The organism is Rheinheimera mesophila (genome assembly GCF_000986865.1).
GTDB lineage: Bacteria > Pseudomonadota > Gammaproteobacteria > Enterobacterales > Alteromonadaceae > Pararheinheimera > Pararheinheimera mesophila.
This window is the reverse complement of sequence record NZ_LAVS01000086.1, coordinates 77,487-135,157: the sequence shown is the minus strand read 5'-3', so window position 1 is coordinate 135,157 and position 57,671 is coordinate 77,487. Positions and strand designations below refer to the sequence as shown.

At 48.2% G+C, this 57,671-nt stretch carries 54 protein-coding genes and 5 tRNA genes (1 of these 59 only partly in view); 22 read left to right on the top strand and 37 right to left on the bottom strand.

Annotated elements, in window-relative coordinates; genetic code table 11:
- Positions 1-677: the 3' portion of a 4,5-DOPA-extradiol-dioxygenase gene (gene ygiD / locus SD53_RS13335; RefSeq protein ID WP_046520679.1), read on the top strand. 103 nt of this gene lie to the left of the window's left edge; the window shows 677 of its 780 coding nt (coding positions 104-780); its start codon lies beyond the left edge, outside the window; the stop codon is at positions 675-677.
- On the opposite strand, the gene SD53_RS13330 is transcribed toward ygiD, so the two are convergent.
- The 7 genes from SD53_RS13330 to SD53_RS13300 form a co-directional block, all read right to left on the bottom strand.
- A complete protein-coding gene (locus SD53_RS13330) occupies positions 674-907 on the bottom strand; it encodes a hypothetical protein (RefSeq protein WP_046520678.1) in 234 nt (77 codons plus the stop codon). The two genes, ygiD and SD53_RS13330, sit on opposite strands and share 4 nt — an antisense overlap.
- A complete protein-coding gene (locus SD53_RS13325; RefSeq protein WP_046520677.1) occupies positions 892-1,527 on the bottom strand; it encodes a hypothetical protein in 636 nt (211 codons plus the stop codon). Before SD53_RS13325 ends, SD53_RS13330 begins: the two co-directional genes overlap by 16 nt.
- Positions 1,528-1,590: 63 nt before the next feature.
- Positions 1,591-2,109, bottom strand: a complete 519-nt coding sequence (locus SD53_RS13320; protein ID WP_052749378.1) for a GNAT family N-acetyltransferase — start codon at positions 2,107-2,109, stop codon at positions 1,591-1,593.
- A gap of 4 nt (positions 2,110-2,113) precedes the next feature.
- Complete coding sequence (locus tag SD53_RS13315) at positions 2,114-4,321, bottom strand: YgiQ family radical SAM protein (RefSeq protein ID WP_046520819.1); 2,208 nt, start codon at positions 4,319-4,321, stop codon at positions 2,114-2,116.
- Positions 4,322-4,509: 188 nt separating this feature from the next.
- Positions 4,510-5,073 (bottom strand): TMEM165/GDT1 family protein, encoded by a 564-nt coding sequence (locus SD53_RS13310; protein WP_046520676.1) that lies wholly within the window; start codon positions 5,071-5,073, stop codon positions 4,510-4,512.
- 258 nt (positions 5,074-5,331) lie between these two features.
- Positions 5,332-6,168, bottom strand: a complete 837-nt coding sequence (gene fghA / locus SD53_RS13305) for an S-formylglutathione hydrolase (RefSeq protein WP_046520675.1) — start codon at positions 6,166-6,168, stop codon at positions 5,332-5,334.
- 63 nt (positions 6,169-6,231) lie between these two features.
- Positions 6,232-7,341 carry an S-(hydroxymethyl)glutathione dehydrogenase/class III alcohol dehydrogenase gene (locus SD53_RS13300; RefSeq protein ID WP_436197677.1) on the bottom strand — a complete coding sequence of 370 codons (1,110 nt, stop codon included), beginning with the start codon at positions 7,339-7,341 and terminating at the stop codon, positions 6,232-6,234.
- Positions 7,342-7,447: 106 nt separating this feature from the next.
- On the opposite strand from SD53_RS13300, the gene SD53_RS13295 reads away from it, so the two are divergent.
- Entirely contained in the window at positions 7,448-8,350 is a 903-nt protein-coding gene (locus tag SD53_RS13295; protein ID WP_046520673.1) for a LysR family transcriptional regulator, read from the top strand.
- Here SD53_RS13295 and SD53_RS13290 read toward each other — a convergent pair.
- Positions 8,328-9,245, bottom strand: coding sequence for a sensor histidine kinase (locus SD53_RS13290; RefSeq protein WP_052749377.1), 918 nt, complete (start codon positions 9,243-9,245; stop codon positions 8,328-8,330). The two genes, SD53_RS13295 and SD53_RS13290, sit on opposite strands and share 23 nt — an antisense overlap.
- 153 nt (positions 9,246-9,398) lie before the next feature.
- Here SD53_RS13290 and SD53_RS13285 point away from each other — a divergent pair, with 153 nt between their 5' ends.
- A complete protein-coding gene (locus SD53_RS13285; RefSeq protein WP_046520672.1) occupies positions 9,399-10,496 on the top strand; it encodes an MBL fold metallo-hydrolase in 1,098 nt (365 codons plus the stop codon).
- 10 nt (positions 10,497-10,506) lie between these two features.
- Here SD53_RS13285 and SD53_RS13280 read toward each other — a convergent pair whose 3' ends face one another.
- The 3 genes from SD53_RS13280 to SD53_RS13275 are packed head-to-tail and all read right to left on the bottom strand — an operon-like array spanning position 10,507 to position 12,456.
- Complete coding sequence (locus SD53_RS13280; RefSeq protein ID WP_046520671.1) at positions 10,507-10,785, bottom strand: superinfection immunity protein; 279 nt, start codon at positions 10,783-10,785, stop codon at positions 10,507-10,509.
- A 3-nt stretch (positions 10,786-10,788) separates the two neighbouring features.
- Positions 10,789-10,932, bottom strand: coding sequence for a hypothetical protein (locus SD53_RS18675; RefSeq protein ID WP_157850021.1), 144 nt, complete (start codon positions 10,930-10,932; stop codon positions 10,789-10,791).
- A 51-nt stretch (positions 10,933-10,983) separates the two neighbouring features.
- A complete protein-coding gene (locus SD53_RS13275) occupies positions 10,984-12,456 on the bottom strand; it encodes an amidohydrolase family protein (protein WP_052749376.1) in 1,473 nt (490 codons plus the stop codon).
- Between the two features lie 196 nt (positions 12,457-12,652).
- Between SD53_RS13275 and SD53_RS13270 the strand changes: the two genes are divergently transcribed.
- From SD53_RS13270 to SD53_RS13255, 4 genes are all read left to right on the top strand, one after another.
- Positions 12,653-13,177, top strand: a complete 525-nt coding sequence (locus SD53_RS13270) for an RNA polymerase sigma factor (protein WP_241481802.1) — start codon at positions 12,653-12,655, stop codon at positions 13,175-13,177.
- Positions 13,167-13,766 (top strand): hypothetical protein, encoded by a 600-nt coding sequence (locus SD53_RS13265; protein WP_046520669.1) that lies wholly within the window; start codon positions 13,167-13,169, stop codon positions 13,764-13,766. The genes SD53_RS13270 and SD53_RS13265 overlap by 11 nt, the downstream gene beginning before the upstream one ends.
- Before the next feature lie 93 nt (positions 13,767-13,859).
- Positions 13,860-14,261, top strand: a complete 402-nt coding sequence (locus SD53_RS13260; RefSeq protein WP_046520668.1) for a hypothetical protein — start codon at positions 13,860-13,862, stop codon at positions 14,259-14,261.
- 222 nt (positions 14,262-14,483) lie between these two features.
- A complete protein-coding gene (locus SD53_RS13255) occupies positions 14,484-15,743 on the top strand; it encodes a multidrug effflux MFS transporter (RefSeq protein WP_046520816.1) in 1,260 nt (419 codons plus the stop codon).
- 93 nt (positions 15,744-15,836) lie between these two features.
- Here SD53_RS13255 and SD53_RS13250 read toward each other — a convergent pair whose 3' ends face one another.
- On the bottom strand, positions 15,837-16,670 hold the full coding sequence (locus tag SD53_RS13250) for an AraC family transcriptional regulator (protein WP_046520667.1): 834 nt from the start codon (positions 16,668-16,670) through the stop codon (positions 15,837-15,839).
- Positions 16,671-16,891: 221 nt separating this feature from the next.
- Here SD53_RS13250 and SD53_RS13245 point away from each other — a divergent pair, with 221 nt between their 5' ends.
- The 6 genes from SD53_RS13245 (at position 16,892) to SD53_RS13220 (ending at position 22,824) form a co-directional block, all read left to right on the top strand.
- The gene (locus SD53_RS13245; RefSeq protein WP_046520666.1) at positions 16,892-17,683 is read left to right on the top strand and encodes an alpha/beta fold hydrolase; all 792 of its coding nucleotides are present in this window, start codon (positions 16,892-16,894) and stop codon (positions 17,681-17,683) included.
- Positions 17,684-18,104: 421 nt separating this feature from the next.
- The gene (locus SD53_RS13240) at positions 18,105-19,637 is read left to right on the top strand and encodes a Re/Si-specific NAD(P)(+) transhydrogenase subunit alpha (RefSeq protein ID WP_046520665.1); all 1,533 of its coding nucleotides are present in this window, start codon (positions 18,105-18,107) and stop codon (positions 19,635-19,637) included.
- A 5-nt stretch (positions 19,638-19,642) separates the two neighbouring features.
- On the top strand, positions 19,643-21,019 hold the full coding sequence (pntB, locus tag SD53_RS13235; RefSeq protein WP_046520664.1) for a Re/Si-specific NAD(P)(+) transhydrogenase subunit beta: 1,377 nt from the start codon (positions 19,643-19,645) through the stop codon (positions 21,017-21,019).
- Between the two features lie 87 nt (positions 21,020-21,106).
- Positions 21,107-21,286, top strand: a complete 180-nt coding sequence (locus SD53_RS13230) for a DUF6435 family protein (protein ID WP_046520663.1) — start codon at positions 21,107-21,109, stop codon at positions 21,284-21,286.
- A gap of 166 nt (positions 21,287-21,452) precedes the next feature.
- Positions 21,453-21,710, top strand: a complete 258-nt coding sequence (locus SD53_RS13225; RefSeq protein ID WP_046520662.1) for a type II toxin-antitoxin system ParD family antitoxin — start codon at positions 21,453-21,455, stop codon at positions 21,708-21,710.
- A 448-nt stretch (positions 21,711-22,158) separates the two neighbouring features.
- Positions 22,159-22,824, top strand: a complete 666-nt coding sequence (locus SD53_RS13220; RefSeq protein WP_241481801.1) for an outer membrane beta-barrel protein — start codon at positions 22,159-22,161, stop codon at positions 22,822-22,824.
- Between the two features lie 746 nt (positions 22,825-23,570).
- On the opposite strand, the gene SD53_RS13215 is transcribed toward SD53_RS13220, so the two are convergent.
- From SD53_RS13215 to SD53_RS13205, 3 genes are all read right to left on the bottom strand, one after another.
- Positions 23,571-26,636 (bottom strand): efflux RND transporter permease subunit, encoded by a 3,066-nt coding sequence (locus SD53_RS13215; protein WP_046520660.1) that lies wholly within the window; start codon positions 26,634-26,636, stop codon positions 23,571-23,573.
- 4 nt (positions 26,637-26,640) lie between these two features.
- Positions 26,641-29,880 (bottom strand): efflux RND transporter permease subunit, encoded by a 3,240-nt coding sequence (locus SD53_RS13210; protein WP_046520659.1) that lies wholly within the window; start codon positions 29,878-29,880, stop codon positions 26,641-26,643.
- Between the two features lie 69 nt (positions 29,881-29,949).
- Positions 29,950-31,017 (bottom strand): efflux RND transporter periplasmic adaptor subunit, encoded by a 1,068-nt coding sequence (locus SD53_RS13205; protein ID WP_046520658.1) that lies wholly within the window; start codon positions 31,015-31,017, stop codon positions 29,950-29,952.
- A 274-nt stretch (positions 31,018-31,291) separates the two neighbouring features.
- Here SD53_RS13205 and SD53_RS13200 point away from each other — a divergent pair, with 274 nt between their 5' ends.
- Positions 31,292-32,755 carry an OmpP1/FadL family transporter gene (locus SD53_RS13200; protein WP_046520657.1) on the top strand — a complete coding sequence of 488 codons (1,464 nt, stop codon included), beginning with the start codon at positions 31,292-31,294 and terminating at the stop codon, positions 32,753-32,755.
- A gap of 157 nt (positions 32,756-32,912) precedes the next feature.
- Here SD53_RS13200 and SD53_RS13195 read toward each other — a convergent pair whose 3' ends face one another.
- The 4 genes from SD53_RS13195 to SD53_RS13180 form a co-directional block, all read right to left on the bottom strand.
- Entirely contained in the window at positions 32,913-34,244 is a 1,332-nt protein-coding gene (locus tag SD53_RS13195; RefSeq protein ID WP_052749375.1) for a DUF4397 domain-containing protein, read from the bottom strand.
- 202 nt (positions 34,245-34,446) lie between these two features.
- Positions 34,447-35,406 carry a DUF4097 family beta strand repeat-containing protein gene (locus SD53_RS13190; protein ID WP_241481800.1) on the bottom strand — a complete coding sequence of 320 codons (960 nt, stop codon included), beginning with the start codon at positions 35,404-35,406 and terminating at the stop codon, positions 34,447-34,449.
- Between the two features lie 11 nt (positions 35,407-35,417).
- Positions 35,418-35,945, bottom strand: coding sequence for a hypothetical protein (locus SD53_RS18085; protein WP_052749374.1), 528 nt, complete (start codon positions 35,943-35,945; stop codon positions 35,418-35,420).
- Positions 35,935-36,432 carry an RNA polymerase sigma factor gene (locus SD53_RS13180; RefSeq protein WP_241481799.1) on the bottom strand — a complete coding sequence of 166 codons (498 nt, stop codon included), beginning with the start codon at positions 36,430-36,432 and terminating at the stop codon, positions 35,935-35,937. Before SD53_RS13180 ends, SD53_RS18085 begins: the two co-directional genes overlap by 11 nt.
- A gap of 258 nt (positions 36,433-36,690) precedes the next feature.
- Between SD53_RS13180 and SD53_RS13175 the strand changes: the two genes are divergently transcribed.
- From SD53_RS13175 to SD53_RS13155, 5 genes are all read left to right on the top strand, one after another.
- Positions 36,691-38,427 (top strand): esterase/lipase family protein, encoded by a 1,737-nt coding sequence (locus SD53_RS13175; RefSeq protein ID WP_052749373.1) that lies wholly within the window; start codon positions 36,691-36,693, stop codon positions 38,425-38,427.
- 38 nt (positions 38,428-38,465) lie between these two features.
- Positions 38,466-39,770, top strand: coding sequence for a molecular chaperone (gene yegD, locus SD53_RS13170; RefSeq protein ID WP_046520655.1), 1,305 nt, complete (start codon positions 38,466-38,468; stop codon positions 39,768-39,770).
- A 129-nt stretch (positions 39,771-39,899) separates the two neighbouring features.
- Complete coding sequence (locus SD53_RS13165) at positions 39,900-41,315, top strand: DEAD/DEAH box helicase (protein WP_046520654.1); 1,416 nt, start codon at positions 39,900-39,902, stop codon at positions 41,313-41,315.
- Between the two features lie 24 nt (positions 41,316-41,339).
- On the top strand, positions 41,340-42,026 hold the full coding sequence (locus SD53_RS13160; protein WP_046520653.1) for a pseudouridine synthase: 687 nt from the start codon (positions 41,340-41,342) through the stop codon (positions 42,024-42,026).
- 68 nt (positions 42,027-42,094) lie between these two features.
- Positions 42,095-42,508 (top strand): DUF4488 domain-containing protein, encoded by a 414-nt coding sequence (locus tag SD53_RS13155; protein ID WP_046520652.1) that lies wholly within the window; start codon positions 42,095-42,097, stop codon positions 42,506-42,508.
- Here SD53_RS13155 and SD53_RS13150 read toward each other — a convergent pair.
- The 3 genes from SD53_RS13150 to paeA all read right to left on the bottom strand — a co-directional run bounded on the left by SD53_RS13150 (position 42,505) and on the right by paeA (position 46,941).
- Positions 42,505-44,085 carry an ATP-binding cassette domain-containing protein gene (locus SD53_RS13150; RefSeq protein WP_046520651.1) on the bottom strand — a complete coding sequence of 527 codons (1,581 nt, stop codon included), beginning with the start codon at positions 44,083-44,085 and terminating at the stop codon, positions 42,505-42,507. The two genes, SD53_RS13155 and SD53_RS13150, sit on opposite strands and share 4 nt — an antisense overlap.
- Positions 44,086-44,261: 176 nt before the next feature.
- The gene (locus tag SD53_RS13145) at positions 44,262-45,455 is read right to left on the bottom strand and encodes an MFS transporter (RefSeq protein ID WP_046520650.1); all 1,194 of its coding nucleotides are present in this window, start codon (positions 45,453-45,455) and stop codon (positions 44,262-44,264) included.
- A gap of 172 nt (positions 45,456-45,627) precedes the next feature.
- The gene (gene paeA / locus SD53_RS13140; protein WP_046520811.1) at positions 45,628-46,941 is read right to left on the bottom strand and encodes a polyamine export protein PaeA; all 1,314 of its coding nucleotides are present in this window, start codon (positions 46,939-46,941) and stop codon (positions 45,628-45,630) included.
- Positions 46,942-47,090: 149 nt separating this feature from the next.
- Here paeA and SD53_RS13135 point away from each other — a divergent pair, with 149 nt between their 5' ends.
- The 3 genes from SD53_RS13135 to SD53_RS13125 all read left to right on the top strand — a co-directional run bounded on the left by SD53_RS13135 (position 47,091) and on the right by SD53_RS13125 (position 49,003).
- A complete protein-coding gene (locus SD53_RS13135) occupies positions 47,091-47,876 on the top strand; it encodes a CLCA_X family protein (protein WP_046520649.1) in 786 nt (261 codons plus the stop codon).
- Between the two features lie 84 nt (positions 47,877-47,960).
- Positions 47,961-48,218, top strand: a complete 258-nt coding sequence (locus tag SD53_RS13130) for a hypothetical protein (protein WP_046520648.1) — start codon at positions 47,961-47,963, stop codon at positions 48,216-48,218.
- Between the two features lie 92 nt (positions 48,219-48,310).
- The gene (locus SD53_RS13125) at positions 48,311-49,003 is read left to right on the top strand and encodes a 2OG-Fe(II) oxygenase (RefSeq protein ID WP_046520647.1); all 693 of its coding nucleotides are present in this window, start codon (positions 48,311-48,313) and stop codon (positions 49,001-49,003) included.
- Between the two features lie 48 nt (positions 49,004-49,051).
- Here SD53_RS13125 and mazF read toward each other — a convergent pair whose 3' ends face one another.
- The 15 genes from mazF to ybgC all read right to left on the bottom strand — a co-directional run bounded on the left by mazF (position 49,052) and on the right by ybgC (position 57,491).
- Positions 49,052-49,387: an endoribonuclease MazF gene (mazF, locus tag SD53_RS13120; RefSeq protein ID WP_046520646.1), complete on the bottom strand. Its 336-nt coding sequence runs from the start codon at positions 49,385-49,387 to the stop codon at positions 49,052-49,054.
- Positions 49,384-49,614 carry an AbrB/MazE/SpoVT family DNA-binding domain-containing protein gene (locus tag SD53_RS13115; RefSeq protein WP_046520645.1) on the bottom strand — a complete coding sequence of 77 codons (231 nt, stop codon included), beginning with the start codon at positions 49,612-49,614 and terminating at the stop codon, positions 49,384-49,386. The genes mazF and SD53_RS13115 overlap by 4 nt, the downstream gene beginning before the upstream one ends.
- Positions 49,615-50,262: 648 nt before the next feature.
- Positions 50,263-50,352: transfer RNA gene (locus SD53_RS13110), tRNA-Ser, on the bottom strand.
- A gap of 105 nt (positions 50,353-50,457) precedes the next feature.
- Positions 50,458-51,516, bottom strand: a complete 1,059-nt coding sequence (gene nadA / locus SD53_RS13105) for a quinolinate synthase NadA (protein WP_046520644.1) — start codon at positions 51,514-51,516, stop codon at positions 50,458-50,460.
- Between the two features lie 76 nt (positions 51,517-51,592).
- A tRNA-Lys gene (locus tag SD53_RS13100) sits at positions 51,593-51,668 on the bottom strand.
- A 21-nt stretch (positions 51,669-51,689) separates the two neighbouring features.
- Positions 51,690-51,765 (bottom strand) — tRNA-Lys (locus SD53_RS13095).
- A 16-nt stretch (positions 51,766-51,781) separates the two neighbouring features.
- Positions 51,782-51,857: transfer RNA gene (locus tag SD53_RS13090), tRNA-Lys, on the bottom strand.
- A gap of 26 nt (positions 51,858-51,883) precedes the next feature.
- Positions 51,884-51,959, bottom strand: a tRNA-Lys gene (locus tag SD53_RS13085).
- A 325-nt stretch (positions 51,960-52,284) separates the two neighbouring features.
- Positions 52,285-53,145, bottom strand: a complete 861-nt coding sequence (ybgF, locus tag SD53_RS13080) for a tol-pal system protein YbgF (protein WP_046520643.1) — start codon at positions 53,143-53,145, stop codon at positions 52,285-52,287.
- A 21-nt stretch (positions 53,146-53,166) separates the two neighbouring features.
- Positions 53,167-53,673, bottom strand: a complete 507-nt coding sequence (pal, locus tag SD53_RS13075) for a peptidoglycan-associated lipoprotein Pal (protein WP_046520642.1) — start codon at positions 53,671-53,673, stop codon at positions 53,167-53,169.
- A 42-nt stretch (positions 53,674-53,715) separates the two neighbouring features.
- Positions 53,716-55,065, bottom strand: coding sequence for a Tol-Pal system beta propeller repeat protein TolB (tolB, locus tag SD53_RS13070; protein ID WP_046520641.1), 1,350 nt, complete (start codon positions 55,063-55,065; stop codon positions 53,716-53,718).
- A gap of 4 nt (positions 55,066-55,069) precedes the next feature.
- Positions 55,070-55,975 carry a cell envelope integrity protein TolA gene (gene tolA, locus SD53_RS13065; RefSeq protein WP_046520640.1) on the bottom strand — a complete coding sequence of 302 codons (906 nt, stop codon included), beginning with the start codon at positions 55,973-55,975 and terminating at the stop codon, positions 55,070-55,072.
- A 1-nt stretch (position 55,976) separates the two neighbouring features.
- Positions 55,977-56,408 carry a protein TolR gene (gene tolR, locus SD53_RS13060; protein ID WP_046520639.1) on the bottom strand — a complete coding sequence of 144 codons (432 nt, stop codon included), beginning with the start codon at positions 56,406-56,408 and terminating at the stop codon, positions 55,977-55,979.
- Positions 56,408-57,091 carry a protein TolQ gene (tolQ, locus tag SD53_RS13055; RefSeq protein ID WP_046520638.1) on the bottom strand — a complete coding sequence of 228 codons (684 nt, stop codon included), beginning with the start codon at positions 57,089-57,091 and terminating at the stop codon, positions 56,408-56,410. Before tolQ ends, tolR begins: the two co-directional genes overlap by 1 nt.
- On the bottom strand, positions 57,066-57,491 hold the full coding sequence (gene ybgC, locus SD53_RS13050) for a tol-pal system-associated acyl-CoA thioesterase (RefSeq protein WP_046520637.1): 426 nt from the start codon (positions 57,489-57,491) through the stop codon (positions 57,066-57,068). Before ybgC ends, tolQ begins: the two co-directional genes overlap by 26 nt.
- Between the last annotated feature and the right edge of the window lie 180 nt (positions 57,492-57,671).

Here is a 57,671-nt window from a genome sequence, read left to right as displayed (position 1 = left end):
CCCCAAAAGCCATCCTTATGGTATCAGCACACTGGTACACTAAAGGTACAGCGGTGACAGCCATGGCTGCCCCCAAAACTATTCATGACTTTTATGGTTTTCCACAAGAGTTACATCAGGTGCAGTACCCTGCTCCTGGCAGCCCACAACTGGCCGCAGAAATAAAAAACCTGTTAAGCCCACATCAGGTGGAACTGGATTTAACCTGGGGCCTGGACCATGGCGCCTGGTCTGTGTTGATCCACATGTTTCCTAAGGCGGATATTCCGGTCGTACAACTGAGTCTGGATCAGCATTTAAGCCCGGCTGAGCATCTGCAACTGGCAAAAAAACTGGCCCCACTGCGTCAGCAAGGTGTGATGATTCTGGGCTCAGGCAACGTGGTGCATAACCTGCGGATGCTGGACTGGCAAAGCACTCAGCCGCCATTATGGGCCGAACAGTTTAACCATCAAATCAAAGAGTTATTGCTGAGTAAAAAGGTTGAAGAGATAGCTCAGTATCAGAGCTTCGGGGAAGCGGCCAGACTGGCAGTGCCTCACCCGGATCATTTTTTACCTTTACTTTATGTGCTTGGCAGTATGCTGGATGGGGACCACATCAGTCTGTTTAACGATAACATTTTGTATGGTGCTTTAAGTATGCTTTGTGTGAAGTTGAGCCAGGGCGGCGCTTAATTAAGATAACGGGTCTTTTGCTGCTGTACTTCACTGATCGCCTGAGATAATTCAGCTCCTGACAGGCGATGCTGTTGCATCAGTTGTTGCATCGCATCTGAAAGTTCGGCGCTGCTGTGTTCTGTGGCTGGAATTTTCGCCTGACGGTAATAAGTGCTGCCAAAATCAACCAGAGCACAAAGCAGATACACCAGCAGGAACACTGCCGGATATTTTATTTTGTGTACCATGTTTTCAGCTCCTGTTCCCATTGCTGCCGTTCTTCCGGCCACAAATCTGCCGTGGTCGCTTCGTCAAACTTATATCTTTTATTGGCTTTGAGCTTTAATAACACCGCGCCTGGTAAAGTTTCCAAATCATCGTATTCCAGCTCACCCGCTTTTAATACTTTGGCGTAATCGAGGATCCTGGCGGTAAATTCTTTGGTCAAAGGTGTAGGCGCCATCAGTTTTACACGGCACAAGGTATTGCGACACTCGCTATCGAGAATACGCAGCTCGTTATTCGTGGTCGTGACCGCTAAATGAGCTAATAAATACTCAGTAGCCTCAGCCCAGCCCTCATCACGATCCTGATCGTCCCAAGCCGCATGTTGTGCCAACAACTTTTGCTCTTCAGCCATCAGGGCGCGGATCCCCAAATAGGCATGGAGGATTTGAGCCGCTTCCGGGTGTTTGGTCTCAAAATCATTCACTTGCTTTAACTGAGATTGAGTTATTGGCTCTGGCAGCAATGCAAAAGCCAACCAGGGTTTTGCCTGATAAGCCAAAACAGCGGCAACAGCCAGCAGCAGACAGAGCGCCCACTGTGCAGCAACAGATTGTAAATTGAGCGAAAACTTTAACGCCATACCAACTCCAAACAAAAGGCGGCAAAGTTTAACAGAGCCTGAATCAGTACTAAAGCAGCTTGTTTAAATGGTACGGGAAAATAGTAATAAATCGCTCTCGTCTATGAAGGACAAGGCTGTGGTGCCTTCCAGCGCGAAGCCAAGACGCAAAGCGACCTGCTTTGAGCCTTCGTTTTCTGGATGAATAACCGCAACCAGTCTATTCAGACCTAGATTTTTTGCGAACTCTATCACGGCAAGACCTGCTTCAGTGGCCAGCCCCTTACGCCAGAACTCTGGCAAAAAACGGTACCCCAGCTCGGTTTCCTGAATTTCATCCAGATACTTAATGCCGCTAAAACCTATCACCTGCCCGGTTTCTTTCCAGACGCAAGCAAAACGGCCGTAGCCATACATCTGATAATCCCGCAGCGGATGTTGCTGTAAATAATCCAGCGTATCCTGTTTCGACTGGGCGGGCTTATTGCCGACATAACGAATAACGTCAGGCACTGTCATGAGCTGATACATGGCATCGACATCATCCAGCGTAAAGGCACGTAAAATTAAACGCGGCGTTTCAAGCACAGCATCCATCGCCATGCTGTTACCCTTTGGCCTTTTTGCTAAAAGAGGGTTTACCGGATGAGCGTTTAATTTTTTCCACCGCTTTTGCCGCCGGGTTGACCCCGGTATGACGGGTTAATGCCACCTGACCTGGTTTTTTACCCGGTACTTTCATACCACGCAGGACTAGATCTTCTTTGCCTTCTTCCGGCACCAAACACCCTTTACCGCGACCAATCAGGTGTTTTAAGCCCATTTTGACCAAAGCTTCGCGGATCATCGGCCAACCTTTCGGGTCATGATAACGCAGCAAAGCTTTGTGCAAGCGGCGCTGACGCTCGCCTTTGGGCACTGGCACCACTTCGGTATTGCCTTTGATATTCTTCAGCGAGTTCATCTCGGTGTGGTAGATGGTGGTCGCGTTCGCCATAGGGCTTGGGTAGAAGTTCTGCACCTGATCCAGTTTAAAGTCACGCTCTTTTAGCCAGAGCGCTAAATTCACCATATCGCGGTCTGTAGTGCCCGGATGCGCCGAAATAAAATACGGGATCAGGTACTGCTCTTTGCCCGCTTCACGGCTGAAACGGTCGAACATTTCTTTAAACTTGTCATACGCGCCCATGCCAGGTTTCATCATTTTCGACAAAGGACCAGTTTCGGTATGCTCAGGCGCGATTTTTAAATAACCACCGACATGGTGCTGCACTAACTCTTTGACGTAGTTTGGATCTTCCACCGCTAAGTCGTAACGCACACCTGAGGCGACCAGAATTTTTTTCACGCCCTCTACTTTTCGGGCGGCGCGGTACAACTCCACCGTCGGGCTTTGATCGGTATCCATATGCTCACAAATGGTCGGATAAACACAAGAAGGCCGACGGCAGGTTTGCTCTGCTTTTGGATTTTTACAGCGCAAGCGATACATATTGGCGGTTGGACCGCCCAAATCCGAGATCACGCCAGTAAAACCCGGCACTTTGTCACGAATTTCTTTAATTTCTTTTAAAATCGATTCCTGCGAACGACTTTGAATAACGCGGCCTTCATGCTCGGTAATAGAACAGAACGAACAGCCACCAAAACAACCTCGCATAATATTGACCGAGGTTTTGATCATCTCGTAAGCAGGAATTTTCGCCTTGCCATACACTGGGTGCGGTACACGCTGATAAGGCAAGCCAAACACCCCATCCATCTCTTCTGTCGTTAACGGAAAAGCAGGCGGATTGACCCACAGATAGCGATCACCATGGCGCTGGAAGATAGCGCGGGCACAGCCAGGATTGGTTTCCTGATGCAAAATACGCGACGCATGGGCATACAAAGCTTTGTTGACACTGACCTGTTCAAAAGCTGGCAACTTCACATAGGTTTTTTCCCAGGGCTTTTGCCGTGGCGGCTGCACCATGATAGGTTTGGCCTCCACTTCAGGTGCTTTGCTGAGGTCTATGCCTTGCTGGGCAAATTCAGAATAGGTGCTGCATCCAACATCGTCTGCACCATAGGGGTTAGGTACAGGATCAATTTTGCCCACTTTATCAATGGCGGTAGAGTCTACGCCACGCCAGCCGGGTAACGGCTCTTTGCGGATCACCGCAGTGCCACGGATATCGTGCAAGCTGGTGATCTCTTCACCATTGGCAATGCGATGTGCCACTTCCACCAGCGGCCGTTCAGCGTTGCCGTAAATTAATAATTCGGCTTTGGCATCAAAAATAATGGAACGACGGACTTTTTCCTGCCAGTAGTCATAATGGGCGATACGGCGCAAACTGGCCTCAATACCACCGATGATCACCGGCACGTCTTTATAGGCTTCTTTACAGCGCTGCGAATAGACAATCACAGCGCGGTCAGGCCTTTTACCACCTTCGTTGCCTGGCGTGTAGGCATCATCGTGACGTAACTTCTTATCCGCTGTGTAGCGGTTAATCATCGAGTCCATATTGCCGGCAGAGACGCCAAAAAACAGATTAGGTTTGCCAAGTGCCATAAAGGCATCTTTGGACGACCAGTCCGGTTGGGCAATAATACCCACCCGAAAGCCCTGGCTTTCCAGCATACGTCCCACCACGGCCATACCAAAACTGGGGTGATCAACATAAGCGTCGCCGACCACCAGAATAATATCGCAGCTATCCCAGCCCAGTTGTTTCATCTCGGCGCGGCTCATCGGCAAAAACGGTGCAGTACCAAAGGACTCAGCCCAGTATTTGGGATAAGAAAATAGTCCCCGCTCGGCGGCCATGCGGTCCACTGCTGCGGATTTTCTTAAAGGGGCCTGGTTCGTTTGCATCTGTTGTTTCACTCGGTGTTGCCTGCCAAAAATGGCCGCGCATTATACTTGACTCAGCAGGATAATACTAACATTAAGGCAGAGTTGGATTGTTCACAAATCAAACAACCCAAAATTCCCACTGCGTTTCTGACTCAGGGCTAATACATCAAAATAGTGACCACACCCAGCAACATAAAGATGGCACAAGCGACACGGCGCGCCCAGTCTAAGGAGATACGCTCCAGCAACCAGCTACCGGCATAGACCACAGGCACATTAGCAGCCAGCATGCCGAAGGTAGTGCCTAAAATCACTTGCCAGGTTTGGGGGTAAGTAGCCGCCAAAAGCACGGTGGCGACCTGAGTTTTATCACCTATTTCTGCCAGGAAAAACAAAATACAGCTAGCAAAAAAAGCACCGTATTTTAAAACGCTGACTTCTTCGCTGTCGTCTTTATCCGGGATCAGCAACCACAGCGCCACCGCAATAAAAGAGCCGCCTAACAACCAGGCATGCCAACCTTGTGGAATAAACTGCGCCACCCAGGCACCAAACCAGGCCGAGGCGGCATGATTAAGTAGGGTAGCCAGCAGAATACCGGCAATAATAGCGCCACGGGAGCGAAAACGAGCAGCGAGAAATAACGACAAAAGCTGAGTTTTATCACCAATTTCAGCCACAGTAACAGAAGCGAAGGAGGCTACGAAGGCATCAAAATACATAGATTGCACCTGGCGGGATCATTAAACATAAGACAACAGACCAACTCCCGCCTGGGGTTAGTCCGTTGTCTTAGGTCTCATTAATACCTGATCAAGCTTGATCAACGGGACGCTGTTGCCATGTACAGTGAGGTACAAGTATGTTGACAACAACACAAAACCTGGCGGTTTTGTAAATTACTCCCCTAAGCGCAGCGCCATTTTAGCCGCGCTTAGGGGCCCCCGGCAAGCAAAAGTTGGGCGGCGACCACATTCTGCCTAGCCTTTTAAATGCCTTGCATGAAAACGCAGATGTTCTTCAATAAAGCTGCTGATAAAAAAGTAGCTGTGATCGTACCCTGGCTGCAGGCGAATTTGTGCGCCGCTTTGGCTACGTTGATTGGCTTCGATTAAGGCTTCAGTACGAAGCTGTGAAGGGTAAAACTGGTCAGCCTCTCCCTGGTCCACCAGCATAGGCAAACTACTTTGGCGCTGCGCCAGTAAAAAACTCGCGTCGTACTGCAACCACTGGTTTTGCTCGCTGCCAAGATAGGCCGTAAAGGCCTTTTTACCCCAGTCGCATTCGGTCGGCTGACAAATAGGTGAAAACGCCGATACCGAGCGATAAGCCCCCTGTTCACGCAAGGCAATCACTAAAGCGCCATGGCCGCCCATCGAATGGCCGCTGATGGATTTGGCTGCTGTAACGGGCAAATGCGCTTGCACTACAGCAGGCAGTTCACGGCTGATATAGTCGTACATCTGGTAATGCGCCGCCCAGGGCTCTTGTGTGGCATTGAGATAAAAACTAGCACCCTGGCCTAAATCATAAGCTGCATCATCTGCCACGCCCTCGCCTCGTGGGCTGGTGTCCGGGATCACTAAAGCTATGCCCAATTCAGCGGCAACACGTTGTGCGCCAGCTTTGACAGAAAAGTTTTCGTCTGTGCAGGTTAAACCGGACAACCAGTACAACACCGGCACTTTTTGTTTTTCAGCCGCTGGCGGCAAATACACAGAAAATTGCATCACCCCTTTGACTGACTCTGAGTGATGCTGATACTTGATCTGGCGGCCAGCAAAGAGTTTATGTTCGGATAACTGAATCAGCGTCATTGCCTATTCCTTCTGCAGAGAAAGCCCGACAAAGCGGGCTTTTATAATAATTAACACTTAAAATTAGAAGTGAATGACGGTGCGGATGGACTTGCCTTCATGCATCAAATCAAAAGCATCATTGATTTGCTCCAGTGGCATGGTATGCGTAATAAAGGTATCAAGTTCAAACTCACCCTTTAAATAACGCTCTACGTAATCTGGCAGCTCAGTGCGGCCTTTGACGCCACCAAAAGCAGTACCCCGCCATACCCGGCCTGTCACCAACTGGAACGGACGGGTAGAAATTTCGGCACCGGCAGGTGCCACACCAATAATCACCGACTCACCCCAGCCTTTATGACAGCACTCTAACGCCGAACGCATCACGTTAACGTTACCAATGCACTCAAAGGAGAAATCCACACCGCCGTCTGTCATTTCCACAATCACATCCTGAATCGGCTTGTCGAAATTCTTCGGGTTAATCACATCAGTCGCACCGAGCTGACGGGCGATATCAAACTTAGACTCGTTAATATCTATCGCAATAATGCGGCTGGCTTTGGCCATCACAGCACCAATCACCGCAGATAAACCTATACCACCTAAACCGAAAATAGCGACCGTATCACCTTCTTTTACTTTGGCGGTATTCATTACAGCGCCCATGCCTGTGGTGACACCACAACCCAGTAAACACACTTTCTCTAAAGGCGCGGCCTTATTAATTTTCGCTAACGAAATCTCTGGCAATACTGTGTATTCAGAAAAGGTGGAGGTGCCCATATAGTGGTAAATCGGCTGACCATCTTTGGAAAAACGAGTGGTGCCATCCGGCATTAAGCCCTGCCCCTGGGTCGCGCGAATAGCCTGACACAGGTTGGTTTTACCGGATAAACAGAATTTACATTTGCCGCATTCCGGTGTGTATAACGGGATCACATGATCGCCTACCGCCACGCTGGTCACACCCTCGCCCACAGCCTCAACCACACCACCACCTTCGTGGCCCAAAATACAAGGGAATTTGCCTTCAGAATCCTGTCCGGACAAAGTGTACGCATCGGTATGGCAGACCCCTGTCGCCACAATACGCACCAGCACTTCACCTTTTTGCGGTGGCATTAAATCCACCTCTTCAATTTTTAATGGTTGACCCGGCCCCCAGGCCACAGCAGCACGTGTTTTGATCATTTGCATCTGAATTCTCCAGTTTGAGTTGTCACTGAGTATAACTCATTGTAATTTTTTCTTAATCGATGATAATCCCCACAAATAACAAATGAGTTTTGCATAAATGAAAGAATGGCAAGGCATCAGCGAATTTGTGGCTGTCGCAGAACTGGGCAGTTTTTCTAAAGCAGCCAAAGTTTTAGGTATTTCAGTCGCTCAGGTCAGCCGCACTGTGCTGCAATTAGAGCAGCGACTAAACTGCAACTTGGTACTTCGCACTACCCGTCAGGTGCGTTTAACCGAACAAGGCACTTTGTATTACCAACAGTGCCGCGCTTTGGTCAACGGCCTGCAACAAGCCAATCAACTGTTAACCAGTATGCAGCACGAGCCTTCAGGTGCGATCAAAATTACTGCTCCTGTTTATTATGGCGAGCAATTTATTGCGCCTTTGCTGCATGAGTTTTTATTACGCTACCCCAAAGTGCAACTGGATTTGCAACTGACCAACGATCAACTGGATTTAGTACAAGGCGGTTTTGATTGCGCTATCCGCTTAGGTCAACTGACAGATTCCAGCCTGCAGGCCAAAGCTTTAGGTAAACGCACTTTGTATTTATGCGCCAGCCCCGACTATCTGCAAAAGTTTGGCACGCCTGCCACAGTAGCCGAGCTACACCAACACCGCTGTTTAGTGGGCTCTGTCGATTTCTGGCGTTTTGAGCAACAAGGCAAAAAGCTGCAATTTAAACCCCAGCCTTATTTACGCTGCAATAGCGGCGTGGCGCTGACTGACGCAGTACTCAAAGGTTTAGGAATTACCCAACTGCCGGATTATTACCTGCAACCTTATTTGGAGGACGGCCGTTTAGTGGCCCTGCTAGCAGAGCAACAACCGTCCGATGAAGGGATCTGGGCCTTGTATCCACTCAACCGGCATTTACCGGTCAAAGTCCGCTTACTGCTGGATTGGTTGCAGCAGGGTTTGGAAAACAGTCCAAAGGCTATTGCCCAAAACGTATGCTAAAACAACTACCGCCTGGCTCAGCGGGTTTGTATTCCAATTGAGCGTCCTGCGCCTGCAACAAAGCGCGCGATAAAGGCAAGCCTATACCCGAGCCTGTAGCCTTGGTGGTGAAAAACGGAATAAAAATTTGCTCTGCGACATCCGCCGGTATACCAGGTCCGCTGTCGTTGATCTCCAGTTGCCATTGCTGTTGTGTTGTGCGCTCAAGCCTCACGCTAAGCTGTTTCTGAGCACCGTGCTGCATAGCATCCAATGCATTTTGCAGCAGGTTAATCAGCACTTGTTCCGTCAGGGCTTCATCCAGCCATAACAGGGCCTGAGTGGGCAAGTCAGTTTTTAGCTCAACTCCGGACTTACAGAGAGCGTCACGCTGCAAGGCCAGACAATTTTTGACAATTGCCACCAGATTGGTCTGTTGTAAATTCGCTTGTACCGGCTGACTTAGCTGTTTAAAGGACAGGATAAAATCACTCAAGTGCTGGCCACGTCTGTAGATGGTCGTCAGTGCTTCGCTAAGATCAACATGGTCATCCTGACTTAGCACAGTGCCTGCCACAGGCAAAATCTGCTGGCAGCTTTGTGCCAAAGACGCCATAGGGGTCACCGAATTGGCAATTTCGTGCGTCAACACTCTGGTGAGTTGCTGATAAGCCTGCACTTCTTGCTGCAGCAGTGCCTGATTAATACTTTGCAGCGTCACCAGTTTACGTAACTGCCCCTGAATTCGGCTGCAGACAATGCTCAGCGCCAGCCGGTCTGTGAAGCCTTGCTGCTGCCACTGCAACTGGCCCTGATAATGCGTAGTGGTGCTATGCAGTATCAGGGCCAGTTGCGCTAAGTTCGCCCCGTCAAACTTGCCTTGTTGCAGTTGTTGCTGCTGGGCTGACGTAAGCATACGCAGCGCTGCCGGGTTTGCTTGCGGCAGCCGTTACTTTCGCGATTTGCTGGTGCACAGTAGCCGCTTTAGCCTGGCAGGTTGCAGGGCGCAAACCTGCTATGGTATTAAGACAACAATAACGAGTAAACCATTGGTTAATAAGGGCTATTAATGAGACCAAAGCGAGTTCCAAAAGCTATGTTGCTCATCGGTGTGCTGCTGCTTTGCGCCTGCAGCACACCAAATAAGGTTCAGCGTCAGGTCAGCAAAGAGGCAGTACTGCCACAGATCACTCAAGGTGAACATCAGGGTGCCTATCGTAATCTGTATCGCACGCCTTTAGGGCAGCGGCAGTATCCGGCGCACTGTGAGGCAAACTGCTATCCGGCACATAAGGCCGTTGAGTGTAAAACTCCGGGTCAGGATTGCCGCTACACTGCAGCTCAGCAAGCACCTGAGTTAACTACTGGTTTTGCTGTGCAATGGCTGGGTCATGCCAGCTTTGTGATCAATACACCGGATGGCCAGCAACTGCTGTTGGACCCTGTATTTGGCCAGTTTGACTGGCCGGTCCGTTGGGTACAATGGTTTGCCGGCATCATCAAAAGGCCTTACACCCCGACGATCAGCAGTACCACTTTGGCAGAAACAGATGCCGTGTTGTACTCCCATTTGCATTACGACCATTTCAGCCAGCAGAGCATTGAACAAATAGGCAATAAGCCAACTTATTACCTGCCTCTGGGGATGGCGGATTATATGCCAAAGGGTGGATACCACATTATTGAACAGGCCTGGTATAGCCAGAGCCAACAAGGTGAGCTCAGCATCCATCTGGTGCCTGCCCATCATTTTAATAACCGCAGATTGTTCAATGATGACAATAAAGCCCTCTGGGGCGGCTGGTTGTTAAAGCACGGTGAAAACACTTTGTTTTTTGCGGGAGATACCGGCTATTCAGAGCATTTTAAGGATATTCAGCAGAAATACGGGGATATAGACATCTGTCTGTTGCCGATAGCCTCTTATCATCATGAAGAGCATGCTGACTGGTATCGTTATGTGCATACCACACCAGAAGATGCGTTGGTGGCCGCGACAGAACTGGGTTGCAAAGTGATGATCCCCTGGGGCTATGGTAATGGGAGTTGGCAGATGGGAGACATCAGTTCACATTCCCCACTCTTGCGCTTATTGCATATGCAGCGACAACTGAACAGTCAGGTGCCGCTGCTAATTTTAAATGAAGGTGATAGCGTACAGTTATAACAGCCTTGTATCAGACCACTGGCTTTAAGCGCGCCTTTTCAGCCAGTTTATCGCTCAGTTTGCCAGTCACAGCCCAGACGATTAACGCCACCCAGGCTATCCAGGAAAAACCAGCCGGCACATTCAGTAAGGCAATTTTACCGGCATGCTGGCGATTAAAGGCCAATGCCAGCAGGCTGGGTAAAAACCAAATCAGCAGAAAAAGCGTGCCAAACCCTACTAAAAACACCAGATCAGCCTGTTGCCATGCCTGGACAAAGGTATCGAAAAATTGTTGTACAGTTTCCATCTGTTATTCCTCGTTTTTGTTCATATCAAATTTGTTTTGCAGTACAGCGGCCACCAGCCAGAACACCATAAACAGCACCAGAAATTCGGCATCGGTCAATGCGACCTGATTGCTCAGCTCAGACACGCAGTAATTTAAAGCTTCCATCCATCTATCCTCGTTAAGCTTGTAAAATAAATTAGTGTGTAAGGGTTTAAATTAAAGTTTCAGCTTTGACAGAGAACTCAACTGAGCTTTCAGCTCATCCACAGACCAGGCTTTGCCCTGCTGCACTACGGTATGCACAGTGTTCAGCGCGTTCAAATCCTTAAGTGGATTGCCACCCAGCACGATAAAATCAGCGACATAACCTGTTTTCAGTTGACCATGATCAGTCAGCCCCAGATGCTCAGCGCCACCGCTGGTGGCCAGCTTCAACACCTGCCAGTGCGTCAGGCCTGCCTGCTGAGTCAGTAACAATTCGCGCAAATAAAAAGGACCGCTGGCGCTTAAATCTGTGCCTATCGCCAGCGGCACGCCGGCGTCGTAAAGACGTTTAAGCAATTGCTTTACCTTCGGCATTTGACGCTGAGCGGCGGCAAAGTCTTCTTTTGACCAGTCATAACTGAGCGCAGCAAAAAAGGCGCGCCAGCGGCTACGATTTTCAGGGTGAAAGACCCACATATTTTCTTCCGGATATAAGCTGTTCAAGTCACGGCCAAAGTAGAACAACTCATTGGCAACTAAGGTCAGGTCGACTCTGGTTTGTTGACGCGCCAGAGTGCTAAACAGCTTTTGCATTGGCTCACTGTCGTAGTCGACATAGTCGAACCACCGGTACAGATAACGGCTGTCATATGGATTTTTTCGTTCAAGCAAATAGGCCTGTTTTGTATCGCCTGTCAGTAATTCAGCACTGGTTGGCAACGCATGGGTTAGCATGTCGATACCCAGATCCGCTGCATACTGCCAACTGACGCTATCCAGATGAGCCAGAGTTTTCAGGCCAGCCTCTTTGGCTAACCGCACTCCGAGCGCAACCTCGTCTTTGCTCAGCCCGGCGTATAACTTAATGTAGTGAACGCCCAGCTGTTTTTGACGGGCAATCTCAGCGCGCCAGCTTGCTTCGTCTTTTGGATAGACAGAGCCACCTAACACTGGCGTAGGTTCGAAGACAAAACCAGCGTATTTTAACTTGGGGCCAGGCCAGTGGCCTGCTTGTTGCTGCGCGACATATTCAGCGTTAGCTTCTGGCTCTCCTGCCGGGCTAAAGGCTGTGGTCACTCCGGTGGCTAAGGTGCTGATGGCGTGATAGCGCGTCAGCTCGCTATGACCTTTCACACTGATGACAGGTTGACCATCCTGCATCTGTGCCCGATGTGGCCCTGCAGTCAGGTGCAAATGCACATCAATCAGCCCAGGCATCAGATACTGATCGTTGATATCCACCGTTTTGCCGGCTTCAGGTAATTTTGTATTCGCTTGCTGTTGGCCCATTTGTAGAATGCGGCCTTCTTTGACCAGCAGCCAGCCATCCTGCACCAGTTGCTCTGTCGCAGGATTGAGTAAAGTGGCATTGTGATACAACACGCTTGGTGCCTGTTCAACAGGGGCCTGGGCTAACGCTTGTAATGCAGGCCACAGGGCCATCAGACAAAGCGCGACAGATTTTTTTACATGCAGTGTTTTCATGTGAAGACTCCTTAAAACCGAAATAAAGTTGCTGTGTTTGCTTAAGAAGTCGGGACTATTTCGTCAGCCGTTACAGAATTTTTTTTATTTATTTTTGTAACACTTTGGCCACAGGGGCAGACTTCTATCTAACAGAGTGATAACGTTTGCGCGTGCGACAACACATAGCGCTAACGTATTGAACAGGGAGTGTTTTTTGACGCTATCAAACAATAACACTATGCCAGCGGAACAATTTTTACTGCAGTTATGGCAACAAAATCAGGGCGCTATCAGCCGCACTTTGATGGCTTCAGAGGCCGATCCGGCAGCACGACAGGATTTAAAACAGGATATTTATCTGGCATTACACCAGTCGGCTGAACGTATTCAGGCTGCAGAGCTGCCTCGGGCTTATTTGTTTCGCATTGTGCATAACGTGACTGTTGATCACATAGCTCGTGCTAAACGCCAGCAGTGGCAGGAATTAGATGAGGACACCCAGCATCAGCTGTTACAGGATTGTCCGTCGCAAGAGGTTGGAGAACAGCAGCAAAGTCAGCAGCTGTTGCAGGCCGTAAGACAACTCTCCCCTGCCAACCGTCAGGTGATTTTGCTGGCGATGGAAGATTTAGACACCCCTGAGATCGCAGATATTCTGCAACTAACTCAGGGCGCAGTAAGAGTGCGGTTAAATCGCGCCAAAACAGAACTGATGGAGATCATGCACCATGGCAGATAAGTTTGATTTTGCCGCTCTGGCCAAAAGCTGGCAACAACAACCCACAGCAACAGAAGCGCCCCCCACAGCCGCAGATTTAAGCAAAGCCAAACAACGTCAAACTGAACAAAAATACTTGATGTATGGCGAGTGGTTGGGTGCTGTTGTGATGCTTGTTGCCGCCTTCTGGCTCGCCTTTCACATTCCTGACTGGCTGGGCTATCTGTCTGCGTTGTTTCTGATAAGCGGAGCCCTCAGTTCTGCTTATATCGCCTGGACAGTACACAAACCCATACTGGAATATGACAACTGGAGCAGCAGCGGTCTGGTGCAATTTCGGGTCAGGGCTTGCACATTAACTCTGCGCTATTACCTGTATACCCAGCTATCCTGCGCTGCATTGGTGCTATTTGCAGGCTTGTTATGGCTGATGCAGTGGTGGCAGATCGCTCAGATGACCGCTACGCTGCTGGTTTTTTACAGTCTCATAGTCGCCCCGCTTTGTCTGGTTGCCATCTATCGTTTGCAACAAAAGAAAAAGCAAAAAGAGTTAGAGCTGAAACAACTCAGCAGTCTGGCTAAAGATTTTCAGCCGGATGCAGAGTTGTAACACAGCATCCTGCTTACAATTTCAAACATCTGGTTGCTTGGCAAGTTAAGCCTGATCGATTAACTTAACTTTTTTGCAACTTTTGAGGTGATGATGAAAAAGTGGTTGCTGGTAGCACTGTTGTCCAGCAGTGCGCAGGCCTATGAACCGGACCGGGATCAGATATTGCGGTTTGAACCTTCGCCTTTTCAGAATACAGAGCTTAATTGCCAGCGTGATAAAGACGTCGTCCCCAGACGCAGCGACCTGGTATTGGATCACTACGCGCTGCTGGCTGCGGACAACGGTGAACGGGTCGCTACTGTGACAGTGACAAATAGTGCTGGCGGCCAGCGTATGTTTAATCAGGAGCATATAGTGGCCATTATGGCCGATTGCAGCCGGATTTATCCTTTGTCATTCGAGCTGACGCTGGCTGCAGGCCAACAGGAAACCTTTCAAATCTACTTTGGCCGTCGGGCACAACCTGTATTGCAGCTTATCAGCAGTCACTAACCTTTGCCTTATCAACCAAGGCTTGGCAGCAGGCGCCGGATCCGTCCGACGCCTGCTGCGCCTATTGATTAATTTTTCAACCGAACGCCTGCCCTTGTCGATATCCCCTGCTCTCAACCGACTAGCCTCAAATTCATTTACATTTGCCAACACCTTTGGTCCATGAAAAGCGTTACACTAGCCGCGCCTTTTTCGGGCCGTTTTAAACAAGGAATGCTGTTGATGTCTGATTACTCCACCCACGCGCCCACATCGCGTATTTCTACCGGCGAGTTTACCCTGCTGGTGGCGCTTTTAATGTCCATTGTTGCCATCTCTATTGATGCCTTATTGCCAGCGTTGGATGCTATTCGGGCTGATATAGCCATGAGTCACCCGAATCAGGCGCAACTGGTGGTCAGCGCCCTGTTTTTTGGCATGGCGATAGGCCAGCTGATTTGTGGACCATTGTCCGACGCCACAGGCCGGAAAAAAGTATTAAACGGCGGTGTAGCGCTGTTTTTAGTAGGTACTGTGATTTGTTATTTCGCCACTGATATCAACACCTTATTATTGGGTCGTTTTGTGCAGGGTTTAGGCGTGTCAGGTCCTTATGTGTCGGCCATTTCTATAGTGCGGGACAAATACGCCGGCAATGATATGGCTCGTATTATGTCGCTGGTGATGATGATTTTTGTCATGGTGCCGGCTTTGGCGCCCAGCCTGGGTCAGGCGGTGTTATGGATAGGTTCATGGCGTGATATTTTTATTCTTTATGTATTTTATGCGCTGCTGATCGTAGTGTGGATCTTCTGCCGCTTAGAAGAAACCTTACCCAAAGAACATCGTATTGCCATGACTACTCAGGGTTTTGCTGAAGGCTTTAAAGAAGTGATCAGCAATGTTCCGACCCTCTGCTACATGATTTGTATGGGTTTATTTTTTGGCAGCTTTATTGGTTATCTGAATTCGTCACAGCAGATTTTTCAGGACTTATTTAAAACCGGTGAGCTTTTCACTTTGTACTTTGGCTTACTGGCTATTGTGTTTGGTGCCGCCTCGCTGGTGAATTCCCGCCTGGTGCAAAAATGGGGCATGCAGCATTTATCCAACCGCGCTGTCTGGGGCATTATTTTAAGCTCTGCGGTATTTTTAGCGCTGCATTTGGTGATTGAAATTCAGCTCTGGGCTTTTGTGCTCTATGCCTCTGTGCTGTTTTTTTGTTTTGGTCTGGTGTTTGGCAATATCAACGCTATGGCGATGGAACCTATGGGTCATGTGGCGGGTATAGCGGCCGCTATCATCGGCTCAGTGTCATCTATTATGTCGATGAGTATAGGCACTGTGATTGGCCTGCTGTACAACGGCACTTTAATCCCTGTCACTGCAGGCTTTTTGATTTTTGGCAGCATCAGTATGGTCATTCTAACTTTTGCGCAAAAATACAAAGAAAAGTACAAAGAGGAACATCAGCCGATAGCTGCCCCTTCTGAATCCGTCTGAGCCTGTTCTCTGCCTGTATTTGTTGCAAAAAAGCCCATACCAGGGCTTTTTACTCTCTGTTGATCACCGGCAGCAGTATGACTATCAGTGAATTTACTGCTGTAACTGCAGCCATTCTCTTGGGCTGCTGCCGGTTTTTCGTCTGAAGGTACGGGCTAAAGCCGAAGGGCTTTCATAACCCACTTCATCCGCTATCAGCGCTATAGGACGGCCTTCCCGTAATAATTTTTGCGTTAAACTGACCCGCCAGCTGACCAGATAGTCAGCTGGTGTAATACCTACCACTTTATGAAACTTGGCGGCAAAACTGGCTCTGGACATACTGGCAGCGCTGGCCAGCTCTGCGACAGACCAGGCTCTGGCGGGCTGGTCGTGCATTAAAGTCACAGCTTTTGCCAGCCGTAAATCGGCAAGGCCGGCCATCATGCCAGTGGATACACTGCGATTGGCCATCATATAACGCAACAATTGGATCACCACCAGTTCAAACAAACGGTTCAGCACGGCGTTTTTACCACAATGCTGTGCAAAGGCTTCATCAAATAACCAATCCAGATTGCCACTGAGCATAGAAACATCAGCCAGAGGCATCAGTACATAAGCAGGTAAAGCTGTGGTTAACGGATTATCCAAACCACCATCAAACTTTAGCGCAGCCGATACTAATTGCGGATGCTGAGCGCTCTGCCGCCCTGCTGCCGGGCTCAGGCTATGGCAACAAGGCCTTGGGATAAATAACAAACTGGGTTCTGTGATCACTAAGAGCTTTTGCTGCTCCATTTGAAATACCACGTCACCAGAACGCAATAGATGCAGCTTGGCTGTTCTGTCCATGGCATCAAAACCCATTTCGCCTCCAAGAGCCCCACCATAGATAGTGGTGGCATGCATACCAAATTGAGCCAGTAAAGTTGATAAACGGTCCACCCCTATCTCCCTTTTTATAAAACCAAATGATTTAGACGATCTGTTGCATAAATTAGACTATTTGAACCCAAAAAGAAAGTTCCACCCCTTACTATAACCACAGCCGCTCACAAAGGGAAAACAACAGACCCGGCGCGAAGCGAGCGGGAGACCATAGAGGCGGGCGCCGCCAAAACAGCGCAGCCAATTAACTAAGCTTGCAAATTTAAAAGGAAACTAACATGACAAACTTTAAATCAGGTTTATTCACTACAGCTATCGCAACCTTCGGCCTGACCTTTGGCGCTGCCGCTTTTGCCGCCGAAAAACCAACAGTGGTATTGGTACACGGCGCTTTTGCTGAATCCTCCAGCTGGAATGGTGTGGTGGCAGAACTACATGACCAGGGTTACCCGGTTATAGCTCTGGCGAACCCGCTGCGCAGCGTAAAAAGTGATGCAGCTTATCTGTCTGATGTAGTAGCCAACACCAAAGGACCAGTGGTTTTAGTCGGTCACTCGTACGGCGGTTCAGTCATTAGCAACGTCACAGCCGATCAGGCCAAAGTAAAAGCTTTAGTTTACGTCGCAGCTTTTGCTCCTGAACAGGGTGAAAATATTGCCGAATTATCAGGACGTTACCCTGGCGGCACTTTAGGCCCTACTCTGGCTGCTCCTGTGGTATTAAAAGACGGCAACAAAGATTTGTATATTCAGCAGGACAAATTCCATACCCAGTTTGCAGCAGATGTCCCTGCAGCAGAAGCCGCTTTAATGGCTGCCACGCAGCGCCCTGTGACTGAAGCCGCTTTGCATGAAGCTTCAGCAGCACCAGCCTGGAAAAAAATTCCGTCATGGGCGATTTACGGTACAGCGGATAAAAATATCCCGGCGCCAGCAATGAAATTTATGGCTGAGCGTGCTGGTGCCAAAAAGATTGTGGAAATCAAAGGAGCTTCCCATGTGGTGATGACTTCCAAACCAGAGCAGGTTGCCGAACTTATTGTTGAAGCGGCAGAAGCGACTGCACAATAACACTGTTAACAAAGCGACACTACAACAGCCCGGACCTATCACTCAGGGCTGTTGTTCTTACTGACTACTTTGCTGTTCGGCCTGCAGTTAATCTGCGGCAAAACTGTGATTGCCGACTATCCTCTAAGCTATAACTAAAAGGCATTAGTCAATTGGTCTGACCTTGCCCTATAGTCGTTACGTCGATTTTTTCTACAAAAAACAGTAATTTCGGCACTACAAAGACTGGCGCAGCAGCACAACCTGACCGAGCCTGTGCTGACATCATCGCCTTATGTCAGCGCAGTGGTAGTCCCTTCAGGAAGAAGTAAAGTATGCAGCGGTAACCAGCTCAACTGCTATGCCCTTTATCTTGGCAGATAGGGGCTACAGATCCATCTGCTTAGCAGGATCAAATAAAAAAACAGGACAAGAGGTCAGGATGTTTATTGCAATACCCAAAGAAAAACTGCACGACGAAACCCGGGTGGCGGCCACGCCGGCGACAACGGAACAGCTACGCAAATTAGGTTTTACCGTACTGGTCGAAAGTGGCGCAGGCAGCGCCGCAGGTTTTAGCGATGAGGCTTATGCAGAGGCTGGTGCCAGCATAGCTGGGCCAGACCAACTCTGGGCCAGTGAGCTGATTTACAAAGTCAATGCGCCGACGGAGCAGGAAATCAGTTTACTGCAAAAAGGCAGCACCTTAGTCAGTTTTATCTGGCCGGCGCAAAATCCAGAATTAGTAGCCCGCCTTGCAGCACAAGGCGTGAATGTTCTGGCGATGGATATGGTGCCACGTATTTCCCGCGCGCAGTCACTGGATGCCTTGTCCTCCATGTCAAATATTGCCGGTTACCGCGCAGTGATTGAAGCAGCCCATAGTTTTGGCCGTTTTTTAAGTGGTCAAATTACTGCTGCAGGTAAAGTACAACCCGCTAAAGTGCTGGTGATTGGCGCTGGAGTAGCGGGCCTTGCCGCTATTGGTGCAGCCCGCTCTTTAGGCGCTATTGTCAGAGCTTTTGATACCCGCCTTGAAGTGGCGGAGCAAATTGAGTCGTTGGGCGGTGAGTTTTTAAAACTCGAATTTGCTGAAGATGGCTCCTCCTCCAGCGGTTACGCCAAAGTGATGTCCGATGAATTTATTGCCGCAGAAATGGCCTTATTTGCCGCACAGGCCAAAGAGGTCGACATTATCATCACCACGGCGCTGATCCCAGGCCGTCCGGCACCTAAGCTCATCACCAAACAAATGGTGGATTCGATGAAACCAGGCTCAGTCATTGTTGATTTGGCAGCAGCTACAGGCGGTAACTGTGAATACACAGAAGCGGGTAAAATTACCGAAACCGTATCAGGTGTCAAAGTGATAGGCTACACCGATTTACCCGGCCGTTTAGCGGCGCAGTCCTCACAGCTTTATGGCACTAATCTGGTCAATCTGGCCAAGCTCTTGTGCAAAACCAAAGATGGTCAGATGGTACTGGATATGCAGGATGTGATTATCCGTAACATGTCTGTGGTGCATCAGGGCGAAGTCACCTTCCCACCGCCAGCTATCAGTGTGACCGCTGCGACCAAACCTGTGGTGGCTAGTGCTGCACCTGTCGCAAAAACAGAGAAAAAATCCATCAGTGCCAACTGGTTTATAGGCCTAGCGGCTGTGATATTGCTGTGGATAGGCTACTCAGCGCCCAGTGATTTTTTAGCGCACTTTACTGTGTTTTTACTCTCCTGCGTGGTGGGTTATTACCTGGTCTGGAACGTGACTCATGCCTTGCATACGCCTTTGATGTCGGTCACCAATGCGATATCCGGCATTATAGTTTTGGGCGCTTTACTACAAATCAGCAGCGATTCCCTGCTGGTACAGGCGCTGGCTTTTTTCGCCGTACTGATTGCCACCATTAATATTGTAGGTGGCTTTACCGTCACACGGCGTATGCTGAAGATGTTCACCAAAGGCGGGGAGTAACAGCCATGACACAAGGATTAATCACTTCAGCCTATCTGGTAGCGGCAGCTTTTTTTATTGCCAGCTTAGCCGGTTTATCTAAACAGGAAACAGCCCGCCGCGGCAACTGGCTGGGTATTTTGGGCATGACCATAGCCCTGCTCGCCACCATTGCCAGCGTTAGTATGGATGCCATAGTGCCATTAGTGATAGCTCTGGCGATAGGCAGTGCTATAGGCCTTCGATTAGCACTGAAAGTAGAAATGACGCAAATGCCTGAACTGGTTGCCATTTTGCACAGCTTTGTCGGCTTAGCTGCAGTGCTGGTGGGTTACAACAGCTTTTTTGAAACTCACTCAGCCACAGGCGCAGCACTTACTGTGCATTTAACCGAAGTGTTTTTGGGTGTCTTTATAGGTGCAGTGACCTTTTCAGGTTCCATCGTGGCTTTTGCCAAATTACGCGGCATAGCCAGCTCTAAGCCTTTGAGTATTCCGCATAAACACAAACTGAATTTATTGGCGCTCATCGCATCAGCTCTATTGCTGGTTTATTTTGTCGGCTTCGAGGGAGGTGAAACAGCCCTGCTGATCATGACGCTGATAGCTGTGGTGTTTGGCCTGCATCTGGTGGCCTCCATTGGTGGTGCCGATATGCCTGTGGTGGTGTCTATGCTGAACTCTTACTCCGGCTGGGCCGCCGCGGCTGCAGGTTTTATGTTATCGAACGACTTACTGATTATCACCGGTGCTTTGGTGGGTTCGTCCGGTGCTATCTTGTCGTACATTATGTGCAAGGCGATGAATCGCTCTTTTATCTCCGTGATTGCCGGAGGTTTTGGTCAGGCCGATACCCAACAAAGCGCTGAACAAGAACAAGGCGAATACCGCGAAATCAACGCTGAAGATGTGGCCGATTTGCTGCGAAACTCAAGCTCTGTGGTGATCACGCCGGGTTATGGCATGGCGGTGGCTCAGGCGCAGTATCCGGTGGCGGAGATTTGCCAGAAACTAAAAGAGCGTGGCATTAAAGTACGTTTTGGTATTCACCCTGTGGCAGGTCGTATGCCCGGGCATATGAATGTGTTGCTGGCAGAAGCCAAAGTGCCTTATGACATTGTACTGGAGATGGATGAAATTAATGAAGACCTCGCAGACACTGACACTGTGCTGGTAATAGGTGCCAACGATACCGTCAACCCGGCTGCGGCTGAAGATCCAACCAGCCCTATCGCTGGTATGCCAGTGCTGGAAGTCTGGAAAGCACAAAACGTGGTGGTGTTTAAGCGTTCGATGAACACTGGCTACTCGGGTGTAAACAACCCACTGTTTTATAAAGACAATACGCAAATGTGTTTTGGTGATGCCAAAGCCACTGTGGATGCGATTTTAAAAGCTCTGTAGTTTTGAATTGCAGTTTTTAGTGAGCTAACGAACAGGACTGAGCGTAGATACTGCACTCAGTCCTTTTTTATTCAAAGAGCCCAGCCCATGTTTAGTTTCTTTAAACGAGATCCAATCAAAGCCTTACGCCAGCAATACGACGCCAAAGCTGAACAAGCTATGCTCGCCCAGCGAAAAGGTGATATGCGCTTATTTGCCGATTTAACCGCAGAAGCAGAAGAGTTGTGGGCTCAACTCGAAAAGTTGCAGGCTGAAACGACGAAGTAGCACCTGAAGCTTAGAGCGTCTACTGCGCTAAACACCTTACAGCTATGCACCAGCTTGATGTCAGGGAGCAGTGGTAAAATGCCGCAAAGCTCCGACTACACAAATTGACAAACTTTGTAGGCAATCCGAACATGACCTGGATTAAGATGTATCTTTTGAGCTCATAATGCATATCTCCCTGACGCCCGAATTAGAGTCTCGCATTAAATCCAAAGTTGAAAGCGGCTTATACAATAATGCCAGTGAAGTGATCCGCAAAGCATTAGGTTTTATGGACACGTACGAAGACTGGATCCACCAGGTGAAACTTGCGCTGCTGCGCGATCAATTGAAAATTGGCACAGATCAATTGGACAGTGGTGAAGGCATTAGCATTGAGTCACAAGCTATGCTGGATTCATTGTTTGACGTCGTAAAAAGTTGAACACATGGCAGCTTATAAGCTCGTCATTGCGCCTGCAGCTAAAAATGATCTGAAAGACATCTACCGATACGGACTTCAGCAGTGGGGGTAAGCGCAATCCGACGACTACTTATCCGCTATTAAAAATCAACTTTGGTTACTCACAAAACAACCTTTGATTGGCGCCGAACGCGCAGAAATCTTACCTCATATCAGAAGCCATCAAATAGACGGTCTCATACCATCTGTGCTGTCAAATTTAACTCCATAGCGACGCAAAAACAGCCTGTCCTCACACTGTCTTTTGCAAACATCAATCCTCACTTAAAAGCAAAGAACAAGACTAATGCCCCTCAGCTACACTGACATCAGGTCGCCGGACAAGCTGCTATAGTCATTCGAAGCAGAACGTCGATAATTCATAATGCAGGGGTGACACATGTTTCAGTATCACAGAATGATTGTAGGAATGATTGCAGTATCGTTGGCTGGACCAGCGATGGCTCAGGCAGAAGATAGCGGCTTTACCTACCTCGAGGGCGGTATAGTCGGCGGCTTTGTCAATGACATAGAGACATCAGGAGTGGTCACAGGAAACACCCCTTTCGATCTGGAAAGCGATGCGGATGGCGGTGGATTTATTGGCGGGGCCTGGCAGTTCGCAGCACAGATGCATCTGTTTGGTGAGTATGCAGCACTTGGCCAAGAGCTTGAAATACGCAGCGCCACCAGCACTGTATCAGGTGAGTACGATGTTGAACGCTGGCGCATAGGTGTGGGATATCAATACCCTATGTCGGATATGTTGACTTACTTTGGTCGGCTCAGCCTTGACCAGCTCGAGTTCAAGGATGCACGCGCTGCGGGTTTTAATCTGGATATAGACGCTGACGACAGCGGCATAGGTGCGGAGCTTGGTGCTCTCTGGCAAACAACCCCGACTTTGCAGCTTCAGGGTTATGCACGTTACACCTCGGTTGGAGGGATCGCGTCCAGCGGTTCAGATCCCTTTGAATCCGACGTCCTGGTCGGTGTAAACGGACGCTGGTATGTCCTGCCGACCATAGCACTGGTAACAGGTTACGAGTACGGAAAAATCACCACCCTGAACCTGGGGGTACGTTTATCCTTCTGAGCGCTGCTCAATCACCTATGCCAGATAAGGCGCAGATGGAAGCTCTGTCTGCGCTATCGTCAAACTGTGCTTAGGGTCACCGCTGCGTTCAAAGGGCAAGACGCAAGACCTGACACCGTGTGTAGTTGCTGCGTTCAAAGGGCAAGACGCAAGACCTGACACCGTGTGTCACACATTCTTTGATGATTTTTACTCAAACCAAACTAACGCTGATGTACCTCTATTTCAACAGTTTTTTCTGAAATCAGTAAATTTATGGCCGACAAAATCCAGACAAGCAGTACGGTAGTTGTTCTTTAATTAACTCAAGCACAAGCGGCTTCGGTTTAGATATAGCCTTAAAGTAAAAAGTCGGCTTTTTGCTTGAAACTGCGGGGCAGATCTTGCGGTATTCGTTATTTCGGCAATTTGCTCTTTTTGGTAGCACATAATAAAAAAACCATACCAACTACTGGCACCAAATCCCCCATTGGGGCGCGAGCCGGACAAAATTGGGTGGCCAAGGTTTTAAGGCTGGGAGTGTCTGAGTGAGGAGCGGTAGCGACGAGCGAGTTGCCCAGCCGCCTTGGACGCACGATTTTGGGCCGGGCTTTCGCTGCGACCTGGGGTCGCCTTTTCTTTGGATACTTTCTTTTGGCGAAGCAAAAGAAAGTATCTCGCCAGCGGCGAAACGCTTTAAATTTAGTGAGTATTAAAGCAAAAAGCAGGCTGTTTTGGCCTGCTTTTTACTTCCAACTAAAGCACAACTAATTTGCTGTAATCACCTTATTCGCCAGCACTCTGGCTTTGGCCAAAAAGCCGGACCAGCGGATGTTAAAGCGGATTAAGCCCCAGTAAGTTAATGGCACCAGCAATAAACTGGTTAAGGTGGAGAACACCAAACCACCTATGATGGCAATGGCCATAGGCGCATAACTTGGGCCGTCGCCGCCGATGTTGGCGTCACCAAAGGCCAGTGGTAATAAACCTAAAACAGTAGTGGATACCGTCATCAGAATAGGCCGTAACCGTGCTTCACAGGCTTCGATAATCAGTGGCACAAGCTCGGCATCCGGCTGTTCGTTACGCAGTTGATTGATGCGGTCCACCAGCACTATACCGTTGTTTACTACGATGCCCATCAGCACCAGCATGCCTATCATGCCCATAATACCCATCGAAGTGCCGGTGAATAAAAAGGCCCAAAACACGCCAACAAAAGAGAACAATAAGGAGCCAATGACAGCGGTTGGCATAATCAAGGACTCAAACAGAGCCGCCATCACCAGATAAATCATTGCCACCGCCAGCAACATATTGATTTGCATAATGCCCTGCGCCTCATCCTGATACTGGAAGCTGCCTTCAAAGGACCAGGCATAACCTGCCGGTAACTGCAGTTGATTCAATCTTTTCGTCAGCTCCTCACGGGCTTTGTCCATCGTCAGGTCTTTATTCATATTCATACCAATGGCAAGCGTAGTCTGACGGTTAAAGCGGCGGATTTCCGACAACCGGGGCTCTACTTTCAGTTCAGCCACTTGCGCTAAGGTAATGACTACATTGTCTTTTACCAGCACAGGAATAGCCGCCAGTTCAGCCGGTGAATGGCTGACTTTTTCGTCATACAACACCCGAAGCTGTACCTCGCCCTGCTCGTCAGAGCGGAAGGTGCGTAAGTTGGTGCCACGCAAGGCTAAAGTGACAGCTTGCGCCACTTCGCTGGCATCCAGGCCCTGACGTTGTAACTCTTCATTGTTCAGCTGAATTTGCATTTCAAACTGGCCATCGGCAATTTCAGAGCGCACGTCTTCCAGCCCTTTAATTTGCGAAATCACCGGCACAATATCGGCGGCTAATTTAGTCAGCATTTCAGTCGAAGGGCCAGATAAATGCACCTGCATACCACCGCCGTTATCACTCCAGCCAAAACTGGGTTGTGAGCGCACTAGCTGTGGCCAGCCTTTGCGAATAGCTTCCTTAATTTCAGAGACAGGTTTTACCAGTGGATCGTTAAACATAATGATCGACATCGCATGATTGGCGGTGTAATAGCTGTACACAGACTCAATTTCATACTCGTCTTTGTGCTGATATAAGTAGGCTTCCATCCGCTTTACTTCATGCTCTACCTCGGCCAGATTGTAATTGCCCTGCACGTTGTAGTTCAGAAAAGCTCTGTTGCTGTCGCCGTCATCATCGTCACCACCAGACACCTGGCTTAACGGAATAGCAATACTGAACAGCAATAAGAAAGCGATGCCGGTGGCTGCTTTTGGTGATGCCATCACCCAACGTAAACAGCGGCTATAAAACTTATCAACTTTGCTTGGTGCTGCATTGTCTGAGCTGTGGATTTGCTTAATTTTGGTGGTTAAAAAAGGAATTAATGTCAAAGCCATCAGCAAAGACACCCCCAGGGCTATAGTGATAGCTATAGCAACGTGTTCTAAAAACACAGTCACATCCACTTTCTGGCCAATAATATTGGGTAAAAACACAATAGCCGTGGTGGCAGTACCGGCCAGTACCGCCAGACTAACCCGATGCACACCTAACTCTGTCGCTCTTTTGGTATCAGCGTCGGCCGCGCGTTCGCGGAAGATACTTTCAGTTACCACCACAGAGTTATCCACCAGCATACCCACCGCCAGCATCAGCCCCATCATACTCAATATATTTAAGCTGTAACCGAGGAAATACATAGCGCCCAAAGTGATAGCAATAGACACAGGCACAGACAGCACCACCACTAACGTAGTTGGAATATGGCGTAAGAACAAATACAACACACCAAAGGATAATAAAGCGCCCATAGCACCGGAGCCTAGCAGGTTCGACAAAGAATCCGTCACACCTTTGGCGGTATCGTCCATCAGGAATAAATTGATACCGTTAAAGGCCGGATCTTTGCCCGCTGCATCCACCACAGCAATAGCAGCGCGGGATACATCCACCAGATTGGCGTTTGATTCTTTAAATACGTTCATGCCGACCGCATAAGTTTGATGCAAATGCCGGCCCTCAATACGTTTGGGTAGCTCCAGCATCACATCAGCCACTGCGCCTAAAGTTAAACCGGCACGAATGGGCAAAGCGCGGATCTCATCCAGACTGGCAAATTCGCCAACAGGTTTCACCAGAATACTTTCGCTGGGGTTACGCAACTCGCCTGCTGTCATGGCAAAATTGCTGGCCTGCAATAATTGCACTAACTGCACCGGGTCGACCTGCAAATTGCGCATCCGTTGTGGGTCAAGGCGAATCGTTACCTGACGTTTATCCACGCCATACAGCTCGACTTTCGATACACCAGGCACCCGCTCCAGCGGGCGTTTAATCACCCGCTCCAGTAAGTCGTAGGCCATGGCTAAATCGCGTTCACTGGAAATACGCAACTGGAAAATAGGCATATCAGCGGTATTAAACTGATACACCATCACCCGCTCTACATCGCGTGGCAACAGGTGACGCATATTGTCTAAACGCTCGCGCACTTCAATACTTTTGGTATTGATGTCTTCTTCCCAGTTAAATTCCAGCGAAATATCGGCACCGTCTTCTTTAGAAAAACTGCGCATCTTTTTAATGCCGGTTACTGTGGCCAGCGCTTCTTCCACTGGCCGGGTGATCAAACGCTCGGTTTCGCTGGGTGTGGCATTGGGATAAGGCACATGCACATAAATTTCCGGTATATCGATGCCAGGGAATTTCTCCAGTGGCAACATTCTGCTCGCGATTACACCAAACACCAGCAAGGACAAAAACAACATACATAAAGTCACAGGCCGGGTTAAGGCAAAACGGGTGATGGCTAAAGGTTGATGATCCATAGTCTTACTCCTTAGCCGGTTGCACGTCACGCGCTGTCAGGCGGTACAACACAGGAATAAATACCAGCGTCAGCAAGGTTGACAGGCTTAAACCCCAAATCACCGTAATGGCCATGGGAGCGCGGATTTCTGCGCCATCACTGCTGCCCAGTATCATAGGCAGTAAACCCAGCACTGTAGTTAAAGTCGTCATTAGTACAGGGCGTAAACGGGTGGCCCCCGCTTCGACTATAGCGTCCGACACGGCCATGCCCTCAGCGCGGAGCTGATTAATACGGTCAATCAGCACTATGGCGTTGTTCACCACTATACCGGCCAGCATAATCAAACCAATAAACACGATGACGGAAACCCGGGTGCCGGTTAACCACAAACCAAGCACAGCACCAGCACCAGCCAAAGGCACGGTAAATAAAATCAGCAAAGGTTGCAGCAGGTTTTCAAACTGCGACGCCATCACCAGATAGACCAGAAACACCGCTAACAGCAATGCCATCATCAGGGAATTAAAGGAACGTTCCATCTCTTCACTTTGACCGACAATAGTAGCGCCAACACCATAAGGCAAATTCAGCTGAGCCAATACAGCTTTGGCTGCTGCTGTGGCCTGCTCCAGGTCGCCGTAAGCTAAATTAGCGCTCACCAAAGCCACACGTTGTTGACCAATACGGGTAATTTCGCTTGGGCCTACTTCACGTTTAATGTCAGCGACTGCAGACAAAGGCAGTGGTTTTTCGCTGTTTGGGTTAATGATAATGTGCGACAGTTGTTGCTCTGAGTTACGGAAGTTCTCCGCCAGACGCACCCGGATATCAACTTTACGATCGTTAATCGAATACTGGCCCGCTACTTCGCCACCTATGTAATTTGCCACCCGTTTCGACACATCCGCCGCAGTTAAACCCAACTGAGATAACCTGTCGTGGTGGAAATGCAAGGTAATTTCCGGCTGGCCTGAGCGTAACGAACTTTTAATATCGGTAAATCTGTCATTGGCAGCCAGGGCTTTGACCAGTTGATCCGAGGTGGCTTTTAAGCTGGTTAAATCATGGCCGGACAATTCGATTTCCAGTGGCGTACTGAAGCTAAACAGCTCTGGTCTGTCTATTTTCGCCGTCAGATCCGGCATGGTGCTGACCGCATCACGGAACAGTTGAATTAAACGCTCTTCATCCGCCCTGGTCGCACTGTCTTTTAAAATAATATTTAACCGGCCCCAATGGCTGCCGCCGACATTAGGATCCACCGTCATTTGCTGACCCGTACCTGCCTGGGCATAACTACGATCAATTTCAGGTTGCAGTGAGGCCACATCCGCCAGTTGTTTTAATACCTTGTCGGTGCGTTCTATCGCGCTACCGACAGGCAGTTGCACTTCGACATAAAACTCACCCTGACTCATGCTGGGGATCACGTCAAAACCTAAACCCGGGATCAGCGAATAAATCAGCGCGGTAAGGCCAATAGTAGCAGACAGTACCAAAGCTTTGGCGCGTAAGGCGGCAGTTAACACAGCGCGATAACCTGATTCCAGCGCCCGTAAAAAAGCCTGCACTATGTTCAGCAGTGGGTTAAAGATAAAACTTAAACCTTTAGCGACAGCACGAAACAGAACAGTGAAGAGCGTAAATAAGCCTAAAAATACCAAACGCACGCCCAGATACAGCAGATGAAAGGGTACCAGCGGCCATAAATACCAGCGCGATGGTTTCATGGATAGTTTTGTTGATTCGGTGTTCGAAGTGATAGCTGTAGCTGAACTGGTGCGCTCACGCGCTGCCATAGCAGGAATAAGGGTTAAAGCCACCAGCAAAGATGCCAATAAGGCATAAGTGACGGTTAAGGCCTGATCTTTAAACAACTGACCGGCCACGCCTTCGACAAACACCAGCGGGAAAAACACCGCCACTGTGGTTAAGGTTGAAGCGGTAATGGCCATCGCTACTTCACTGGCGCCTTTTTTCGCCGCATCCATCGGAGCCATGCCCTGCTCTTTGTAGCGGGCTATATTCTCCAATACCACTATAGCGTTATCCACCAGCATACCTATAGCCAGGGCTATACCGCCTAAGCTCATAATATTTAAGCTGATATCCTGCCCATACATCAGGTTAAAGGTGGCAATGACCGACAGCGGAATAGAAATCGAGATCACCAGGGTGGTCCAGACATTCCGTAGGAACAAATACAGCACTATCATCGCCAGAATACCGCCTTCCACAGCGGCGGATTTCACTTCATCTATGGCTTGTTTAATAAATGTGGATTGGTCGTAGACTAAAGTTAACTGATAACCAGCAGGCAGATTTTTTTGTAAGTCTTCCAGCTTGGCTGTGACAGTTTTCGCTACCTGTACCGTGTTGGCATCACCCTCTTTGTAAATCGCAATTTCTATCGCTTCTTTACCCTGTACATAAGTAATGCTTTGACGGTCGACAAAAGAGTCACGGATTTCGGCAATGTCGGACAACCGAATTTGGCTTTCACCGACTTTGGCGATATACAAATTGCGAATTTGCTCCAGATTGGCGAACTGGTTAATGGTACGGACTAAATAATCATGGCTGCCGGTTTCTAAACGGCCACCGGCCTGATTAATGTTTTGCTCTTTTAACCGCTGATTGATGGTGCTGATATCCAGCTTTAACTGGCTGAGTTTTTCGTTGTCGATCAGAATTTGAATTTCCTGAGTTAAACCACCATCAGGCCGCACTGCGGCTACACCAGCCAGAGATTCTAAACGACGGCGTAAATCTTCTTCGGCAAAAGTACGTAAGCTCACCAGTTGGGCTGGTGTTAAATCTTGTTTCTCATCGCGGCTTAACGCCAGACGCACTACAGGGTCTAAATTTGGATTAAAGCGCAGTAATAACGGCTTTTTCACATCCAAAGGCAGGTACAGCACGTCGATTTTCTCGCGCACTTCAAGGCCTGCCAGATCCATATCCGAGCCCCATTCAAATTCCATAATCACATCAGAACGGCCAGCCCTGGAGACGGAATGCACTTTACGAATGCCTTTGACAATACCTACAGCTTCTTCAATTGGCTTGCTGACTAACTGCTCCACTTCGGCCGGCGCAGCACCCGCGTATTCAGTGCGGATGGTTAAGGTGGGGTATGACAAATCTGGCAGTAAATTGACGGCCAGTCGCCCCATAGCGACCAGGCCAAATAACATAATACCTAAAGTGAACATCCACATAGTGACTGGACGTGCAACGGCTGTATCCACGAGTTTCATAGAGGATCCCTTAATTTTATCTTTATTATGGATGGTGGGGCTGAGGCCCCACCAGGGAGGGAGATTGAATTAGCTCTTTGCAATCACCTGAACAGGGCTTTGTTCTTTTAAGCTGGCATGACCTGCAGTCACCACCTGCTCGCCTTCAGTTAAACCGTCCACCACTTCAAACATAGTGTCGGACTCATAACCTGTAGTGATGGTTTTGCGTTCCACTTTGCCATCTTTATTCACCACAAAGACTGAGCTGCTGTTATCCATCGCCATCACGGCACGTTTTGGCACTAACAAAGCGGCAGTTTTGGCGTCATATTGCACTTCTACCTGGGCAAACATACCGGCTTTTAAGCTCAGATCGCTGTTATCCACTGCCACTGTGACGCGGGCTGTACCAGTAGTAGCGTCCACCACCGGCGAGATCCGGATAATCTTCGCGGCTTTGACTGGCAGAGCTGCAAAGTGTAAGTAGGCAACCTGACCCACTTTAGCCCGTGGCAGTTGATGTTCAGGTAAATTGATCACTGCCTCTAAACGCTCTTGTGACACAATTTCAAACAAAGCTTTGGATGAGTATTCAGTGATCAACTGACCGACTTTGACATGACGACGGGCTATCACACCGCTGATAGGCGCAATGATCTGAGTCTCTTTGAGTGCCAGCTCGGACAGGGCGACAGAGGCGGATAACGATTCTACCTGCCATTTTAATTTGTCGTAGACATCAAAACTGACCAGCTTTTTCTGGTACATGGTTTCTAACCGCGCCAGTTCGCTTTTTAACTGACCCAACTCGGCCTTGCCTTTGGCCAGGTTCAGTTGCTGACGTTCAGTATCTAAAATGGCCATCACCTGACCTGCTTTAACAAAATCCCCTTCTTCGACAAACAACTGCTGCACTATGCCGGTTGATTTGCTGTTCACTTCAGCATCTTCCTTGGCTTCTAAGGTCGTCGTAGTGCGGTACAGGCTGCTGATTTCACCGCGACTGACCAAAGCAGCTTCGACCGGGATGCTAATTACAGCCTCCACTTTGGCAGCATCCGGACTTCCTTCAGCGCTGCCGCAACCAGTTAACACCAAAGAGCCGGCCAATAAGGCGGTAGTTACAGCAGTAGCGAGCAATGAGCGGGTTTTCATAATTTATCCTTAAACAAGCAAAGTCGAATCAGTTGCGATGGGATTGCATCCCTTGTGCCACTTCATGAAAACAGAAAAAATCCATTTAAAAACAATTAGTTAATAAATAAAAATTCAAATTCAGCCTAAGTTCACTTCAAGCATTTAGCAAATTTCACTACTTTTTAGTCAAAGCAAGATCCGACCAGTAGCAAAATTTGCCAGACTTAGAGCATGTACTCTAGGGCGCTGTCCTCCTATAATGCCGCGGAATTTATTACAGGGTACAAAAACAATGTTACGAAAAGCTTCATTACCTTTAGCCATCAGCCTTGCCTTAGTCAGTCAGTCTGCTTTTGCTGAAGGTTATAAATTATTTGAACAATCAGTCAGTGCAGCAGGTAACGCTTATGCAGGCCGCGGCGCACAAATTACCGATGCATCTTTGGTGTACTCTAACCCTGCGGCTTTAACTAAACTCAAAGGCGCCCAATTTTCCGGTGGTGTCAACCTGATCTATGCCACCACCCGCTACAACGATGCATCCGCGCAAAGCGCCAATGGCATGCCTGTCACAGGCCGTGATTCAGGCAAACTAACTTTATCCGAATTAGTGCCTTTTGCTTTTTACAGCGATCACTTCAGCGACAACTTAAGCTGGGGTATAGGTGTGTACGCTCCTTTTGGTTTATCGTCCGACTATCAGAACGATTGGGTTGGCCGCTATTTTGCCGATGAAACCGCAATAAAAGTCGTCGCTATGCAGCCCACCCTTGCCTATAAACTGTCACAAGACTGGTCTGTTGGTTTGGGTTTAAACGTCAACTATGCTGAAGGTACTTTGTCGAAATACAAAGATCACTCAGGTTTATGTGAACTGGGCACCAACGTCAATGGCTTGTATGGCGCTAATGTGTATAACGCAGCCTACTGTGACAGTCATTATGAGGTGAATGGTGATGACGTGGCCGCAGGTTATACCCTCGGTATTCATGGTGATTTAGGTTCCACCAAACTGGCGTTAGTCTATCACTCAGAAGTGAAATACAGCTTAAAAGGTGATTCCGAAATTACCAATACGCCTATCACTGGCGCCAATGTGGCAGGCAATCCAAACTTTATCGTGGTAGCACCTCAACTGCCCGCCATCAGTTTAGCAACGGGTAAACTGGCCTCAAACAGCTACCTGTCCGAGCAAAGCAAACTGGATTTAACCACGCCTGCCAATATGGCGTTTAGCCTTGATCAGAAGCTGACCGATGTTTTATCTGTGCAAGCCAGCGTCAACTGGACAGGCTGGAGCAGCTTTGAATCCATTGATATCGTCAGCGACGATGCAACACCAAGCATCTCTTTAAGTACGCAATTGCCACAAAATCTGAATAAAGCCGGTTATATCGGCTATATCCCTGAGCACTGGCACGATACCTGGTCCTTTTCTGTTGGCACTACAGTGCAATACAACGACGAGCTGACGTTAAAAACCGGTCTGGCATACGATGAAAACCCGATCAGCAGCAGCCATAAAACAGCCCGGGTTCCGACCGCAGACCGCATCTGGTGGACCTGGGGCGCCAACTGGGCTCTAACACCAGAGCAAAGTGTTGATTTTGCTTATGGTTATATGTGGATGAACAAAGTAAACATCGATGAGCACGAATACAACGCCAATGGCGACCGTATTTACAACTCTGGTGTGCAGGCGACTTACCGTAACAAAGCTCAGGTTCTGGCCGTGCAGTGGAACCACAAGTTTTAATTCTGCCGCTGTCCTGATACCACCTGTTGTCAAAACCACCGTTTTTACGGTGGTTCAGATTAATGACAAACCCCACCAAAAAAGGCGGGGTTTGTCATTAATCTGCCGGCCACTTCCTGTGGCCGTGTTTTGTTTTTACAACTTCACTACCCGTGAATTATTTAACCAGTGTGATTTTGAAACCACTGGGTGCAGCAGTGGACGGCTCAGCCGCCAGAATGTAGTTTTTGCCTGCCTCCAGTTGCAAGGTCTCTGTTTTATCTAACAGGCTGATGGTGCCGTTGTCGGCTACATGAACCAAAGAGATGGAGTAGAAATCTTTTGGTAATACCAAAGTGGCGTACTTTTTGAAATCCAATGCTTTGACATGGAATTTGGCACTTTCAATAGTTTCGTTTTGACGCACAAAATAGAAATGCAGGTTTTTGAAATCAGGAACCAGATTCGCCACGTTAATCTCATGCTCATGCACTTGTGGCAAATTCTTCTCGGTAAAACTAACCAGCCCCACCTTTTGCTCAGCGTCACGGAACAACAATACGGACTTACTTTGCCCTGCATTGATGGTCAGCAATACGTTGTTTAACAATAACTGATTGTTTTCATTTAATACCGCGATGCTGTAGTCGTTTTTGTCTAGCTGAATGTAGTCTGTCAGTGTGTCCTGTACTAAATCTGCAACAGGTAAGTTATTGATTGCAATCTGACCTTGCTGATTGTCCAGGCTGTTGTAGATACGCACCTGACCTTTAGCCAGGCGGTGTTCCAGTGCCTCAACTGCTGTCGAGTTGCCCACTATATCCAACGACACTTGTTGCTGCATAGGACCCAGTTTGTCACGCACCACTAATACATAGCTGGTGGTGTACTGGAAGTTATAAGCGACAGCCTCAAAAAATGGGGTTTTGCTACCCGCCGTGGTGATAAAGAGTTTGTATTTGCCACGTTTGAGCATTTTGCCGGTGTTAGTGATTTCTTTTGCGGAAACAGACTCTAACAAAGTTGCTTTACTGAAATCATCGGTCTCAGCCGCAGTATATAAATCAACTTTGTCATAGCTGTTGGATAAGTTAGCGACAAAGACCCGGAACTCATCATCAAACTTTTCTTCACGCTTATGAGTTAATGTCAGAATGCTTGGGTTTGCAGCATCACCCGCCATCAGTAACAAGGTTTTATCGCCTTTATTCAGCGTGATATCCGCTTCTTTGATCAAAGCGCTGCTGGTGGCATTTTTCAACTGATACTTGTAGGTTCCCGGATCAATCGCCAGCATATTGGACGCGTCACCAAAGGTGGCACTGCCTGCCGCGACATCATTCACAGTCAGAGAGCTGTTTGCGCTATTGGCAGCACCATTGTAAAACTGCACGTACCCTTGATTAAAACCCTCTTCTGCTTTATCGCCTGAGCTGCCACCGCAGGCGGCCAGAGCGATCAGCGAAAACAAAGGCAAAGCCAGACGACTGGCACGCTGTATCATGTTCATTAAGCTATCCTGTATCTTGGTTGTTCGTTGGCCAAGAGATTATGTATAGCCCTATGAAAATCCTAGCGTTTTTACCAACTCAGACAGTTAATAACAGCTTTTGACAAATCATTTATAACTGAATACTAAATAGCTATTGCAAAGTCATGTAAAGACAGTTTGCAGAATCAAGGCAGCAGGCCTGACGCCTGCTGCCTTCGCTTTACTCTGTTTCCAGCTTCAGCAAACCACTGACAGTATTCATCTCGACACTGCCTTCCCCTTTGCCTGTGCTGAACTCAAGGCTGCTGCGGGGACCATATTTTGCTCTTTCTGCTTTTTGGCTGGTTAATTCGTTTTTGATAGAGCCCCCCGCATTGGCCACCAGATTAAATTTAGCGCTAACCGCTTTCTCAAGTTTTAGTTTGGCGTTGCCGCTGACCGTGCTCGCTTCGATACGTGGCGTCAGACTGCCTTTGACTTCAGCTTCCAGCTCTCCATTGACAGAGCTCATAGTCAGTTGCTGTACATTGGTCAATTCCAAATCAGCCTCACCATTGACCACTGATACTGCAACTTCTGAGGCCGATGATTTGCTTTCAATACTACCGTTGACCGCTTCAATGCTAAGCCGGCCCTGAGATCCGCTGTCTTCAATTTCGCCATTGACTGTATTGAGCGTAATGCGGCCATTGTTATTGACGCTGGTTATTTCGCCATTGACCGTTTCCAACTGAATAAATTGTTGTAGCTTTTCAGCATAAACCGAACCATTCACCGTTGTCACTTTGGTGCTGCCTTGCACGCCTGACACTCTGACACTGGCATTGACGCCCTGAAACTCCAGTTGTGCGCCCAACGGGACTTCAATCTGTAAGCGTGAACCCTGTTTTTCCTGATCGCCCCAGTTGCCGTAGTTACTCATGGTCGGCATTTTCACTTTAAAACTGGTGAAACCATTTTTAGAACTCAGTTCATACCCTTCGGCTTTTTCGTCTAACGTACCAGAGACTTTAAAACGCGTCTCCCCTGTTGCAATGATCTGGACTTCTCCACGCATATTCTCGATGTAGATCCTTTCATTATTTGCCACCTGCAGGTTTTCATTCACCGACTCCGCTGCCCATAATGGCTGGCTGAATATCGATAAAGCCAGGCCTAAAATCAGTTGTTGTTTCATCATGTTACTCCAGATTAAACCAGGCCCGACTGGACCACTTTTTGTAAATAATTCTGCTGCTGGCTATACAATTGCCTTAATTGCTTTAGCAGCACTGCTTCATTCGGGTTGTACTTCAGTGCCAGTTGAACCTGCCCTATGGCTTGCTGCCATTGCGCCATTTGTTGCTGCCAATCTGCATACACAGGGTCTACCGTTTTCATACTGGCCAGTTGCTTCGCTTTGGCTTGCTCAAAGCTGTAGACTATCGCTGTCTCCGCATCCAGCAACTGCGGGTTTACGCTACCGGCTTGACTGGCCGTCACAGGTTGCGGACCTGCGGGCTGCCAGAATAAAGTCACAGCCAACAGCACCGATGCCGCACTAGCGATATAAGCGCTGGCAAAAGGTACAGACAACCATCTGTGGGTGTTCACTGCCTCTGCCGTGGCGGGCAGGTTGTCCGTTAAACGCTGCTCCAGCTCAGGCCATAAATCGCGGGACGGTGTTAATTCACTGGAAAGTCCGGCGATCAAACGATCTAATTGTTGTTCAGTTTTCATCTAACCACTCCCGTAATAACTGCCGTGCTCTGTGGTACTGCGATTTGGAACTGCCCTCGGCTATGCCAAGTAGCTGCGCAATCTCCTGATGCTGATAGCCCTCCAGAGCAAACAACACGAACACGGCCCTTGCCTGATGTGGCAAACGTAAAATCAACTGCTCTAATTCTCTGCTTTGTCCTAATTCCGCCCCTGCTAATTCAGGCATATCTTCGGTAGCCAGTCGGAGCAACTTGTCCTGACGCCACAGATCGATGGCGGTGCGGGTCGCGATACTGTGCAACCAGGTACTAAAGAGACTGTCGCCGCGAAACAGACTCAGTTGTTGCCATACTTTGACAAACACTTCCTGGCAGGCATCTTCTGCTTTATTGCGATCCGCCAGTAAACGTAAACAGATGGCATATACCCTGCCGCAATACTGCTGATAAAGTTGTCTGAACGCACTGCGATCGCCCTGCTGCGACAGGCAAACCAGTTCATCCATGTCATGCGTTCTTTGCTCTGGATAGTCAGACCTTAACATCCCGCCCCTGCTATTGAAAAAATGCAACTTAATTGGTGTTATAAAGTGAGTCGGAACCACAGCAACAAAAGGTTTAAACGCCGGAATAAAAAACTTCAAAATAATATCAGTCGTGGCCATACTATAGCTGAGTGACTGATTTTTAATATAAATTTTGCTTAGTTTGCTACAAAATCACAGCCTGCTCTGCAGGTATTTTCGATAAAACAGGAGAGACAGGTGCCCCGTCAGCTTCAAAAAGCCAGCTTGTTTATGCTCTGCCTGTTGTTACTTGCCGGTTGTACCAGTCCGCATTTTCTAAAACTCTTGCCATCAACCAAAAAAGCACTGGAAGCCAATCGGCTGTTCAGTTACCAGTACGCCCGTATGCAGCAGATGACGGCACAAGAGCTGGCTTTGTACTGCCCGGATTTGCTCAACTTACCTGATGAAAGCGCCAATAAAAGTTTGTTACAGCTCAGTTGTGCCCAACTCTGGTTATCTTCTGCTCTGTTGTCAGGGGAGCAGTTGCAGCAAGCCACCCAGCTCTACAATCAAAGTCTGACGCAGTTTTTACACACCATGCTACCGAAACAAAAGTATCGTCACCCTGCACTGCGCATCGAACTGGAGCCGGTTAAGGATGAAACCGGATTGGTGTTTGACGATTATATGCTGGCCAGCAAGTTTCAGGCGGTCAGAACTCACCATCAACGCGCTGCCGACTCTGGTCTTGGCGTAAGCCTGGTGGCAGCACGGGAAAACACCGGCAAAGGCCAGGACACACTCTACCCGCCTGAAGGTATTTTTCGCGCCGTGACCGTCAGCCTGAAACAACTCAAGTTTAGTAAAGACCTGCAAATTCAACTGACCTTACAAGGGCATCTGATGCACCATGCCGCAGATTTGAACTTCGCCTCCGCCTCTTATCCACTGCTGTATGATGCCGCCAGTAGTTATTTATGGCTGATGCAACAGGCCAAACTGGCTGATTTAGAATTGCCCGGTTTATTCAACGCAGAGCTGGCTGACAGTAAACTGGGAATTTACAGCGTGACCCCGCTGCATAAGGATAAACAACCCTTGTTGCTGATCCATGGTTTGAATTCCAGCCCTTTGATTTGGTATGAACTGACGATGGCGGTGCTGCAGGATGAACAACTGAAACAGCGTTACCAGATCTGGCATGCTTTTTATCCGTCCGGCCCGCCTCCCTTTTACAATTCCATGCGTTTACGTAAAAAACTGGATGAACTGCACAGCATGCTGAAAGCCGGAGGTGGCGGCAGGCAGTTGGATGCCATGGTTGTGGTAGGTCACAGTATGGGAGGAGTGATCAGTAAAACTCTGGTTCAGAATACCGGCTATGTGCTCTGGGATTTAAGTTTTACCGAGCGTCCGGAGCAGCTCGGGGCTGTGAAGCAGGAACTGGACAAAATTAAAGATATTTTTATCTTTAATGCCAGACCTTATATCGACAAAGTAGTGTTTATCGACACACCACATGGCGGCTCTGAATCCTCTGAATCAGTACTGGCCGGTATTGCTAGTTGGTTTATTAATTTACCGAAAAACTTCACCACACTGATCCGTGATTTTATTCTGAAACTTGGGCCAGACAAAGTGACCCTGCCGATGCGTGAATACCTCAACGACGGCGGAGGTCCGCATTCAGTTCAGGTGTTGTCTCCCCGCCATCCTTTACTGCAAGGTTTGAATAAGCTGGAGTATCAGCGACCTGTGTATTCTATTATCGGTAGCAATGGGCCTTTATCCTGCACGGATGAAAAAAGCTGTAGTCAAATCAGCGACGGTGTAGTGCCGTTTTTCAGCGCCCATCAAAACAAAGCCGTACAGGAGATCATTGTGCCCTCACGCCATAACTCTTACCAATCCCCACCAGCCCTTGAGTTTTTATTGCACCTGCTCAGACAACCCGCCGGTGAAGCCAAAGTCGTGGGAAATACCGTTGAATAACGTTATACTCGCCGGCCTTTTTTCTGACAGGTGATGTGATGTCTGCTCCTTACCTTGCTGTTGATTTTGGTACTTCCAACTGTGCCGCAGGTTTTATGCTGGAACAACAGCCGCATTTACTGGCGTTGGAGCAGAACGGCAGCCGCTATTTAAGTTCGGCTTTGTATATCGAACGCCAGCGTGATCCGGACGACGAAGACGCTTACCTGTCGGCCAGCCTGACCCGTTTACTCGCGCAAAATAGCAAGGTGCTGGTCGGTAAAGCCGCGCACGAACGCTACAGTATGGACCCTTTAGGCGGCGTCTTTATACGCTCGCCTAAATCGATGCTCGGCAGCCGGTTAACACCGGCTCAAACTGAAATTTATACTCAGGTCGCTACCTTGTTGCTCAGCCGGATCAAACAAAGTGCAGAACAACAGTTAAACCATCAGGTTGAACGGGTATTGATTGGCCGCCCTATCCATTTTCAGGGCATAGATTTAGCCTTGGGCGACGAACGCGCTTTGGCAATTCTGAATCAGGCCGCCAGCAGAGTAGGTTTTAAAGACGTCGATTTTGCTTACGAGCCGGTGGCAGCAGCCATTGAATACGAGCGGCACTTAACTCAAGAGCAACGGGTGCTGGTCGTCGATATTGGTGGGGGGACCAGCGATATCAGCCTGATCCGCCTGGGGCCGCAGCATAGCCAAAGCTTTGACCGCAGTAGCGATTTATTAGGCCACAGCGGTAAACGTATTGGTGGGGTTGATATGGACATCAAACTGACTATTTATGGCCTGATGAAACTCTTTGGTCGCCAGAGTCTGGCGCTGGACGGAAAACCTTTGCCCGGTGCGCTGTTCAGCGACGCGGTGAATATTATCGATATCCACGCACAAGAGCGGTTTTACGCCGAAAAAACCTACGATGAACTGCTGGATTTAACAGAGTTAGCGGCAGAACCACAACTTTTAAGACGCTTTGTGCAGGTCTATCAGCAACATTTAAGTTATTACCTGAATCAAAAAGCTGAGCAAGCTAAAATCGGCCTGACCGAACAGGCTGCTGTGGATGTGGTGCTGGAGCGTATTGAGCCAAATCTTTTGCAAAACCTGTCGCAGCAGCAACTGATGGATGCTTTGTATCAGGAATTATCCGGTATCAGTAAGTTGATTCAACAGTGTTTACACAGTGCGGGCGCAAAACCTGACCGCATTTTTGTCACAGGGGGCGCGTCAGCAGTGCCCGGGGTCCAGCCAATGCTGCAGCAATTATTGCCTGATGTGCCGGTGATCCGCGGTGATCAGTTTGGCTCTGTCGCTATGGGATTAAGCAAACTGGCTTCGCTGCGTTTTGGCTAATTCAGCATACAATTCGGCTAGCTGCACAAAAAATCAACAATAGCGCTGGTCGCCTCAGCGCTTTCCCGTTACAATGCGCGGCTTTTTGCGCGGGCCAATTGGGGTTTGCGCTTTTATTTGAGAAATTTAATGTCATTTTCTGCTTTGGGTTTAAACCCAGCTTTAGTTGAGGCCGTGCATCAGGCCGGTTATACCCAACCTACTCCTATTCAGCAACAGGCCATTCCTGCTGTATTACAGCGCCGTGACTTGTTGGCAGCCGCTCAAACCGGCACCGGCAAAACCGCCAGCTTTGTGTTGCCTATTTTGCAAATTTTATCAGCGCAGCCTGTGCAGAAACCTCGTCCGGTCAAGGCGCTGATTTTAACGCCAACCCGTGAACTGGCGGCGCAGATTGAAGAACAAATTCAGAAATACGGCAAAGAATTAAGCCCTAAATTAAAACATCATGTGGTGTTTGGTGGTGTCAGCATTAACCCACAAATGATGGCCTTACGTGGTGGCGTCGACATTTTAACTGCCACTCCGGGGCGTTTACTGGACCTTTTGAGTCAAAACGCCTTAAAGCTGGATCAGGTGCAACTGCTGGTGCTGGACGAAGCCGACCGTATGCTGGATATGGGCTTTATCCGCGATTTGAAGAAAATTCTGGCTTTACTGCCTAAAGTACGGCAAAACCTGCTGTTTTCCGCAACCTTCAGCGATGAAATAAAATCACTGACCCAAGGCCTGTTACAAAACCCGCTGATGATCCAGGTTACGCCAGAGAACACCACAGTTGAAAAAATTGAGCAGCAGGTGTATTTGCTGAACAAAGGCCAGAAAACTGCGGCTTTGTGTGAACTGATCACCGAAAATAACTGGCAACAGGTGTTGGTCTTTATGCCGACCAAACACGAAGCCAACCGTTTAAGCGAACAGCTAACTTATGCCGGTATTCCGTCAGCGGCTTTGCATGGCAACAAAAGCCAGAATGCCCGCACTAAAGCGTTGGCCGATTTTAAAGCCAATGAGTTAAGAGTGCTGGTGGCAACCGATGTGGCCGCCCGTGGCATCGACATTTCTCAGTTACCTTATGTAGTGAACTTTGCGCTGCCCCGCTCCCCTGCCGACTATGTGCACCGTATAGGCCGTACCGGCCGTGCTGGCAAATCGGGTCTGGCTGTGTCTTTTGTTGCGCCGGATGAACTACCACAACTGAAACTGGTGGAACGTTTAATTGGTATCAAACTGCCCAGTCAGACGATGAATCCAAACCCATTGCCAGAAGCCATGGTCGCTATCGCCAAAGCACCACGGCCACCTCGTCCTGTGCGTAAACCACAAGCTGAAAACGCCAAGCCGAAACATGGCGGCAATAAGCCAGCAGCCAATGGCGGAGCCAAACCAGCTCAGGGTCAAAAGCCAGCACGCCGTTTTGAAGCGCCTAAAACACCTGGTATTCAGACACAGGCCGCAGGCCATATGGCCACTCCAGCCGCTGAACATAACAACGGCAAAGGCCAGCGCCGTCGGTTTAAACCTAAACCGAAAACTACGGCTTAAGCTGTTGCTCAGGTAGAAAAACGAATGAAAATTCGTTTAGCCAAATACCTGGCCGAGCACGGCCTTTGTTCAAGACGAGCCGCATCAAGGCTGATTGACGAAGGCCGGGTTTTAGTGAATGACCGTCCTGCCAATCATATCGACCATGTTGATGCAGAGGATTCGATTCAGGTGGATGGCCAACCTTTTGTCGCTGCCACGGAAAAACACTATGTTTTGTACCATAAACCTGTTGGCATCGACTGTAATCTCAATCCGGAGAAAGCCGACAGCCTGTATCATTTGCTGCAGCAATTCCCGATGCGACTGTTTCCTGTTGGCCGGCTGGATAAAGACTCCTGTGGTTTAGTGCTGTTGACCAATGATGGCGAACTGGCACAGCGCTTGTTGCACCCCGATTTTTTCCATGAAAAAACCTATCAGGTGACAGTAGATAAAACTCTGACCGAACAGGCTTTAGCGCAACTAGCGTCCGGTGTCAGTTGGACAGTCGGCCCCCATCACTATCAATCCCGCCCTTGTCAGGTGACTCAATGCAGCGAACACAGCTTTGACATTGTGCTGACACAAGGCTTAAACCGACAAATCCGTTATATGTGCCGCACGCAAGGTTTAAAAGTGCTGCAGCTAAAACGTGTTCGGCTGGCGCAATTTCAGTTGGGTGATTTAGCCGAAGGTTGTTTTCAAATCACCACGCCGGGTGCAGCCTAAAGCGGCTTATCAATTGCTGTTTTCTGTTGTAGAGTAAGACCTAAGCCAATGACAGAAAAGGATTGAAGATGAAGAACTTAGCCCTCTTGCTGCTTGTAGCGTGCTGGTTTATCGCAACGCCACTGTGGGCTTCAGAGTCTTTTTTATTGCAAGGTAGCTGGGCGCTAAAATCTGCGGTTTATACCAAAGCAGATGGCACTGTGATTAAAGGGTCGGGCGCGGATCTCAAATCGGTCAAAGTCTTATCCAAAGGCCATTTCAGTTTTGTCACAGTCCACAAAGATGGTAGTTTCAGCAGCGCCTTAACCGGCACTTATCAGTTAAAAGGCGATTCCTACCAGGAAACACCTCTCACGGGCTCTGTCGCTGCCATGCTGAATAAAACCTATGATTTTAAAGCCAAAGTCGAAGATAATCTCTGGCATCACAGCGGCATGGAAGATGGAATGCAAATTGAAGAAGTCTGGGTAAGGCTGGATTAATCCAGCCTTACCGACGCAGAGAAATCAAACTGCTGCCATTGATTTTGCTGATGAGTCACCAGCATAAAACCGGCAGGATAGCGGTGTAAAAAACTTTGTAACATAGCCCGCGCCTGAAAATCCAGATGATTGTCCGGCTCATCCAGCAGCAAAAAAGGCGCATAAGGCTGCAATGCCAAAATCAGTAACAACAACTTCATCCGCTCTCCACCACTGAGCTGCTGTGTGGGAACTGCCAGACGCAAAGCATCAAGGCCTATGCCAGACAAGGCCGTTCTTATCTGCGACTCCTGCTGCACCTCTGTAAGCGCTCTGATCGCCTCAACAGCGCCGTCAAAATCATGCACTAGCGACAAATGCTGATCAAGATACCAAAGCTGCTGCTTCACCTGCACCATCCCCTGTATTGGCTGAAGACAACCCGCCAGTACTTTGAGTAAAGTCGACTTGCCACTGCCATTGCTTCCGCTGACAAGGCAGCGTTGCTGCACGTCTAGCTGAAAGGATAAAGGCGCACTGTGACCATAAGGCAGCACCAGGCTATCACAGCAAATTACCGGCCCATTACAACTTTTTACCGCGCGGACCGCGGGTAGTTTGGGTAACTCACGCTGATCCAGTTGTCGCTGTAATTGCTGGCGCTTTGCGGCAAGCTCCTGCTGCTGCGCCTGCACCTGTAGCTGCAAACGGCCACGACTTTGTTCTGCCTGCTGTGCTTTTCTGCCGAGCAGTATCGGCGCCTGATTGGCCTGTGTTCGATTTCGTTTAGCCTGTTGATGCTTTTGCTGCTGAAGTTCGAGCAAACGTTGCTGCTGTTGTTGCTGAGCGCGTTGTTGTTTTTTCAACTTGTCATTTTGCTGTTGCAACTCAAACTGCAGCCTTTGGCTTTGCAGCATAAAGTCCTGGTAATTGCCCTGATATTTCTCCAGCCCTAAAGGCGACAGTTGATAAATACAATCCACTGTCGACAACAACTCCACATCATGACTGACCAACAAATACCCGGCCTTGTACTGTTTTAACTGATGGTGAAGCCATAACCGGCTTTGCTGATCCAAATGATTGGAGACTTCATCCAATAGCAAAAACTGACCTGAGGCAAAGGCTTTGGCCAGCCGCAATTTCATCAATTGGCCACCACTTAACGCAGCCAAAGCTAAGGTCGTATCGGTCGGTAAACCGAGCTGCTCTAGCCAGTGTTGAAACTCAGTTTTGGATAACCACCGCTCGCCGATGCAATCAAAATCGGCTTGATCCACACCGCCAGCCTCTACTCGAGCTAAAGCATCAAACAAAGCATCTAAGCCCATATAACTACGGACACTTTGCTCCAGAGCCGTTTCATGTTGTGACACATAATAAAATGGTCGCAACCAGATCAATTCTCCTTTGTGAACCAGCCGGGGCTCAAGGCCAGCTAAACCTCTTAAAAACAGAGATTTACCGCAACCATTCAATCCAACCAAGGCCTGAGCTTTATCCTGCAGTTGCAGATCAATAGCTGGATGTAACAGTTCAAGAGCCGGATCGCTCCACTGAAATTGGCGACATAACAATACGGTAGATAATTCAGACATACAGACTCCTGAAATACAGGAATACTGCGCTCACAGACGAAGAGAAAAATAGTAAGTACCTGTTAAACAACAGCATTCCTGATGATTTGTAAAATAACCACTACAAATTTTCGGGAATTTAGTCGTTCATGTCGGCGCTACTCAAAGTGGAAGTGAGCAGATGTTAACAAGCCACCTCATGTGCTGACAACTGATTTTATCGCACTACGGTTTAACCAAAGGCTTAACAATAAAGTCAGCGTAAACATAAACAATGAACCAAGCACCACACCATTCCAGCCCCAGTGCTGCCAGAAGGGCGACAAATACAAACCACCAGAACTGGCGCCTACATAATAAAACACCAGATACAAAGCGCTGGCACTGGCTTTGGCTTTTATTGCCTGTTGATTGACCCAACCACTGGCGAGGGAGTGGCAAAGAAAAAAACCAAAGGCGCTGATAAAAAACCCACTGACAATCAGAGGCAAGGCGTCATACAAGGTCAGCACTGTGCCCAGCATCATAATCATGATCCCCAGAGCCATCCCTAACGCCGGATGGATTTTTTGTCCGACTTTGCCAGATAACGCCGAACCAACAGTACCTGTTAAATAGGTGACAAATAACAAGCCAATCCAGCCGCTTGACAAGAAATAAGGCGCTTCGGCAAGGCGAAATGCGACAAAAGTGTACTGATTTAAAAAGATAAAAAAGTTAAGACCACCAATCAGATAAGTCAGTAACAAAGTTTTCTGCCGTAAATGAAACCAGTTATCTGACATGGCTTGTTTGAGCTCAAAGGGTTGCTTTTGAAAATAGCTGGATTTAGGTAAGTAACGCCAGACCAGATAAGTACAAAGCACACTACCCAACCCCATAGGCCAGAATACCCATTGCCAATGATTCAGCTCAGCAAACCAGCCCGACAATAAACGCCCGCTGATGCCTCCTAACGAATTAGCGCTAATGTAATAGCCCACCGCTACTACCATAGCGGTTTTACTGAACTCTTCGCCCATATAAGCGATGGCAATGGCTGGCAATCCGCCCAGACAAAAGCCCTGCAAAGCACGTAGTATCAATAAGGAGTGGTACGATTCCACCTGAGTCAGCGCCAAGGTACTAAGCGCCATACCTGCCAGACTCCAAAGCAACAAAGTACGGCGACCATAGGCATCAGACAAAGCGCCGTAGACCAGCAAAGACAAACCTAAGGCCAGGGTGCCTATGGCATAACTCCAGCTAGTTTGCAGTGGTGTCAGTTGAAATTCGTGGCTTAACAGCGGTAATAAAGGTTGCAGCATATGAAGATTGGCAAACACAAATACAGCCGCCAGACAAAGCGCAAAACTGGCAGCGTAAAAAGCAGGTGTGTTTTTTTCAATCATGGTTTTTAATCATCAACAACAAAGAGTCAGCAACGCTGACTGATCAACGAGGGTTAAGTATACAGTGAATAAACCGGGATTTATTTTGCTTTGACTCAAATGCCTGTTGGTTTGCTGCATAGCTCAAGGCTGCATCTGGTAAAGTGCTGCTTTGGCCGCCGGGGTCTGGACATTAACCACCAGCCTGCTCGCCTTGTTCTGCCACTTTGACTTTGGTCACCAGCAACTGGTCAATTTTGTAGCTGTCGATGTCCACCACTTCAAACTTGTAGCCCTGATACACCACAAAGTCAGTCCGTTTTGGAATTTTACGCAGCATATACATCATAAAACCTGCGATGGTTTCGTAGTTCTCATCATCCGGGAAACTGTCAATATCAAAGACCCGCATCACATCATCCAGCGGTGTTAATCCCTCAACTAACCAGGACGCATCATCACGCTGTACTATTTGCTCTTCATCCGAATTGACCAATTCGCCCATCACTATGCTCATTACGTCTTTCAGCGTGACCATACCTACAGTCAAGGCATACTCATTCAGCACCACAGCAAAGTCGACTCCACTGGATTTAAAATGCGCCAGCACCTCATACAGCGACAAGGAGTCAGGAACAATTAAAGGCGTATGGATCATGCCTTCTTTGAGTAAGTTAATAGGCTGCTGATGCAATACCTGCATCAGAATATCGCGGCTGTCGACATAACCCACCACTTTATCCAGACTGTCATCACAGACAATAAATTTGGCATGAGGATGCTCGGCAATCTTGTTTTTAATGCTCTCTGCCGATTCTTTCAACGTAAAGTAAATTAAGCTTTCGCGTGCTGTCATAGCGGAGGTGACAGTGCGGGAATCCATATCGAAGACGTTCTCCAGCAAAGTGCGTTCCTGCTGCTGCAAAACCCCAGCCTGAGCGCCTTCATCCATCATCGCCACTATGTCTTCCGGTGTAATTTGATCAACCCGCTGAGTCGGTACGTTAAAGAGTTTAAACACCAGATTGGCCACACTGTTAAATAACCAAACCAAAGGTTTCAAAATGACCAGCATCAGTAAAATCAGGTTCACCACAGAAATCGCCACTTTCTCCGGCGCTAACATCGCCAGGCGCTTTGGCATCAAATCGGCAAATAGAATAAATAAGGCAGTGACAAAAAACACCGATAAACCAAAAGCGATGCCTTCATTGGCCGGACTTTCAAAAAACAAATTAAGTAAGCTTAAGATTGACGGTGTAAAAGCCGCTTCCCCTAAAATACCACCCAGTATCGCCACAGCATTTAAGCCAATCTGCGCTATGGTAAAAAAACTACCGGGGTTAGACTGCAGTTGTAACACCAAAGCTGCGCGTGGTTCTCCGTCTGACGCCAATTGTTTTAAGCGGATTTTGCGTGAAGCCGCTAACGCTATTTCAGACATAGAAAAGAAGGCACTGGCACTGATCAGCAACAACATAATCAGCAAATTTTCTAGCAGGGACATAAAATTACTCTTTGTTTCATCAGGCTTTGCGTAAGCAAAAGCCATCAGGTTTTAATGAAAATCACTATACCGCTTGTCAGTATACGACTTAAACTCTGTTTTCCCAGCATAAGCGCTTAAAAAATGTTTAAATTTGAACCAGTTACCCTATGGCCGATTTAGTACCCCGTATTCAGCAAGCCTATTTTCGTAACGGCCCGGCCCATAGATCCGGTGCCGACGTCAGCTTTTTGGATATAGTAAAAATTTTTGGTTTCCAAAGTATTAAAATTGGCCGTTGGGTCACCGCAGCCGAACAACAACTGGCGGCCAATCTGTTTTTTGATGCGCTATCGGACCTAATGCTGCTGTTGCAGGTGCCGGAGCAAGTCATTTCACTGAACCAAAGCCTAAGCCTGAATTTTGGCATTGGTGGTCAACAAGGTAGCTGTGCTTTTTATCAGCCGCAGGGGCGCTTACTGGCTTTAGCGAAAAATGCCGGAGGCGGCAGTCTGGCACATGAATGGTTTCACGCTTTTGATCATTACATTTGCAGTAAACTCTTTGCCGATAAACTGCCAGCATCGGCTTTTGCCAGTTCCAGTTGGCTGACGAATGCTGAAGTTTCGGCTCACCCACTGAATCAGTATCTGGATCACGCTTTTGCGGCGCTGTTTTTATCTCCTGACGGCACAGAACCGAATCACTATGTCAGAACATCCGCAGCTTTTGATAAGCAACATGGCATTTATTATTACGCCAAACCGGAAGAACTAGCAGCCAGGGCTTTTGAGCATATGCTGCAGCAGCAACAAGTTAAAAACAGCTTTTTAGTCAGTGGTACTTTAAAAAGCAAAACGGCTAAAGCGGGTTTATACCCGGATCCCACTTTGTCGGCAGCTCTTGCCCAACACTGGCTGGGCTATTTTTCTTTGCTGGGGCGCGCTTTGCGTTAACTCCTTTTTTGCTATGGCATAAATATTGAACAGCATTCGGTATGAAGCACATGCTGACGGTATTTTGACGAAAGGAGCTGAAGGATGAATACAACCTGGCGTACAGAACAATTACGTCGTTTAAATCAAACGATGAAAGCCATAGAGATCTTGGCAGAACATCCTGATTTAACCCTGATTTATCAGGGTAAAGCCTGGGTTTACCGCGACTTGCTGGAACTGTCAGTCAGGATCTTCAGGCTGGCACAACAAGAAGGTTATGACGTACAGGCGTTTGAACTCTGGTTTGCCAAAGACGCCGAACTATTTGCACATTATGGACTGGAATGGCGGGTGGGCTGAGTGCTAACAATCAGCGAAGGCCTGAAGCGTCTAAAAAATACTGTATGATCCTCCACTTCAGGTCGTAGTTAACTCTCAGTGTGGTCATCTTTATGTGGCTGAATAAACAGCAAACTATCCGTTCGGCTATCCGCGCTTACCGAAAAGCTGTGCAGCGCTCCACTCCCTCGCTCGTTGTTATTGACGGCTTGTTTGACCCGGCCAGACTCGATGAAGTGGTTACTGTGTTGCAGCAAGAGCAGCACTGGAGTACACAACATCACAGCTACTCAGCGCTCTATGTAAATAATGAGACATGGCAGAAGACGCCTGATACTGAACGTTTTGTACAGCGGGATCTTTGGCTACGCCCTCTGCTTTGTACCAACTCCCCTGCTGCTACAGCGCTGGCATTTTTGCAATTCTTACGTGGTGACGAATTTATGTCGTTGTTATCTAAGATTTTTGATGTACAAATCACGGATATCAATGTAGCCAAGCCTGAAATTAACACTAACTTTTTTCGCTTAAGCGCCAGAGATTTTGTCAATCAGCATGCCGATGACTCGCCGGGTCGGGAGATTTGTATGCTGCTGTATTTAAATAAAGACTGGCAGGACCATAACGGCGGCGAATTGGTGTTTATCGGCCAAAATGAGCAACCTGTGACAATAGCCCCTTTGTACAACCGCTGTGTATTGTTTGACCCTTCATCCGAAGGCTCTGAACATTGGGTAAAGCCTGTATCTGGTGACAGTGCTGTTGCTTATCGTTATAACGTGACTAGCTGGTATTGGTCGGAGTGATGGGATATTTGGCTAATAGGGTTTAATTACGGAGCTTATAGCTCAAAGTCAAATCGAGAGAATGGTCGCAACTAATACTTTTACATTGGCCAAACAATCAGTACTAACCTGATCCACCTTATGCAGTCTTCGGGCTTGTGCATCTAAAGACTTCAACTGATCGGTCAAAATAACGCCCTGCGTTTTTTCTGAGCCAGTCACAACTACTTCAAAAGGATAACCTTTCACTTGGCTGGTGATTGGACACAACCAGACAAAACCAGTGATCTTATTAAATTGTTTTGGACTTAATACCAATGCGGGCCTTTTGCCAGCCTGTTCATGCCCTGCCTGAGGATCAAAATCGATAATAACAATATCACCCGCATCAGGAATTGGGCTCATAGCAGCTCTCTGCCCTCAGTATCATCAACCAGGGATTGATGTTTGTTTTGGGCTGTCACCCTCGATAGCAATTCCTCCAATGACGGTTTACTGGGTGTAATCACGATCTGGTTACCTTGCTGTTGTATTTCGACTTTGTCGCCAACCTGCAAAGACAACCTGTCCAGCAAGTCTTTTGGTAAACGAAGGGCGGCGCTGTTACCCCATTTAGATATTGCGATGGACATAAAGACCTTCTGGTTAGGATATACATTGTAGATACTTGGGAGTATAGATGAGGGGGGCTAAAGTGACAAATGAAGATTAAGTGGGATGTATGCCTCCGAAGCACACTACAGAGCGCAATAGCCCTGCTTTTACGGCCTGACGAGCACACTAAAGCCGCCAGATTTCTCAAACCCTGTGATCTAGTTTCTCAAACCCTGTGCGCCACAGCACTGTCACCCAAACTGGCTCCGAGAGAGGGATTGCCAGCACCATCCATGGTGCTGGCCCTGCGGGCGTGGCTGCGCCATGTACCAATATGCTCCGAATTTTAATCCGCGACAGCAGCACCACGGGATTATTCCGGGCATCCTGCCCTCCACCCCTTCGGGGCCGCGCTAAAGCGCGTTCCGGTTTGCTCCCGGCAAACCGGTCGAACTAAGGCTTCGAACCAAATCCTCTTTCTCCGGATTAAATGAAAAAGGCCCACGCTTTTGCTGTACTAAGGGATTGCCAGCACCATCCATGGTGCTGGCCCTGCGGGCCGCGCTGAAGCGCGTCCAAATTCGCTCCCGGCGAATTTGTCGAACCGAAGGGTTCGAACCACATCCTCGCTCTCCGGTTTAAATGAAAAAGCCCCGGACGAAAGTCCGGGGCTTTTTCATTTAATCTGGCGGAGAGAGAGGGATTCGAACCCTCGTTAGGGGTTAACCTAAACACACTTTCCAGGCGTGCGCCTTCAGCCACTCAGCCATCTCTCCGAGGCTTGCTACAGCAAGCGCGGCTATCCTATTGAAAATAACCGCGCCGTGCAAGACTTAAATACAGAAGGCTGTTTTTTTGCTGGAATTTTCAGCAACAAAGCCTTAAGCGTTGCCTTTTACCGGCATTTGCGCTGCTTTAGCAAAGTTCAGCATTCTGTCCAGCGGTATTAATGCTTTTTCACGCAGATCGGCATCAACAAAGATTTCGTGGCCTTCAGACTGCAACAAAGCGTCCTCAATCGCCTTCAGACCGTTCATCGCCATCCAGGGGCAATGTGCGCAGCTACGGCAGGTTGCGCCGTTACCGCCTGTTGGAGCTTCAATAAAGGTCTTATCCGGCATAGCCTGTTGCATCTTGTAGAAAATGCCGCGGTCTGTCGCCACAATAAAGGTGTCGTTTGGCATGGTCTTGCTGGCTTTGATCAGTTGGCTGGTCGAGCCCACCGCATCAGCTAAATCCACCACATTGGCAGGGGATTCAGGATGAACCAGCACAGCAGCCTTTGGATATTGCTTTTTCAGCTCAATCAGCGCTTTGGCTTTAAACTCGTCATGCACAATACAGGCGCCCTGCCATAACAACATGTCGGCTCCGGTTTGTTTTTGCACATAAGCGCCCAGATGACGGTCCGGCCCCCACAGGATCTTTTTACCTTCGCTGTCTAAGTGCTCCACTACATCCAACGCAATGGACGAAGTTACCACCCAATCAGCCCGGGCTTTTACCGCCGCTGAGGTATTGGCATAAACCACCACAACCCGATCCGGGTGCTGATCACAAAAGGCGCTGAACGCGTCAGCCGGGCAACCTAAGTCCAGTGAACAGGTCGCTTCCAGCGTCGGCATTAATACAGTTTTTTCCGGGTTCAGAATTTTGGCGGTCTCGCCCATAAACTTCACCCCAGCCACAATCAGAGTTTTGGCTGGATGCTTATTACCGAACCTGGCCATTTCCAGCGAATCGGATACACAACCGCCCGTTTCTTCGGCTAAGGCCTGAATTTCAGGGTCGGTGTAGTAGTGTGCAACCAATACCGCATCACGTTGCTGTAACAAAAGCTTGATACGTTCTTTATAGGCAGCTTTTTGATCCGCGTTTAACGGCAAAGGTTTTTTCGGGAATACAAAGTCAAGTTCGTTAAAGTGCAGTGCTTGATCCATAACGGCCACCCGGTTTGAAAAAGTGCGGCATTATACACAAAATTACGTCTGGAAACCAAGGAAGCGACTGATTGCATGGTGGGTCATGATGGATTCGAACCATCGACCAACGGATTAAAAGTCCGCTGCTCTACCAGCTGAGCTAATGACCCATGCAAGGAGAATAGATAAAGTGGTGGGTCATGATGGATTCGAACCATCGACCAACGGATTAAAAGTCCGCTGCTCTACCAGCTGAGCTAATGACCCAGAGTAGGCGTCGAATTGGTGGGTCATGATGGATTCGAACCATCGACCAACGGATTAAAAGTCCGCTGCTCTACCAGCTGAGCTAATGACCCAATTCAAGTTGTACCTGGCGCGGGAGTGGTGGGTCATGATGGATTCGAACCATCGACCAACGGATTAAAAGTCCGCTGCTCTACCAGCTGAGCTAATGACCCCTGCCGCGGACGCATATCTTACTTATTTAAATTTCCAGTGCAACCAAAAATTACCAGAAAGGCCATTTTCTTTGCTCAACTGCTTAAAATGCCAGCATAAAAACGCCAGTTCAGACAAAACAAAAAACAGATGCTGTTATTTCTATACAACAATCACCAGTCTTGGTTTGCTTATGACTACAGAAGTGGAGCAGTTGACCGAGAGCTTTTCGTAACAATCTCTGGAGCTCTCCTTCCCCACATCTGCATTGAAAACACCGTTTCACGCCGTTGCAAATAAAAACCCCGGCATAAGCCAGGGTTCTTTTTCAACACAACAGTTAAGTTACAGTGTCTCTAACTTAGCCTTTGCTGCTTTTGCAGGTTTAGACTGTGGGTACTTGCTGACTAAAAGCTGATAAAACTGCTTAGCAGCAGCTATATCGCCCTCACGTTCAGACAGTTGCCCCAATTTAGACAGAGAGTCTGCCGCTTTGGCTGATTGTGGATACTGAGCTACCACACGTTCAAATTGAGCTTTGGCTTTCAACAGTTCATTTTTAGTAAAAAACAACTGGCCTAACCAATAGTAGGAATTCGGTGCGTAACTGGAATCCGGGTAGGTACGGACGAAGTTTTCAAATGCAGGAATAGCTGCATCGTAGGCGCGATCTTTTAGCACCAGGTTCACCGCACTTTCATAGGCATCACTTTCCGACGGGCTGGAAGAAGCAACGCTAGCAGCATCTGTTGCTGTTGCAGCGGTCTGAGGCTCAGCACCATTGACTACAGCAGCAGGATTACCTACAGGGGCTTGCTCGGCAGTCGATGTCGGAGTGGTTGTTTGTGTAGGAGTGGCGGAAGTTGAACCTGACGTGGCACCAGTGCCCATTCTCCGGTCAATTTCCTGATAAATATTGCGTTGTTGCTGCAATATTTCTTCTAATTTGTAGGAATGCATTTCAGTAATGCCACGCAATTCAGACACTTCGTCTAATAAAGCGGACACTTGCTGTTGCATAGCAACCTGAGCATTAGCTCTGGCCTCAACAATACGTTCCAGTGCCGCTATACGGTCAGCCGTGGAGGCGTATTTTGGAGTCTGGATTGCGCCACCGCCAGCGCGGGACAGATCGGCTACAGGAGCCGGATCTGCCCACGAGGCAATGCTGATAACAGAAAGCGCAGTAATTAAAGATTTTTTCACTGCTTTGCTTCGTATCAGTTATTAGTAAACTAAAACAGCGCGACGGTTTTTAGAGAAAGCGCTCTCGTCGTTACCTTCAACAGCTGGTTTCTCTTCGCCGTAGCTCACTACTGACATTTGGCCAGCAGCAACACCCAGGTTAGCTAAGTACTGAGTAACAGCCTGACCACGACGCTCGCCTAACGCGATGTTGTACTCTGGAGTACCACGAGCATCAGTGTGACCTTCAACAGTTACAGTGATGTTAGTACGAGCGCGTAAGAAAGCAGCGTGAGCTTCCAGAACAGAAGCGAATTCTGAACGGATAGCTGACTGGTCGAAGTCGAAGTAAATAGTGTTGTCTTGACGCAGAGCTTCTAATTGCTGACGCAGCAATTCTTCAGCTGACAGGCCTTGTTCAACTACTTGGTTAGTGTTTGCACCAGTGTTTGCATCAGTAGCAGCTACTTCATCAGTTGAGCTACAAGCAGCTAAAGTTAACACTGGCACTGCAACTAACAAGCCTTTTAAAACTTTGTTTAAGTTCATAATTGTTGTCCTTAGTAAATCAATTAACCAAATTTTCGTTTTTTATAAAAATGGTGACCAAGCCGGAGATTTGACTCTGCCGTTTGCCGCCGGTAACCGTGCTTTAAAGCGCCCATCCATGGATACCAGTGCCAGTACTTGTGACGAACCGTACAAAGTACTATAAATTATCATTGAGCCATTCGGCGCAATGCTTGGTGACTCGTCCAAATAAGTGCGAGTCAACACCTGCAAATAGCGACTCTCAACATCCATGCGTGCGATATTATACTGGCCATTTGTTCTGTTGACCATAACAATACCGCGCCCGTCTGGTGTATAAGAGGCAGCTAAATTCATTTCACCCTCAAATGTTACCCTTTCAGTGACACCTGAAGCTACATTTACGCTATAAATTTGTGGATTACCACCACGTTCTGAGCTGAAAATCAACTTAGAACCATCTGGCGACCAGTTCGGCTCTGTATCAATCCGTCTGTGATTCGTCAGTTTTGTCAACGCTTTAGTCGCAATATCCATCACGTATACTTCTGCATTGCCATCTTTTGATAACACCATCGCCATTCTGCGACCATCCGGCGACCACTTCGGTGCACCGTTAATACCTTTGAAACTGGTTAGTATACTGCGACGGCCAGTATAAATATCTTGAATATAAATTTGCGACTGACGTTTTTCGAAAGTCACATACGCTAACTTCGTACCATCAGGTGACCAGGCTGGCGACATTAAAGGCTCTTTCGCTCTCAATAATACCTGCTCATTTTCACCATCGTAATCAGCTACAACTAATTGATATTTAAAGTCTGCTTTGTCACGTACTAACACATAGGCTATTTTAGTTAAAAAAGCACCACGTTCACCAGTTAATTTTTCATAAACTATATCACTAATGCGATGGGCATATTGTCTGAACTGGTCACCACTGATGGTCGTTTCACGCGCATCCAGAATATGACTCAGCCCTGTGGTCAATTGTCCACCTATAATAGCCGAGGATGAACCGCCACCTGATGCACCTTTAAATACGTCGACTAATTCAAAACGAACCGCATATCTGTTGACGCCAACTTCGCGGATGGTGCCAGTCACTACCGCCTCAACCCCTTGTTTCATCCAGCGTTGATAGTCAATTTCTTTGCTGTTGGTCGGTTGTTGTGGCATCCGCGTCACTGCAATAGGGTTAAACTTACCACTACGCATTAAGTCAGCCGATACAATATCAGCAATACGTTGATTTGGCAGCGTATTCCCTTCGAATTTAAAAGGCACTATGGCAACAGGACGCGCACTGTCCACACCATCTGTGATGACAATTTCTAAACTGGCATACGATTTTGCACTCAGCACCAGTGCGAACGCAACCAGGCCTCTTCCTATCAACTTCAGCATATTGTTATCTCAGTTCCGGTCTCAAAATTGTTGTTAAATCCTTCAATGCGTCATATACATCAGGGTCCGGCGACATAGGGAAGTTACCCGCCTTTTGTATTGCACGCATTGCCGATTCACAAAGCGCTCGGTCTCCGCCCAGTACCGAACTGGAGGTGACAAAACCATTGCTGGCCAAACGTATATTCACCCGGCACTCTTTGCCGCGCATTGTATCGTCTACAAACCAATTCTGTTGAATTTTTGCAATAATCATCGCCAGGTAGCGTTGTTTTTCGGTCAGTATTTGCCCGGCTTTCGCTGCACGACGAGCTTCTGCTTCTTCTTCCAACTGCTCAGCTAACATTTCCTCCGCAGCTTCACGCTCACGTTTTTCCTGTTCAGCTTTCTCTTTTTCAGCTTTTTCTTTGGCTGCTTTTTCTTTCGCAGCCTTTTCTTTAGCTAATTTTTCTTTTTTCTTTTTCTCTAGTTCTTGCTGCTTTTTCTTTTCTTCTTCTTTCTTTTTCTTCTCAGCAGCCAGCTTTTGCTGTTTCTCTTTTTCTATCGCCTGTTTTTTCTTTTCTTCAGCCGCTTTCTTTTCTGCTAGTTCGGCTTCTTTTTTCTCTTGTTCCTGTTTTTTCAGGCGCTGCTCTTCCAAACGTTTTTCGCGTTCTTCCTGCTGTTTCTTTTTCTCTAAATCTTTTTTACGTTTTTCTTCGTCTTTCTTTTTCTGCTGATTTCTCTCTTTCAGCTCATCAAACTGAGACTGATCGACTGTAGTTGCGTTTAACGGTGCGCTCAAATCACCCGGCATAGGTACTACTAAAATCTCTTCATTTTTGAAGAAATTAAAATTAACAAACAGCAATACCGCGACAACAAGGTGCAAGGCACCCGAGATGATCAGCGACTTCTTAAACGCTGGTTCCATCTTAGTTTTGCTCCACATCGTCAGTCATCAAACCAACGGAAGGGGCACCTGCATCTTTCAGCAAATTCAGCAATTGGATGATAGCGGCATAATTTACCCGACCATCCCCTTTAATAATAACCTGGGTACCAGGCTCGAGCTGCAGAGTACCAGCCACTTCCATCTGCATTTCCTGAGCGTTAAACGGACCTTTATTCACGCCATCTTTTTCAAAGTAATACAGACCGCCTTCGTCCACTGTAGCAACCAGTGGTGTCTTACCATCTTTCATCTGCTCTATAGGTTCCGCATCTGATTTTGGCAACTCAACTTTGACACCTTGCGTGATGATAGGCGTTGTTACCATAAAAATAATCAGAAGTACCAACATTACGTCTATATAAGGAACAACGTTGATCTCTGCCACCATACGGCGTTTTTTACGGACGTACATTAGTTGTTATCTCCGCTGGCCATCGCCTGACGGTGCAGAATATTGGCAAACTCTTCGACAAAATTTGCATAAGCACTTTCCAGCATCTCCACCTTGTGAGAAAACTTGTTATACGCAATAACAGCAGGAATAGCGGCAAATAAACCGATCGCTGTTGCGATGAGTGCTTCGGCAATACCAGGCGCCACCATGGCTAACGTCGCTTGTTGTACAGCACCTAACGCAATAAACGAATTCATGATACCCCAGACAGTACCAAACAGACCGATGTAAGGACTGATAGAGCCAACAGTGGCTAAAAATGGCAGATGAGTCTCCAGACGCTCGACTTCACGCGATAACCCTACCCGCATAGCACGCTGTGTTCCTTCCATCACGGCACCAGACTGACGACTGGTTTTGTGCAGGCGGGCAAACTCTTTAAAGCCAGCTTTAAACAAGGCCTCTACACCTGTCACTGTGACTTTGGCGCTGACCTCGTTATACAGTTTTGACAGATCAATACCTGACCAGAATTTGTCTTCAAACTGTTTGGTCTCTTCCACAGCAATACTCAGGGCTTTGTTACGCTGAATGATCATGGCCCATGAAATGACAGACATGCTCAGCAACATCAGCATAACCAGCTGCACAACCACACTAGCGTGAAGAATTAAATCAAGAACTGATAGTCCGCCTGCCACCTGATAACACCCCTAAAACATCGCGAGGTATTGCACTCGCTTTCATTAATGATAGTTTTACGCAAGCAATACTAACCTGCGCTGAACAAAGCAATTGTGCATCTGCGTTGTAGATTTCCTGCCAAAATACCAAACTGGCTTTTTTTAGCTGTCTAATCTCGCTTTTTACCAACAAAAGTTGGTTAAACCTTGCCGGCCTGTGGTTTTCCATCTGAACACTTTTGACCACAAAACCTATATCCTGACTCAACAGCAGATCCTGCTCTATACCCAAACTTCGTAACCACTCAGTCCTGGCTCTTTCGAAGAATTTCAGATAGTTAGCATAATATACTACACCACCGGCGTCAGTGTCCTCGTAATATACTCTGACACGAAATTCAAAGCGTTGCAGCATCATACTCGTTTGTCATCCAAATTGGCCGCTATGATATTGGAGGCTACAGCCGAACTCAACAGGGCGGGCCTTGCCGACGTTAAAAATATTTTGGTTTTATGACATTCTGACGACTATCCGCTGCTAAGGCAGAAAAATTTCTGAAAAGTTTCAGGTTCACGACAAAAAGGGAAAAATCAGCGA

What these genes read in the sequence shown, in the direction of transcription:
- paeA (WP_046520811.1), bottom strand. Translation starts at nt 46,941, where the DNA reads ATGTCCCTGCTAGAAAATTTGCTGATTATGTTGTTGCTGATCAGTGCC.
- SD53_RS13165 (WP_046520654.1), top strand. Translation starts at nt 39,900, where the DNA reads ATGTCATTTTCTGCTTTGGGTTTAAACCCAGCTTTAGTTGAGGCCGTG.
- SD53_RS13295 (WP_046520673.1), top strand. Translation starts at nt 7,448, where the DNA reads ATGAAAGAATGGCAAGGCATCAGCGAATTTGTGGCTGTCGCAGAACTG.
- tolA (WP_046520640.1), bottom strand. Translation starts at nt 55,975, where the DNA reads ATGGAACCAGCGTTTAAGAAGTCGCTGATCATCTCGGGTGCCTTGCAC.
- pal (WP_046520642.1), bottom strand. Translation starts at nt 53,673, where the DNA reads ATGAACTTAAACAAAGTTTTAAAAGGCTTGTTAGTTGCAGTGCCAGTG.
- SD53_RS13155 (WP_046520652.1), top strand. Translation starts at nt 42,095, where the DNA reads ATGAAGAACTTAGCCCTCTTGCTGCTTGTAGCGTGCTGGTTTATCGCA.
- SD53_RS13190 (WP_241481800.1), bottom strand. Translation starts at nt 35,406, where the DNA reads ATGATGAAACAACAACTGATTTTAGGCCTGGCTTTATCGATATTCAGC.
- SD53_RS13130 (WP_046520648.1), top strand. Translation starts at nt 47,961, where the DNA reads ATGAATACAACCTGGCGTACAGAACAATTACGTCGTTTAAATCAAACG.
- SD53_RS13150 (WP_046520651.1), bottom strand. Translation starts at nt 44,085, where the DNA reads ATGTCTGAATTATCTACCGTATTGTTATGTCGCCAATTTCAGTGGAGC.
- SD53_RS13210 (WP_046520659.1), bottom strand. Translation starts at nt 29,880, where the DNA reads ATGAAACTCGTGGATACAGCCGTTGCACGTCCAGTCACTATGTGGATG.
- SD53_RS13320 (WP_052749378.1), bottom strand. Translation starts at nt 2,109, where the DNA reads ATGGCGATGGATGCTGTGCTTGAAACGCCGCGTTTAATTTTACGTGCC.
- SD53_RS13145 (WP_046520650.1), bottom strand. Translation starts at nt 45,455, where the DNA reads ATGATTGAAAAAAACACACCTGCTTTTTACGCTGCCAGTTTTGCGCTT.
- SD53_RS13115 (WP_046520645.1), bottom strand. Translation starts at nt 49,614, where the DNA reads ATGTCCATCGCAATATCTAAATGGGGTAACAGCGCCGCCCTTCGTTTA.
- SD53_RS13280 (WP_046520671.1), bottom strand. Translation starts at nt 10,785, where the DNA reads ATGGAAACTGTACAACAATTTTTCGATACCTTTGTCCAGGCATGGCAA.
- SD53_RS13285 (WP_046520672.1), top strand. Translation starts at nt 9,399, where the DNA reads ATGAGACCAAAGCGAGTTCCAAAAGCTATGTTGCTCATCGGTGTGCTG.
- SD53_RS13255 (WP_046520816.1), top strand. Translation starts at nt 14,484, where the DNA reads ATGTCTGATTACTCCACCCACGCGCCCACATCGCGTATTTCTACCGGC.
- SD53_RS13220 (WP_241481801.1), top strand. Translation starts at nt 22,159, where the DNA reads ATGATTGCAGTATCGTTGGCTGGACCAGCGATGGCTCAGGCAGAAGAT.
- SD53_RS13215 (WP_046520660.1), bottom strand. Translation starts at nt 26,636, where the DNA reads ATGGATCATCAACCTTTAGCCATCACCCGTTTTGCCTTAACCCGGCCT.
- SD53_RS13330 (WP_046520678.1), bottom strand. Translation starts at nt 907, where the DNA reads ATGGTACACAAAATAAAATATCCGGCAGTGTTCCTGCTGGTGTATCTG.
- mazF (WP_046520646.1), bottom strand. Translation starts at nt 49,387, where the DNA reads ATGAGCCCAATTCCTGATGCGGGTGATATTGTTATTATCGATTTTGAT.
- SD53_RS13245 (WP_046520666.1), top strand. Translation starts at nt 16,892, where the DNA reads ATGACAAACTTTAAATCAGGTTTATTCACTACAGCTATCGCAACCTTC.
- SD53_RS13265 (WP_046520669.1), top strand. Translation starts at nt 13,167, where the DNA reads ATGGCAGATAAGTTTGATTTTGCCGCTCTGGCCAAAAGCTGGCAACAA.
- tolB (WP_046520641.1), bottom strand. Translation starts at nt 55,065, where the DNA reads ATGCTGAAGTTGATAGGAAGAGGCCTGGTTGCGTTCGCACTGGTGCTG.
- SD53_RS13200 (WP_046520657.1), top strand. Translation starts at nt 31,292, where the DNA reads ATGTTACGAAAAGCTTCATTACCTTTAGCCATCAGCCTTGCCTTAGTC.
- SD53_RS13260 (WP_046520668.1), top strand. Translation starts at nt 13,860, where the DNA reads ATGAAAAAGTGGTTGCTGGTAGCACTGTTGTCCAGCAGTGCGCAGGCC.
- SD53_RS13195 (WP_052749375.1), bottom strand. Translation starts at nt 34,244, where the DNA reads ATGAACATGATACAGCGTGCCAGTCGTCTGGCTTTGCCTTTGTTTTCG.
- SD53_RS13325 (WP_046520677.1), bottom strand. Translation starts at nt 1,527, where the DNA reads ATGGCGTTAAAGTTTTCGCTCAATTTACAATCTGTTGCTGCACAGTGG.
- ybgC (WP_046520637.1), bottom strand. Translation starts at nt 57,491, where the DNA reads ATGATGCTGCAACGCTTTGAATTTCGTGTCAGAGTATATTACGAGGAC.
- fghA (WP_046520675.1), bottom strand. Translation starts at nt 6,168, where the DNA reads ATGACGCTGATTCAGTTATCCGAACATAAACTCTTTGCTGGCCGCCAG.
- SD53_RS13205 (WP_046520658.1), bottom strand. Translation starts at nt 31,017, where the DNA reads ATGAAAACCCGCTCATTGCTCGCTACTGCTGTAACTACCGCCTTATTG.
- SD53_RS18675 (WP_157850021.1), bottom strand. Translation starts at nt 10,932, where the DNA reads ATGGAAGCTTTAAATTACTGCGTGTCTGAGCTGAGCAATCAGGTCGCA.
- SD53_RS13240 (WP_046520665.1), top strand. Translation starts at nt 18,105, where the DNA reads ATGTTTATTGCAATACCCAAAGAAAAACTGCACGACGAAACCCGGGTG.
- pntB (WP_046520664.1), top strand. Translation starts at nt 19,643, where the DNA reads ATGACACAAGGATTAATCACTTCAGCCTATCTGGTAGCGGCAGCTTTT.
- SD53_RS13275 (WP_052749376.1), bottom strand. Translation starts at nt 12,456, where the DNA reads ATGAAAACACTGCATGTAAAAAAATCTGTCGCGCTTTGTCTGATGGCC.
- SD53_RS13290 (WP_052749377.1), bottom strand. Translation starts at nt 9,245, where the DNA reads ATGCTTACGTCAGCCCAGCAGCAACAACTGCAACAAGGCAAGTTTGAC.
- SD53_RS13225 (WP_046520662.1), top strand. Translation starts at nt 21,453, where the DNA reads ATGCATATCTCCCTGACGCCCGAATTAGAGTCTCGCATTAAATCCAAA.
- SD53_RS13160 (WP_046520653.1), top strand. Translation starts at nt 41,340, where the DNA reads ATGAAAATTCGTTTAGCCAAATACCTGGCCGAGCACGGCCTTTGTTCA.
- SD53_RS13135 (WP_046520649.1), top strand. Translation starts at nt 47,091, where the DNA reads ATGGCCGATTTAGTACCCCGTATTCAGCAAGCCTATTTTCGTAACGGC.
- nadA (WP_046520644.1), bottom strand. Translation starts at nt 51,516, where the DNA reads ATGGATCAAGCACTGCACTTTAACGAACTTGACTTTGTATTCCCGAAA.
- SD53_RS13315 (WP_046520819.1), bottom strand. Translation starts at nt 4,321, where the DNA reads ATGGCCGCCGAGCGGGGACTATTTTCTTATCCCAAATACTGGGCTGAG.
- SD53_RS13310 (WP_046520676.1), bottom strand. Translation starts at nt 5,073, where the DNA reads ATGTATTTTGATGCCTTCGTAGCCTCCTTCGCTTCTGTTACTGTGGCT.
- SD53_RS13180 (WP_241481799.1), bottom strand. Translation starts at nt 36,432, where the DNA reads ATGGATGAACTGGTTTGCCTGTCGCAGCAGGGCGATCGCAGTGCGTTC.
- SD53_RS13230 (WP_046520663.1), top strand. Translation starts at nt 21,107, where the DNA reads ATGTTTAGTTTCTTTAAACGAGATCCAATCAAAGCCTTACGCCAGCAA.
- tolR (WP_046520639.1), bottom strand. Translation starts at nt 56,408, where the DNA reads ATGTACGTCCGTAAAAAACGCCGTATGGTGGCAGAGATCAACGTTGTT.
- SD53_RS13125 (WP_046520647.1), top strand. Translation starts at nt 48,311, where the DNA reads ATGTGGCTGAATAAACAGCAAACTATCCGTTCGGCTATCCGCGCTTAC.
- SD53_RS18085 (WP_052749374.1), bottom strand. Translation starts at nt 35,945, where the DNA reads ATGAAAACTGAACAACAATTAGATCGTTTGATCGCCGGACTTTCCAGT.
- yegD (WP_046520655.1), top strand. Translation starts at nt 38,466, where the DNA reads ATGTCTGCTCCTTACCTTGCTGTTGATTTTGGTACTTCCAACTGTGCC.